This window comes from Streptomyces sp. NPDC059861 (assembly GCF_042731435.1).
Classification (GTDB): domain Bacteria; phylum Actinomycetota; class Actinomycetes; order Streptomycetales; family Streptomycetaceae; genus Streptomyces.
On record NZ_JBHWJQ010000024.1, the window covers coordinates 57,672 to 115,342 of the forward strand.

The 57,671-nt window shown below is 71.7% G+C and carries 49 protein-coding genes, 2 pseudogenes and 1 riboswitch (2 of these 52 cut by a window edge); of the genes and pseudogenes, 11 read left to right on the forward strand and 40 right to left on the reverse strand.

Annotated elements, in window-relative coordinates:
* A protein-coding gene (locus ACFV6X_RS21630; RefSeq protein ID WP_086703418.1) for an Lrp/AsnC family transcriptional regulator crosses the window boundary here: on the reverse strand, positions 1–437 show its 5' portion. It extends 4 nt beyond the left edge of the window; only the first 437 of its 441 coding nucleotides appear in the window; it begins with the start codon at positions 435–437; its stop codon lies beyond the left edge, outside the window.
* A gap of 293 nt (positions 438–730) precedes the next feature.
* On the opposite strand from ACFV6X_RS21630, the gene ACFV6X_RS21635 reads away from it, so the two are divergent.
* Complete coding sequence (locus tag ACFV6X_RS21635; RefSeq protein WP_385385803.1) at positions 731–1,177, forward strand: hypothetical protein; 447 nt, start codon at positions 731–733, stop codon at positions 1,175–1,177.
* 395 nt (positions 1,178–1,572) lie between these two features.
* On the opposite strand, the pseudogene ACFV6X_RS21640 reads toward ACFV6X_RS21635, so the two are convergent.
* Positions 1,573–1,779 (reverse strand): annotated as a pseudogene (locus ACFV6X_RS21640) (hypothetical protein); the annotation flags it as partial.
* 449 nt (positions 1,780–2,228) lie between these two features.
* Complete coding sequence (locus tag ACFV6X_RS21645) at positions 2,229–3,401, reverse strand: acyl-CoA dehydrogenase (RefSeq protein WP_385385805.1); 1,173 nt, start codon at positions 3,399–3,401, stop codon at positions 2,229–2,231.
* Between the two features lie 324 nt (positions 3,402–3,725).
* Here ACFV6X_RS21645 and ACFV6X_RS21650 point away from each other — a divergent pair, with 324 nt between their 5' ends.
* Complete coding sequence (locus ACFV6X_RS21650) at positions 3,726–4,958, forward strand: glycoside hydrolase family 18 protein (RefSeq protein ID WP_385385807.1); 1,233 nt, start codon at positions 3,726–3,728, stop codon at positions 4,956–4,958.
* A gap of 69 nt (positions 4,959–5,027) precedes the next feature.
* Here the strand turns inward: ACFV6X_RS21650 and ACFV6X_RS21655 are convergent, their stop codons facing one another.
* From ACFV6X_RS21655 to ACFV6X_RS21665, 3 genes are all read right to left on the reverse strand, one after another.
* Positions 5,028–5,687, reverse strand: coding sequence for a TetR/AcrR family transcriptional regulator (locus tag ACFV6X_RS21655; protein WP_385385809.1), 660 nt, complete (start codon positions 5,685–5,687; stop codon positions 5,028–5,030).
* Between the two features lie 66 nt (positions 5,688–5,753).
* A complete protein-coding gene (locus tag ACFV6X_RS21660; RefSeq protein WP_365449151.1) occupies positions 5,754–5,894 on the reverse strand; it encodes an SCO1431 family membrane protein in 141 nt (46 codons plus the stop codon).
* A gap of 163 nt (positions 5,895–6,057) precedes the next feature.
* The gene (locus ACFV6X_RS21665) at positions 6,058–7,434 is read right to left on the reverse strand and encodes a peptidase C39 family protein (protein WP_385385811.1); all 1,377 of its coding nucleotides are present in this window, start codon (positions 7,432–7,434) and stop codon (positions 6,058–6,060) included.
* 159 nt (positions 7,435–7,593) lie between these two features.
* On the opposite strand from ACFV6X_RS21665, the gene ACFV6X_RS21670 reads away from it, so the two are divergent.
* Entirely contained in the window at positions 7,594–8,193 is a 600-nt protein-coding gene (locus ACFV6X_RS21670) for a uridine kinase (RefSeq protein WP_385385812.1), read from the forward strand.
* 490 nt (positions 8,194–8,683) lie between these two features.
* Positions 8,684–10,543: an AAA family ATPase gene (locus ACFV6X_RS21675; protein ID WP_385385814.1), complete on the forward strand. Its 1,860-nt coding sequence runs from the start codon at positions 8,684–8,686 to the stop codon at positions 10,541–10,543.
* Between the two features lie 36 nt (positions 10,544–10,579).
* Here the strand turns inward: ACFV6X_RS21675 and ACFV6X_RS21680 are convergent, their stop codons facing one another.
* The 9 genes from ACFV6X_RS21680 to ACFV6X_RS21720 form a co-directional block, all read right to left on the reverse strand.
* Entirely contained in the window at positions 10,580–11,659 is a 1,080-nt protein-coding gene (locus ACFV6X_RS21680; RefSeq protein WP_385385816.1) for a hemolysin family protein, read from the reverse strand.
* Entirely contained in the window at positions 11,656–12,981 is a 1,326-nt protein-coding gene (locus ACFV6X_RS21685) for a hemolysin family protein (RefSeq protein WP_385385818.1), read from the reverse strand. Before ACFV6X_RS21685 ends, ACFV6X_RS21680 begins: the two co-directional genes overlap by 4 nt.
* Positions 12,982–13,187: 206 nt before the next feature.
* Positions 13,188–13,631 (reverse strand): PH domain-containing protein, encoded by a 444-nt coding sequence (locus ACFV6X_RS21690; RefSeq protein ID WP_365449161.1) that lies wholly within the window; start codon positions 13,629–13,631, stop codon positions 13,188–13,190.
* Between the two features lie 15 nt (positions 13,632–13,646).
* Positions 13,647–14,495, reverse strand: coding sequence for an ATP phosphoribosyltransferase (gene hisG, locus ACFV6X_RS21695; protein ID WP_385385820.1), 849 nt, complete (start codon positions 14,493–14,495; stop codon positions 13,647–13,649).
* Positions 14,496–14,547: 52 nt separating this feature from the next.
* Complete coding sequence (locus ACFV6X_RS21700) at positions 14,548–14,820, reverse strand: phosphoribosyl-ATP diphosphatase (protein ID WP_048458133.1); 273 nt, start codon at positions 14,818–14,820, stop codon at positions 14,548–14,550.
* Between the two features lie 34 nt (positions 14,821–14,854).
* Positions 14,855–15,340, reverse strand: a complete 486-nt coding sequence (ribH, locus tag ACFV6X_RS21705) for a 6,7-dimethyl-8-ribityllumazine synthase (protein WP_385385822.1) — start codon at positions 15,338–15,340, stop codon at positions 14,855–14,857.
* Between the two features lie 20 nt (positions 15,341–15,360).
* Positions 15,361–16,659, reverse strand: a complete 1,299-nt coding sequence (locus ACFV6X_RS21710; RefSeq protein ID WP_385385824.1) for a bifunctional 3,4-dihydroxy-2-butanone-4-phosphate synthase/GTP cyclohydrolase II — start codon at positions 16,657–16,659, stop codon at positions 15,361–15,363.
* A complete protein-coding gene (locus tag ACFV6X_RS21715) occupies positions 16,656–17,300 on the reverse strand; it encodes a nicotinamide riboside transporter PnuC (RefSeq protein WP_385385826.1) in 645 nt (214 codons plus the stop codon). Before ACFV6X_RS21715 ends, ACFV6X_RS21710 begins: the two co-directional genes overlap by 4 nt.
* Positions 17,297–17,899, reverse strand: a complete 603-nt coding sequence (locus tag ACFV6X_RS21720) for a riboflavin synthase (protein WP_385385828.1) — start codon at positions 17,897–17,899, stop codon at positions 17,297–17,299. The genes ACFV6X_RS21715 and ACFV6X_RS21720 overlap by 4 nt, the downstream gene beginning before the upstream one ends.
* 145 nt (positions 17,900–18,044) lie before the next feature.
* A riboswitch (FMN riboswitch) is annotated at positions 18,045–18,175 on the reverse strand.
* Between the two features lie 215 nt (positions 18,176–18,390).
* Between ACFV6X_RS21720 and ACFV6X_RS21725 the strand changes: the two genes are divergently transcribed.
* Positions 18,391–20,730 carry a chitinase C-terminal domain-containing protein gene (locus ACFV6X_RS21725; RefSeq protein ID WP_385385830.1) on the forward strand — a complete coding sequence of 780 codons (2,340 nt, stop codon included), beginning with the start codon at positions 18,391–18,393 and terminating at the stop codon, positions 20,728–20,730.
* A 213-nt stretch (positions 20,731–20,943) separates the two neighbouring features.
* Positions 20,944–21,699: an SDR family oxidoreductase gene (locus ACFV6X_RS21730; protein WP_385385832.1), complete on the forward strand. Its 756-nt coding sequence runs from the start codon at positions 20,944–20,946 to the stop codon at positions 21,697–21,699.
* Positions 21,700–21,702: 3 nt separating this feature from the next.
* Here ACFV6X_RS21730 and ACFV6X_RS21735 read toward each other — a convergent pair whose 3' ends face one another.
* Complete coding sequence (locus tag ACFV6X_RS21735) at positions 21,703–23,232, reverse strand: ROK family transcriptional regulator (RefSeq protein WP_385385834.1); 1,530 nt, start codon at positions 23,230–23,232, stop codon at positions 21,703–21,705.
* Between the two features lie 117 nt (positions 23,233–23,349).
* On the opposite strand from ACFV6X_RS21735, the gene ACFV6X_RS21740 reads away from it, so the two are divergent.
* Both ACFV6X_RS21740 and ACFV6X_RS21745 read left to right on the forward strand, forming a co-directional pair.
* Positions 23,350–24,567 carry an MFS transporter gene (locus ACFV6X_RS21740; RefSeq protein WP_385385836.1) on the forward strand — a complete coding sequence of 406 codons (1,218 nt, stop codon included), beginning with the start codon at positions 23,350–23,352 and terminating at the stop codon, positions 24,565–24,567.
* A gap of 42 nt (positions 24,568–24,609) precedes the next feature.
* Positions 24,610–25,989: a uracil-xanthine permease family protein gene (locus ACFV6X_RS21745; protein WP_385385838.1), complete on the forward strand. Its 1,380-nt coding sequence runs from the start codon at positions 24,610–24,612 to the stop codon at positions 25,987–25,989.
* Positions 25,990–26,001: 12 nt separating this feature from the next.
* Here the strand turns inward: ACFV6X_RS21745 and ACFV6X_RS21750 are convergent.
* A pseudogene (locus tag ACFV6X_RS21750) lies at positions 26,002–27,164 on the reverse strand (glycoside hydrolase family 6 protein).
* 197 nt (positions 27,165–27,361) lie between these two features.
* On the opposite strand from ACFV6X_RS21750, the gene ACFV6X_RS21755 reads away from it, so the two are divergent.
* Together ACFV6X_RS21755 and ACFV6X_RS21760 are read left to right on the forward strand one after the other, a co-directional pair.
* Complete coding sequence (locus ACFV6X_RS21755) at positions 27,362–28,048, forward strand: DUF5995 family protein (protein WP_385385840.1); 687 nt, start codon at positions 27,362–27,364, stop codon at positions 28,046–28,048.
* Positions 28,049–28,151: 103 nt separating this feature from the next.
* Entirely contained in the window at positions 28,152–29,081 is a 930-nt protein-coding gene (locus tag ACFV6X_RS21760) for an LLM class F420-dependent oxidoreductase (protein WP_385385842.1), read from the forward strand.
* Between the two features lie 2 nt (positions 29,082–29,083).
* On the opposite strand, the gene ACFV6X_RS21765 is transcribed toward ACFV6X_RS21760, so the two are convergent.
* The 11 genes from ACFV6X_RS21765 to fmt all read right to left on the reverse strand — a co-directional run bounded on the left by ACFV6X_RS21765 (position 29,084) and on the right by fmt (position 41,946).
* Entirely contained in the window at positions 29,084–30,796 is a 1,713-nt protein-coding gene (locus ACFV6X_RS21765; protein ID WP_385385844.1) for a flavin monoamine oxidase family protein, read from the reverse strand.
* 49 nt (positions 30,797–30,845) lie between these two features.
* Positions 30,846–31,634: a carbon-nitrogen hydrolase family protein gene (locus tag ACFV6X_RS21770; protein WP_385385846.1), complete on the reverse strand. Its 789-nt coding sequence runs from the start codon at positions 31,632–31,634 to the stop codon at positions 30,846–30,848.
* Positions 31,635–32,088: 454 nt separating this feature from the next.
* Positions 32,089–33,294, reverse strand: coding sequence for an MFS transporter (locus tag ACFV6X_RS21775; RefSeq protein ID WP_385385888.1), 1,206 nt, complete (start codon positions 33,292–33,294; stop codon positions 32,089–32,091).
* A gap of 79 nt (positions 33,295–33,373) precedes the next feature.
* Positions 33,374–33,826, reverse strand: a complete 453-nt coding sequence (locus tag ACFV6X_RS21780; protein ID WP_385385848.1) for an Lrp/AsnC family transcriptional regulator — start codon at positions 33,824–33,826, stop codon at positions 33,374–33,376.
* A gap of 10 nt (positions 33,827–33,836) precedes the next feature.
* Positions 33,837–35,306 (reverse strand): amino acid permease, encoded by a 1,470-nt coding sequence (locus ACFV6X_RS21785; protein WP_385385850.1) that lies wholly within the window; start codon positions 35,304–35,306, stop codon positions 33,837–33,839.
* 342 nt (positions 35,307–35,648) lie between these two features.
* Entirely contained in the window at positions 35,649–37,094 is a 1,446-nt protein-coding gene (locus ACFV6X_RS21790; protein WP_385385852.1) for a GuaB1 family IMP dehydrogenase-related protein, read from the reverse strand.
* 131 nt (positions 37,095–37,225) lie between these two features.
* Positions 37,226–37,540, reverse strand: coding sequence for a barstar family protein (locus ACFV6X_RS21795; RefSeq protein WP_385385854.1), 315 nt, complete (start codon positions 37,538–37,540; stop codon positions 37,226–37,228).
* Positions 37,541–37,616: 76 nt separating this feature from the next.
* The gene (locus ACFV6X_RS21800; RefSeq protein ID WP_365449195.1) at positions 37,617–38,660 is read right to left on the reverse strand and encodes a sugar-binding domain-containing protein; all 1,044 of its coding nucleotides are present in this window, start codon (positions 38,658–38,660) and stop codon (positions 37,617–37,619) included.
* Positions 38,661–38,749: 89 nt separating this feature from the next.
* Positions 38,750–39,436 carry a ribulose-phosphate 3-epimerase gene (gene rpe / locus ACFV6X_RS21805; protein ID WP_385385856.1) on the reverse strand — a complete coding sequence of 229 codons (687 nt, stop codon included), beginning with the start codon at positions 39,434–39,436 and terminating at the stop codon, positions 38,750–38,752.
* A 90-nt stretch (positions 39,437–39,526) separates the two neighbouring features.
* Complete coding sequence (locus ACFV6X_RS21810) at positions 39,527–40,945, reverse strand: RsmB/NOP family class I SAM-dependent RNA methyltransferase (protein WP_385385858.1); 1,419 nt, start codon at positions 40,943–40,945, stop codon at positions 39,527–39,529.
* A gap of 68 nt (positions 40,946–41,013) precedes the next feature.
* Complete coding sequence (gene fmt / locus ACFV6X_RS21815; protein WP_385385860.1) at positions 41,014–41,946, reverse strand: methionyl-tRNA formyltransferase; 933 nt, start codon at positions 41,944–41,946, stop codon at positions 41,014–41,016.
* 286 nt (positions 41,947–42,232) lie between these two features.
* Between fmt and ACFV6X_RS21820 the strand changes: the two genes are divergently transcribed.
* Positions 42,233–42,775, forward strand: coding sequence for a hypothetical protein (locus ACFV6X_RS21820; protein ID WP_385385862.1), 543 nt, complete (start codon positions 42,233–42,235; stop codon positions 42,773–42,775).
* 681 nt (positions 42,776–43,456) lie between these two features.
* Here ACFV6X_RS21820 and ACFV6X_RS21825 read toward each other — a convergent pair.
* The 12 genes from ACFV6X_RS21825 to ACFV6X_RS21880 form a co-directional block, all read right to left on the reverse strand.
* Positions 43,457–45,610: a primosomal protein N' gene (locus tag ACFV6X_RS21825; protein WP_385385864.1), complete on the reverse strand. Its 2,154-nt coding sequence runs from the start codon at positions 45,608–45,610 to the stop codon at positions 43,457–43,459.
* A gap of 128 nt (positions 45,611–45,738) precedes the next feature.
* Complete coding sequence (gene metK / locus ACFV6X_RS21830; RefSeq protein ID WP_385385866.1) at positions 45,739–46,947, reverse strand: methionine adenosyltransferase; 1,209 nt, start codon at positions 46,945–46,947, stop codon at positions 45,739–45,741.
* Positions 46,948–47,184: 237 nt separating this feature from the next.
* The gene (gene coaBC, locus ACFV6X_RS21835) at positions 47,185–48,390 is read right to left on the reverse strand and encodes a bifunctional phosphopantothenoylcysteine decarboxylase/phosphopantothenate--cysteine ligase CoaBC (protein WP_385385868.1); all 1,206 of its coding nucleotides are present in this window, start codon (positions 48,388–48,390) and stop codon (positions 47,185–47,187) included.
* 126 nt (positions 48,391–48,516) lie between these two features.
* A complete protein-coding gene (rpoZ, locus tag ACFV6X_RS21840) occupies positions 48,517–48,789 on the reverse strand; it encodes a DNA-directed RNA polymerase subunit omega (protein ID WP_003988945.1) in 273 nt (90 codons plus the stop codon).
* Positions 48,790–48,840: 51 nt separating this feature from the next.
* A complete protein-coding gene (gene gmk / locus ACFV6X_RS21845) occupies positions 48,841–49,398 on the reverse strand; it encodes a guanylate kinase (protein ID WP_385385869.1) in 558 nt (185 codons plus the stop codon).
* Positions 49,399–49,458: 60 nt separating this feature from the next.
* Positions 49,459–49,782: an integration host factor gene (locus tag ACFV6X_RS21850; protein ID WP_003977346.1), complete on the reverse strand. Its 324-nt coding sequence runs from the start codon at positions 49,780–49,782 to the stop codon at positions 49,459–49,461.
* Between the two features lie 288 nt (positions 49,783–50,070).
* Positions 50,071–50,913 carry an orotidine-5'-phosphate decarboxylase gene (gene pyrF / locus ACFV6X_RS21855; protein WP_385385871.1) on the reverse strand — a complete coding sequence of 281 codons (843 nt, stop codon included), beginning with the start codon at positions 50,911–50,913 and terminating at the stop codon, positions 50,071–50,073.
* The gene (locus ACFV6X_RS21860; protein WP_385385873.1) at positions 50,910–52,016 is read right to left on the reverse strand and encodes a quinone-dependent dihydroorotate dehydrogenase; all 1,107 of its coding nucleotides are present in this window, start codon (positions 52,014–52,016) and stop codon (positions 50,910–50,912) included. The genes pyrF and ACFV6X_RS21860 overlap by 4 nt, the downstream gene beginning before the upstream one ends.
* Before the next feature lie 68 nt (positions 52,017–52,084).
* On the reverse strand, positions 52,085–55,393 hold the full coding sequence (gene carB, locus ACFV6X_RS21865) for a carbamoyl-phosphate synthase large subunit (protein WP_385385875.1): 3,309 nt from the start codon (positions 55,391–55,393) through the stop codon (positions 52,085–52,087).
* On the reverse strand, positions 55,386–56,528 hold the full coding sequence (gene carA, locus ACFV6X_RS21870) for a glutamine-hydrolyzing carbamoyl-phosphate synthase small subunit (protein WP_365449219.1): 1,143 nt from the start codon (positions 56,526–56,528) through the stop codon (positions 55,386–55,388). The genes carB and carA overlap by 8 nt, the downstream gene beginning before the upstream one ends.
* On the reverse strand, positions 56,525–57,094 hold the full coding sequence (locus ACFV6X_RS21875) for a hypothetical protein (RefSeq protein ID WP_385385877.1): 570 nt from the start codon (positions 57,092–57,094) through the stop codon (positions 56,525–56,527). The genes carA and ACFV6X_RS21875 overlap by 4 nt, the downstream gene beginning before the upstream one ends.
* On the reverse strand, positions 57,091–57,671 hold the 3' end of the coding sequence (locus ACFV6X_RS21880) for a dihydroorotase (RefSeq protein ID WP_385385879.1). It continues 706 nt past the right edge of the window; only the last 581 of its 1,287 coding nucleotides appear in the window; its start codon lies off the right edge, out of view; its stop codon occupies positions 57,091–57,093. The genes ACFV6X_RS21875 and ACFV6X_RS21880 overlap by 4 nt, the downstream gene beginning before the upstream one ends.

The window sequence follows — 57,671 nt, forward strand, 5'->3', positions numbered from 1 at the left end:
ACCCGCGGTGGCCGTGCCTCGTACGGCGTGGAGAGCACCACCGTCGTCCGCGTCGAGACCCCCGCGAGCGACCGCACCCGTGCCAGCAGTTCCTCCAGCTCGTGCGGGGTGGCGACCCGCACCTTGAGGATGTAGTTCTCGTCGCCGGCGACACTGTGGCAGGCCTCGATCTCGGGGACGCCGGCGAGCCGGTCCGCGATGTCGTCGGGGGCGCTGGGGTCGAACGGTTTCACCGAGATGAAGGCGGTCATCGGCAGCCCGACCGCCTCGGGGTCGACGACAGCGGCATACCCGCGGATCACGCCGCGCTGCTCGAGCCGGCGCACCCGCTGGTGCACGGCCGACGTGGACAGCCCCGTGGCCTTGCCCAGGTCGGTGTAACTCATCCGCCCGTCCTTGACGAGCAGCTGCACGATCTGTCGGTCCAGCTCCTCCATGGCGCAAGAACCTACAGTGCGCCTGACCTCATGGGATACCTCAGCGGTGCAGGTCATGCCCGGTTCGTGATGTCCCGGAGAGCGGCCTGTGAGCCACTCGGGGACAAAAGCACCACGAGCCACTCGGGGACAAAAGCACCACGCGTGGCACCTGCGAGCGGCATGTGACGAACGCCACAGGCTTCGAACAGTCTCCGTAATGAAGTCGTGATTACCCCGGAGAGGGGCTGGGAAGTGCTTGCTGTGGTCGAGGCCGCAGCGCCTTCACGGCCCAGCCCGAGGGGGAGAATCCCATGCAGAGTCTTAAGCGCCCTGGTCGTACCGCACCCAAGCGGCAGCAGTCGGTCGTCGAGCCCGAGCCGGAGGGTGTCGAATCCGACGCCTTCGGTGGCGAGGAAGCCGACGAATTCGACGCGTACGACACCTTCGAGATGTACCGGGTGATCTGCCCGGACTGCGCACAGCCCATCGCCCTGCTCGCGGACGAGGACTTCCTCCCGGAGCACGCGCTGTGCGCCTCACCGTGGAACCCGTTCGGACTCACGGTCTGTGCCGGTACGGGCCGCCGGGCCACCGACGCGCGCCCCGCGGACGAGTCCATCGAGCCTCAGGAGCAGCACACCGCCCTCCTGTTGACGCTCCCTCAAGGACTGGACTGGCGGACGCAGCCCTTCTCGCACGTCGGCGGCCCGGGCTCGCGCCCGATGCGGGTGCCCGACATGCGGCGTCACGCCGCCTGAGCCACCGCGCTCGGCCTCAAGCCCAGTAACTGCCCTGCACCATGGCGCGCAGGCTGCCGTGGTGCAGGATCAGTGTGTCCGGGTCCGCCGGGGCGGCGACTTCACCGAAGTGCGCCTGCCGGTAGGCGACGCGCAGCATCACGATCGCGTGCCGCAGGGCGGCGTACAGGGTTGGTCGTGCAACCGGGCCAGCAGACCGAGCGTGGCGGCCTCCAGCCGCTCGCGTTCGGCGTCGCTCGCGGAGTGCAGCCAGTTGCCCTCGTAGGGGGTACGGCATGACGTCCGGCGGCACGCGCCCCGCGACGCGCTCCATCACGAAGAAGGGCGCCGAGCGGGGCGGGATCCTCCTCGAGCCACAGCACGCGCGGCACCGGCACGTCCGTGTGCTCGGCCACCACGCGCAGGGTGGCGTACGCGTCGATCACCCCGGTGTCGGGGTAGACGCCGAGTCCGGCGATCAGCAGGGCGCGGCCCTCGTGGTCGAGGACGTGGAAGATGCCGCGGTCATAGGCGTTCCGGTCCCCGGTCGCGACGTGCTTCATCGACAGGGGCACCTGGTGCACCGGGTAGTCGTCGAGCGGCACCGGACGGTCGTCGACCACGGCAAACCTCCCTGGCCACAGTGCAGTTGACGGTACGTCAGGGATACGTCGACGGCCAGACACGGAACAGGACGGCTCAGGGGCGGGATGAGGGACGACCCGGCCGGCCAGGACGACCGGAACGGGCGACGAACCCACGCTCGATTCCCGGGCCGGGTGACCTGCCCGCATACCGTCGCGTTGCCCAGATATGACCCCGACTTCCACCTCGTCCACGACCGGGCGTCAGTACCGCGTATTCGCTCCCCGGTACGCAGAATCGCTTCCGCGCGCCCCGCGCCCCCTGCAGACCCCGCTCCCCGCGCCACCGCCGCAGCTTCAGCCGCTCCCCGACCCGCCCATCTACCGCGACCTGATGCGCACCTGGGCGCACCGTGGCCGCACGCTGCCGGGGCACCACGACCCGGAATGGATCCGGCTGGCGGCGCCCCTGGTCAGACCGGGTCAGTTCAGCGCGTCTCCGGACCCGCTAGGTGACGGGCGATGACCATCCGCTGGATCTGGTTGGTGCCCTCGACGATCTGGAGGACCTTGGCCTCCCGCATATAGCGCTCGGCCGGGAAGTCGGCGGTGTAGCCATAGCCGCCGAGGATCTGGACGGCGTCCGTGGTGACCTTCATGGCGGTGTCGGTGCAGTGCAGTTTGGCCATCGCCGCCTGCCGGGCGAAGGGCCGCCCGGCGTCGCGCAGCCGCGCCGCCGCGAGGTACAGGGCGCGGCCCGCCTCGATCTGCGTCGCCATGTCGGCGAGCATGAAGCGCAGCCCCTGGAAGTCGGCGATCGGCCGCCCGAACTGCCTGCGTTCGGTGGCGTACGCGACGGCCTCGTCGAGCGCCGCCTGCGCCACGCCGATCGCGCAGGCCGCGATGCCGAGCCGCCCGGAGTCGAGCGAGGACAGGGCGATGGCGAAGCCCTGCCCCTCCTCGCCGAGCCGTCGGGCGTCGGGGACGCGCACGCCGTCGAGGTGGACCTGGGCGGTGGGCGAGCCCTTCATGCCCATCTTCTTCTCGGGCGCCGCCGCGCTCAGTCCCTCGGCGTCGCCGGGCACGAGGAAGGCGGTGATCCCGCGCGGGCCGTTCTCGCCGGTGCGGGCCATGACGGTGTAGAAGTCGGCGATGCCGCCGTGCGTGATCCAGGCCTTGGTGCCGGTGATCACCCAGTCGTCGCCGTCCCGGACGGCCTTGGTACGCAACGAGGCCGCGTCGGAGCCGGAGGCCGGCTCGGACAGGCAGTAGGCGCCGAGCAGCCCGCCGCCGAGCATCGCGGGCAGGTGCTCGACCTGCTGCTCCTTGGTGCCGTAGGCGGCGAGGGCGTAGGAGGCGAGGGTGTGCACGCTGACGCCGAGGCCGACCGTCAGCCGGGCCATGGCGAGCTCTTCGAGGACCTGGAGGTAGACCTCGTAGGGCTGGTCGCCGCCGCCGTACTCGGAGTCGTAGGGCAGGCCGAGCAGCCCCGACTGCGAGAGCAGGGTGAAGACGTCGCGCGGGAAGCGCCCCGCGTCCTCCTCCTCGGCCGCGTGCGGGGCGATCTCGCGCTGCGCGATGTCGCGGACGAGCGAGATCAGATCCCGGGCCTCGTCCGTGGGCAGTAGCCGGTCCACCGGCTGCGGGGCGCGGTCGGGCATGGCGACGCTCTCCTCCCTTTCGGGCGCTGCGGCGGGCGCACGCCATGGGTGGGGCGGCTCCGCCGGGTCTCACTGATGCGGCCGATGCTCCTACTTCCGGGTCACGAAAGCTGCTGACCAGCGGCTGCGCGCTGTGAGTATGCCCGATCGGAGGCACCACGTCACCGGGTTAACGACCGCTTACTCCAGGAATTCCCCACCGGGCGAGATTGGTCCGCACCATTGACCCAACTGGTCTAGTCCTCCTACTGTGACGGATCACCAGCGCCTCATCGCGTTCATGCCAATCGGCAGTCCCCTTCTCCCCCACGAGGAGACAACCCGATGCACATCCGTCTCAGTCCCCGCGTCCGCTTCCGGGCGCTCGTCGCCGCCGCCTGTTCCGCCGCCCTCGGCGCCGGGCTCCTGACCGGCGTCGGCACCGCCACCGCCGCCCCGACCGGGGAGAAGGCCACCGGCTCCAAGGTCGTCGGCTACTTCACCGAATGGGGCACCTACGACCGCAAGTACCTGGTCAAGAACATCGAGACCTCCGGCTCCGGCGCCAAGCTCACCCACATCAACTACGCCTTCGGCAACGTCACCGGCGGCAGGTGCGCGATGGGTGACGCCTACGCCGCCACCGACCGCGCCCACACCGCCGCCGAGTCCGTGGACGGCGTCGCGGACACCTGGGACCAGCCGCTGCGCGGCAACTTCAACCAGCTGCGCAAGCTGAAGAAGAAGCACCCCGACCTCAAGATCCTGTGGTCGTTCGGCGGCTGGACCTGGTCGGCCGGCTTCACCGAGGCCGCGCGCAACCCGGCCGCCTTCGCCCAGTCCTGCTACGACCTGGTCGAGAACTCCAAGTGGGCGGACGTCTTCGACGGCATCGACATCGACTGGGAGTACCCGAACGCCTGCGGCGCCACCTGCGACACCAGCGGCCGGGCGGCGTTCAAGAACTTGATGTCCGCCGTCCGGGCCAAGTTCGGCTCCGGCAACCTGGTCACCGCGGCTATCACCGCCGACGCCACCCCCGGCGGCAAGATCGACGCCGCCGACTACGCGGGGGCGGCGCAGTACGTCGACTGGTACAACCCGATGACGTACGACTTCTTCGGCGCCTGGGACGCGGCGGGACCGACCGCGCCGCACTCGCCGCTGACCTCGTACACCGGCATCCCGAAGCCGAACCTGCACAGCTCGGCTACCATCGCCAAGCTCAAGGGGCTCGGCATCCCGTCCTCCAAGCTGCTCCTCGGCATCGGCTTCTACGGCCGGGGCTGGACCGGCGTCACCCAGGCGGCACCCGGCGGCACGGCGACCGGTCCCGCGGCGGGGACGTACGAGCCGGGGATCGAGGACTACAAGGTGTTGAAGACCAAGTGCCCGGCGAACGGCACGGTGGCCGGCACCGCGTACGCCAAGTGCGGGAACAACTGGTGGAGTTACGACACCCCCGCGACCATCGCGACCAAGATGACGTACAAGAACCAGCAGGGTCTGGGCGGCACGTTCTTCTGGGAGCTGAGCGGGGACACCGCGAACGGTGAGCTGATCAAGGCGATCAAGTAGCCGACGCACGCGAGGACGGGCGGAGGTCCGGGTGGACCTCCGCCCCCCTTCCACCGTTCGGGCTTCTGTTCAGGCGTCCCGGCGGGCCGGCTCCGGGGCCGGGTACGACGGGTCGAGTTCCTCGATGGCCCGCATGGCGCCGCCCAGGGTCTTGACCAGCAGGTCACGCATGGTGTCGCGGGTGAGGTCGGCGCGGTCGATCCAGTCGAGGGTGGCGCCCTCGACGCCGCACACCCAGGTGAGCAGGCCCATCCGCGCGAGCGGGGCGATCTCCCCGTGCCCATACGCGCCTTCGGCGATGGTCGCCACCATGGCCTCGCGCACCCCGTCCCGGATCGCCTGCACCTCGGTGTCGAAGCCGACACCGCCGCTGACGATCGTGCGGTACGCGGCGTGGTTGCTCTCGGCGTAGCGCAGATAGCCGTCGATCGTGCGGTGCACCCGGTCCACGGGGGCGAGTTCGAGGCCGCCGGCGGCGAAGGTGACCAGGTCGGTGACCGAGTCCTGGACGATGGCCAGGTAGTAACCGCGCTTGGACTGGAAGTAGTAGTAGATCAGCCCCTTGGCGACATGGGCCTGCCGGGCGATGTCGTCCATCGAGAGCGCGTCGTACGACGTGTCGGCGAACAATCGTCGCCCGATGGCGATGAGTTCGGCGCGGCGTGCCGCCGAACGCTCCGTGCCGCGCGCCCGGGGCCGGGCGGCGTCGCGCTCTTGGCTGATATTCAATTTCGACCCTGGTTCCAACGGGCGGCGGGACAAGCGCAGTATGGCAGGTCGGGCCCGCAGGTCAGGTCACAGCAGTCCCACCTGCGTCAGGAGCATCGCGAGCACCACGACGAGGGTCCAGCCCACGATGTGCTCGACGATCTTCGGGCCGTCGTCCTTGGGACCGCCGGTGCGGACGCGGGCGGCAGTGGCTGACTGTGCGCTCATGATCTCTCGCTGGTCTCGTGCGTGCGGTGGACTCCCCCCACCGATCTGTCCACCTTGCCACCGCGGGCGGCATTTGTGATGGAGACGTTGGTCACAGCACAACGGCTCCCGGCACGAAGCCGGGAGCCGTCGGGGCCGGTGCGGCGGTCACCCGCCGCGGGTGTCAGCGCACCCCCACCGCCGCGAGTGCCAGCCGCTGGCGGGCGGTCGGACGGGCCGGGAAGTACAGGTAGCAGACGCCGCCCGTGCCGGAGACGACGTTGCCGGAGGCGTTGTAGCGCTTGGTGCGGAGCCAGATGTTCTCCCACTCGCGCCGGTCGTAGATCCGACGCACCGCCTGGTTGCTCGGCGACGCCGGGTCGTTCGCGATCACGTCGCCGTCGGCCGTGAAGCCGATCACGGTCATCAGATGACCGGAGGTGCCGTAGCCCGCGCCGGTCAGCTCCTTCTCCAGGAACGACTGGGACGTTATGGCCGGGATTCCGGCCGCGATCAGCGCCTCCAGGTCGGTGAGCGAGCCGAGCCGGGTGACCACGCCCTGCAGACCCGGGAAGGTCGAGGCGTAGGCGGCGTTGAACGGCCAGTTGCCGCAGCCCGCGTACTGGTAGTCGTAGGTGTACCGGGCCGCGTGGCAGACCTGCGGGTCGGCGAAGTCCGGATCGACCCAGGACAGCTGCTCCTTGCTGAGCCGACCGCCCCAGTACTCGACGATCATCTGCGAGGAGGTGGGGCTGCACCAGGCCTCGCCGCCGTTGTCGTACTCCGGGTACTGCCCCTTGTGAATCTCCTGTGAGTACCTCGGCACAGCCAGTTCCTTGGCCAGGCGCGGCTTGGAGGCCGGGACCGTGAATCGGTCCGGGATGTCGGAGCCCATCGCGCCGACCCGCCAGACCGTCGGCGTGAGCGTGGTGCCGGGCTTGCGATAGAGCGTCAGACGCAGCCGGTACGAGGTCAGGCGCAGACCCGACGCCGGGTCGTCGACGGAGAAGGTGTCCGTCCAGATGGTGCTTTTGCCGTCGGTCTGGTCGTCCACCGAAGTGCGCCTGATGTCCTCGTCACCGGCCGCCCAGCGCCCCATGACGTACCAGGGCGTGTCCGTGCCGTCGGAGTAGGTACCGCGCAGGTCGACCTGGATCCAGGTACCGGCCGGGGTGTGCGCGTTCCAGGAGGCGATCACCTCCGTGGCGGGGACGGCGAGCCGGTGGACCGGGCCGGTCCAGGTCGCGTACTCCCAGGTGGAGGTCGTGCCGGTGTGCGGATCGGGGTAGCTGGTGGTGCCGGCCCGCGAGGCGATCACCACCCCGGGGCGGGTGCCGTCGACGGCACGGGTGCCCTGGGTGGATCCGGCGCGCCAGTCGGCGTACGTCGTCCAGAAGCGGTTGTCGACCGGGCGGGCCGGCACCTTCGTGAGGCCGGCCGTCACCGGGTCGTCGGCATCGGCGGACGGGGTGGCCACCGCCGGGCCCGCGCTGCCCGCGACGGCGGCGGCGACCGCTGCGGCCAGGAGGGCTCTGCGGGAGGGCTCTTCGGCTCTGCTCATGGGCGGATGACTCCCAGGGTCCGAGTCGGGGCAGGTCCAGTGCACGGATGCGTGCGCCAACTATGGCCGCAGGAAGCCGCCACTGCCAGCACTTCGAGGCATGCCACGCCCGGCAATATTGGTCGGTACCACTGGCAGGAGCTGGGAGATGATGGGGACGTGTCGCACTCGTACCGCATTGACCCGGCCACCGCGCTGCCCGCAGTCGCCCGCCTGCTGAGCGAGCTCCCCCCGTCCTGCGGGCCCGTCCGCCTGATCGGCGTCGACGGGCACGCGGGCTCCGGAAAGACCACGTTCGCCGGGCAGTTGGCGGACGCGCTGGGCGGCGCGCCCGTGCTGCACCTCGACGACATCGCCAGCCACGACGAGCTGTTCGCCTGGACCGAGCGTCTGGTCGACCAGGTGATCGAGCCCTTCGGGCGGGGCGAGACCGCGCACTACACCCCCTATGACTGGAGAGCCCGCCGGTTCGGGCCGCCCCGTCCGCTGCCGCCCGCGCCGGTGGTTCTCCTCGACGGCGTCGGCGCCGGCCGGCGCGCCCTGCGTCCGTGTCTGGCGCACCTGCTGTGGCTGGAGTTTCCGCACGAGGACGCCTGGGCGCGAGGACAGTTGCGGGACGGGGAGGAACAGCGGGAGTTCTGGGACGGGTGGGTCACAGCGGAACGGCGGCATTTCGACGAGGACCCTTCCCGCCCCTTCGCCGACTTGCTGGTGCGCTCGTTGCCCACGGGGTATGAGGTGCTGCCAGGGCCTGGGTGATCACCTGGTCCGGACCAGAATGTGACGCACGGTGACGGGCCGTCCGCAATGTGCTGAACCCGTGAAGACCCTTGCGGCCGAACTTGGCCGACTGCCTCAACTCGGCTTGACCGGGGGGCCGTACAGGTCTTACGTTCTCAATGTGCGGCCAAAGGTGGTCGCCGGCAGACGCGAAGCCCCCGGTTGTTCCCCCGTGATCGGGGGCTTCGTTCTGCCCTCATTCACTTCCGGCAGGCGCTCCGCGGCACGATCCGCTCACCCTCGGTCACGACGCGACCGCGCCCCATCTGCTCCCACCTCGCCGAACGCCCCCTTGCCGCACCCTACGGCGGGCACCGACCCGACGGTACGATGCCCTCGGTGCGACCTGTGGATGCTGCTCCGCGCACCGTTGCAACTCCGGTCCGCAGCACAGCGGTTCGACATGAGTCGGCCGGCGGGCGACGGCCCGGCGGCGAACCAGCGGGGGCACGGTTTGTGGGGGGACGGGATGGACTTCGGCACGCAGGGCCTCGAGGCCCCGGCCGACCTGGCCTGGCTGCGCGGTGTGGACGCGTACACCATGGGCGCGTATCCGCAGGCGGAGGAGGAGTTCCGGGCCGCGGTGCGGCTGGACCCCGCCATGGCCGACGGCTGGCTCGGGTTACACGCGCTGCGGGTGGACACGACGACCGCGCTGCTGAGCATGTTCCGGCACCGCGACCGCTTCGGCGAACAGCGCACCCGGCACCGGCGCACGCTCAACTCCTGGTACTGGCTGGGCTGGTGGGTACAACCCGTGCTGGAGAGCCCGCGCGACCTGCTGCTCGCGCACGCCTCGCACTGGCTTGACGGCCGCCACGTCCCCGAGCTGGACCGCGCCCTCGCGGGCCTGCCGCCCATAGACACCGACCCCCAGGTGCGTTTCCTGCACGCCTGCCGTGCCTATCTGGTCAAGGACTGGGAGCAGTTGGTACGGCACACCGACCCGCTGCTCGACGATCCGCTGCTCGGTATCGAGGCCGGCCTCTTCGGCGGTATGGCCCGGGTCCGCCTGGAGATGTACGGGCAGGCCGAGCCGCTGCTGTCGGCGGCCCTGATGCGCTGCCGCAGTGAACAGCCGCAGCGCAAGGAACTGCGCTACTGGCTCGCCCGCGCCCACGAGGGCACCGGCCGCTCCGCCGCCGCTCTCCCCCTGTACCGGGCGGTGCACCGCGTCGACCCGGCCTTCATGGACACCTCCGCCCGGCTCGCGGCGATCGCCGAGGGCGACGGATACGACGACTCCGCCGACTTCGTCTCGATCACGCTCACCGGTGCCGGGGACGTGGTCGACGGTCCCGACATGCTCGATCCGCTGTTCGGCACCGAAGGCCGGGACCTGAGACTCCCCGACGCCGGGCCGCCCACCGGTCCCCCGCCGCCGGTCCCCGATCCGGCGGTGCGGGAGAGGACCGTGCTGTCCTCCCAGCCGCTGCCCGCCGGTCCCACCGACCCCGGGTTACTGGAGCAGGCGCTCGCCGAGCTGGAGCGCATGGTGGGCCTGGAGCCGGTGAAACGCCAGGTCAAGGCGTTGTCCGCACAGTTGAACATGGCCCGGCTGCGGGCCGGTCAGGGTCTGCCGGTGCAGCCGCCCAAGCGACACTTCGTCTTCTCCGGCCCCTCCGGCACCGGCAAGACCACGGTCGCCCGCATCCTGGGCCGGGTCTTCTACGCCCTCGGGCTGCTCGGCGGCGACCACCTCGTGGAGGCGCAGCGGGCGGACCTGGTGGGCGAGTATCTCGGGCAGACCGCGGTGAAGGCCAACGAGCTGATCGACTCGGCGCTCGGCGGCGTGCTCTTCGTCGACGAGGCGTACTCGCTGTCCAACTCGGGCTACGGCAAGGGCGACGCCTACGGCGACGAGGCGCTCCAGGTGCTGCTGAAGCGGGCCGAGGACAACCGGGACCACCTGGTGGTGATCCTGGCCGGCTACCCGGAGGGCATGGACCGCCTCCTCGCCGCGAACCCCGGACTGTCCTCCCGCTTCACGACCCGCGTGGACTTCCCCTCGTACCGACCCCTCGAACTCACCGCGATCGGCGAGGTGCTGGCCGCGGAGAACGGGGACGCGTGGGACGAGGAGTCGCTGGACGAGCTGCGGTCGATCGCGGGGCATGTGGTCGACCAGGGGTGGATCGACGAGCTGGGCAACGGGCGGTTCCTGCGCACCCTGTACGAGAAGAGCTGCGCTTACCGGGACCTGCGGTTGTCCACCTGTCCGGGGGTGCTGTCGCGCGAGGACCTGGCGACGCTGCGGCTGCCGGATCTGATGCAGGCGTACGGAGAGGTGCTGTCCGGCCGGGGGCCGCAGGACCCGTCACCCATGTGACGGATCCCACGGCCTCGACGCGTGCCGGCCGGCGGCTCAGCCGGCCAGTACCTCCTCGCCGGAACGGGGCTCGGACATCACGGGCGCGGGCGGCAGCTCCCGGTGCGCCGGATCCGTCACCTCCCCGACCAGCAGCTCCAGCACGTCCTCCAGGGCGACCAGCCCCAGCACCCGCCCGGAACCGTCCGCCACCTGCGCCAGATGGGTGGCGGCCCGGCGCATGACGGTGAGCGCGTCGTCCAGGGGCAGCTCGGACCGGAGCGTCGTCATGGGCCGCCACAGATGCTGCGGAACGGCCCGCTCCGACTCCTCCAGGTCGAGGACGTCCTTCACATGCAGGTACCCCATGAAGGCCCCGTTCCCGGCGGCCACCGGGAAGCGGGAGTACCCGGTGCGGGCTGTCAGCTCGATGATCCGGCCGGGCGTCACCGCAGGGCTGACCGTGACCAGCGACTCGCGCCGCAGGAGCACGTCGGTGACCGGGCGCGAGCCCAGTTCCAGCGCGTCCTCCAGACGTTCGGCCTCCTCGGGGTCGAGCAGGCCGGCCTGACCGGCGTCCTCCACGAGCCGGTTGAGCTGCTCGCTGGTGAACACCGCCTCGACCTCGTCCTTGGGCTCGACCCGGAAGAGCCGCAGCACGCCCTGGGCGCAGGCGCCGAGGGCCACCGTGATCGGCCGGCAGACGCGGGCGAAGGCGACCAGGCCGGGGCTCAGCCACAGCGCCGCCCTCTCCGGCGCCGCCATCGCCAGGTTCTTCGGCAGCATCTCGCCGATCACGAGGTGGAAGAAGACGACAGTGGCGAGGGCGATGACGTACCCGAGCGGATGGATCACCGCGTGCGGCATGTGGACCCAGCCGAAGACCGGTTCCAGCAGACGCGCCACCGTCGGCTCGGCGACCGCGCCCAGGGTCAGCGAACAGATGGTGATGCCGAACTGGGCGGCGGCCATCATCTGCGGCAGCCGTTCCAGGCCGTACAGCACCTGGCGGGCCCGGGTCGTGCCCAGCGGTTCGATCTGGCTGCGGCGGACCGAGACCAGCGCGAACTCGGCGCCGACGAAGAAGCCGTTGGCGAGCACGAGCAGTGCCGCGAACAGCAACTGGAGCACGCTCATCGCACGGCCTCCCTCACCGGGGCGGTGCGCACGATGCGTACCCGCTCGGCGCGGTAGTGCCCGATCTGGCGCACGGACAGCCGCCAGCCGGGCAGTTCGGCGCGGTCGCCGACCGCCGGGATCCGGCCGAGCAGGTCGGCGACCAGGCCGGCGACCGTCTCGTAGGGCCCCTCGGGCACGTCGAGGCCGATGCGCCGCAGGGCGTCGACCCGGCAGCTGCCGTCGGCGTCCCAGGCCGGGCGGCCGTCCTCCGGCGGGGCGGCGGCCAGTTCGGGCAGGTCGTGCCCGTCGTGCTCGTCCCGGACCTCGCCGACGAGCTCCTCGACGATGTCCTCCAGCGTGACGACACCGGCCGTGCCGCCGTACTCGTCGACGACGACCGCGATGGGCTGCTCGCGGCGCAACCGGGCGAGCAGCGGCTGCACCGGCAGCGTCTCGGGGACCAGCAGCGGCGACTTGGCGATCCGGCCGACGGGGGTGCGCAGCCGCTCCGGTGCGGAGACGGCGAGCGCGTCCTTCAGGTGGACCATGCCGACGACCTCGTCGATCCGGTCCCGGTAGACCGGGAAGCGGGACAGCCCGGTGGCCCGGGTGAGGTTGACCACGTCCGCGGCGGTCGCCGAGGACTGCAGGGCGCTCACCTTCACGCGCGGGGTCATCACGTGCTGCGCGGTCAGCTCGCCGAGCGACAGCGTGCGCACGAAGAGGTCCGCGGTGTCCTGCTCCAGGGCGCCGGCGCGCGCGGAGTGCCGGGCCAGGGAGACGAGCTCCCCCGGGGTGCGGGCGGAGGCCAGCTCCTCGGTGGGCTCGACACCGAGGGCGCGGACGAGTCGGTTGGCGACGGAGTTCAGAGCGGCGATCACCGGCCTGAACGCGCGTGCGAACAGATGCTGCGGGCCGGCGACGAAGCGCGCGACCTGCATGGGGCGGGACACCGCCCAGTTCTTGGGGACGAGCTCACCGACCACCATCTGCACGGCCGAGGCCAGCAGCATGCCGATGGCCACAGCCACTCCGGACACCGCGCCCTCCGGGATGCCGACGGCCGTCAGGGGGCCGTCCAGCAGCGCGGCGAGGGCGGGTTCGGCGAGCATGCCGACGACCAGGGAGGTGATGGTGATGCCGAGCTGCGTGCCGGAGAGCTGGAACGACAGCTCCTTCAGCGACTCGACGACCCGGTGGGCCCGCCGGTCGCCCTCGGCTGCGGCCTTCTCGGCGTCCGGGCGATCGACCGTCACGAGGCCGAACTCGGCCGCGACGAAGAAGCCGTTGGCCAGGATGAGCAGGAAAGCGGCTGCCAGAAGCAGCAAGGGGAGGGTCATGATGCCGCCGCCTCCGCGCTATGTCGGCAGGGGGCGGCGCAGGTACTACAGGACGATCCGTCCATCGCCGGAGAGGGTCACTCCTCGGGTCGCAGGAACCCCTGTGCACCGGGCCGGCACAACAGGGGCGGAGGCGTCACGGAAAACGCCTCCGCCAACAGATTAATCAAGACACCGACCGGTTCGGCAGGGTGAAGTGCTCCGAGTCAGGCCCGATGTTCCCCGGAACGGGCCTCGACCAGCGTCCGCAGCGCCCGCGCGTCGGCGATGGCCTGCGCCTTGGCGATGCCGGGCTGGATGCCGATCGCGGCCAGGCTGGTGCCGTCGCTGAGGTCCAGGAACACCCACGGGTCGCCGACCCGCAGATGCACCTGCACGATCTCGGCCCACTCCAGGCGGCGCGTGCTGGCGAAGTTCACGACGGTGACGCCGGTCTCGTCCGCGACGACCTTCGGGCGGGCGAGCATCAGGGCCACGCCCGCCAGCATGGCGGCCGTGAAGATGAAGCTGAGCCGCTCACCGGGGCCGAGCCGGTCCAGCAGCAGGGCGATCGTCGACACGACGACGAAGGTCACGACGGCTGCGGTGAGCAGCACGGCGCGGGTGCGGCCCGGCCGGAAGGTGACGGGCAGCGTGGGCAGATCCGACATGGGGTGCGGTGTCCCTCAGAGGCGGCAGGCGTGGATGGCGGTGGTCAGGATGGCCCGGGCGCCGATCTCGTAGAGGTCGTCCATGATCCGCTGGGCGTCCTTGGCGGGGACCATGGCCCGGACGGCGACCCAGCCCTCGTTGTGCAGCGGCGAGATGGTCGGCGACTCCAGGCCGGGTGTGAGCGCGACGGCCTTCTCCAGCTGCTCCACGCGGCAGTCGTAGTCCATCATCACGTACGTCCGTGCCACCAGGACGCCCTGGAGCCGGCGCAGGAACTGCTGCACCTTGGGCTCCTCGCCGTCCGCGCCGGTACGGCGGATGACCACGGCCTCGGACTTCATGATCGGCTCGCCCACGACCTCCAGGCCCGCGTTGCGCAGGCTGGTGCCGGTCTCGACGACGTCCGCGATGACCTGGGCCACGCCGAGCTGGATGGCCGTCTCGACGGCGCCGTCGAGGTGGACCACGGAGGCGTCGATGCCGTTGTCGGCGAGGTGCCGGGCGACGATGCCCTCGTAGGAGGTGGCGACCGTCATGCCCTTGAGGTCAGCCAAGCCGCCGAGGGTGCCGGGCTTGGAGGCGTAGTGGAAGGTGGAGCGGGCGAAGCCGAGCGGCAGGATCTCCTCGGCGTCGGCGGCGGAGTCGATCAGCAGGTCGCGGCCGGTGACTCCGATGTCGAGCTTCCCGGAGGCGACGTAGATCGCGATGTCCCGGGGGCGGAGGTAGAAGAACTCCACGTCGTTCACCGGGTCGACGATCCGCAGCTCCTTGGACTCGCGGCGCTGCTGGTAGCCGGCCTCATGCAGCATGTCCGCCGCAGGGCCGGAGAGGGAACCCTTGTTGGGGACGGCGATGCGCAGCATGAGGTCGGCTTCCTTCGTTCGGGGTGTTTCGCTGTGTGCTGGGGAGCGGGGCTCAGAGATGGGCGTAGACGTCGTCGAGGGAGATCCCGCGCGCGACCATCATCACCTGGACGTGGTACAGCAGCTGCGAGATCTCCTCGGCGGCCGCCTCCTTGCCCTCGTACTCGGCGGCCATCCAGACCTCGGCGGCCTCTTCGACGACCTTCTTGCCGATGGCATGAACGCCCTTCTCGACCAGCTCCGCGGTGCGGGAGGTGGCGGGATCGCCGTGGGCGGCCTTGTGCTGGAGCTCGGTGAAGAGCTCCTCGAACGTCTTCTTGGACATGGTGACGCCCACTCTACGGGTTGTGCCGCGCGACCTAACGCCAGGGTTCAGATACTGAACGGAGCGTAGCCGCGGTCGCCACCGCCGCCGTCACCGCCTCGTGCCCCTTGTCCTCGTGGGAGCCCTCCAGACCGGCCCGGTCCAGGGCCTGCTCCTCGGTGTCGCAGGTGAGGAGGCCGAAGCCGACGGGGACGCCGGTGTCGACGGACACCTGGGTCAGGCCCTGGGTGACGCCCTGACACACGTACTCGAAGTGGGGGGTGCCGCCGCGGATGACGACTCCGAGGGCGACGATCGCGTCGTAGCCGCGGCCCGCGAGGACCTTGGCGACGACCGGGAGTTCCCAGCTGCCGGGGACCCGCAACAGGGTCGGTTCGTCGATGCCCAGATCGTGCAGGGCACGCAGCGCCCCGTCCACCAGACCGTCCATCACCTTCTCGTGCCACTGCGCCGCGACGACGGCGACCCGAAGGTCACCCACATTGCGTACGGACAGTTCCGGTGCACCCTTGCCGCTCACGATTCTCCTCGGTTGTTCTCTTACTGGTTGCCGCAGGTGGTCACGGCGGGCGTGTCCAGCCAGGGCAGGTCGTGGCCCATCCGGTCCCGCTTGGTGCGCAGGTACCGGAGGTTGTGCTCGCCCGCCTGTACGGGCATCGGCTCGCGCTCTGTGACGTCGATGCCGTGCCGGACGAGCGCGTCCGTCTTCTCGGGGTTGTTGGTCAACAGGCGGACGCTGCGCACGCCGAGGTCCGCCAGGATCTGCGCCCCGGCCGCGTAGTCGCGGGCGTCGGCGGGCAGGCCCAGCTCCAGATTGGCGTCGAGGGTGTCCCGGCCGCGCTCCTGGAGCTCGTACGCCCGGAGCTTGGACAGCAGGCCGATGCCGCGGCCCTCGTGTCCGCGCAGATAGACCACCACACCGCGGCCCTCGGCCTGGATGCGCTCCAAGGAGCCCTCCAGCTGGGGGCCGCAGTCGCAGCGCAAGGAGTGGAAGACGTCGCCGGTGAGGCATTCGGAGTGGAGGCGGACCAGGACGTCCGCGCCGTCGCCGAGGTCGCCGTGCACGAGGGCGACGTGCTCGACACCGTCGACGATGGAGCGGTAGCCGTACGCCGTGAAGGTGCCGTGGACGGTGGGGAGCCGGGTCTCGGCCTCGCGGCGGACGGTGGGCTCGGAGCTACGGCGGTAGGCGATCAGGTCCTCGATGGAGATGATCGTCAGGCCGTGCTTGCGGGCGAACGGGACCAGCTCGGGCAGGCGCAGCATCTGGCCGTCCTCGCCGGCGATCTCGACGATCGCGCCGGCCGGACGCAGGCCCGCGAGGCGGGCGAGATCGACCGCGGCCTCGGTGTGGCCGTTGCGCGTGAGGACGCCGCCGGACCTGGCGCGCAGCGGGAAGATGTGGCCGGGCCGGACGAGGTCGGTGGGCTCGGCGGTGCCGCTCGCGAGCAGGCGCAGCGTGGCAGCCCGGTCGGAGGCGGAGATGCCGGTGGTCACACCGTGCACGGCGGAGGCGTCCACGGAGACGGTGAAGGCGGTCTTCATCGACTCCGTGTTGTCCTCGACCATCTGCGGGAGCCGCAGCCGGTCCAGCTCCTCGGCCTCCATGGGGGCGCAGATCAGCCCGCGGCACTCGCTCATCATGAAGGCGATGATCTCGGGGGTCGCCTTCTCGGCGGCGATGACGAGGTCGCCCTCGTTCTCGCGGTCCTCGTCGTCGACGACCACGACCGGGCGGCCGGCCGCGATGTCGGCGACGGCCTGCTCCACGGGATCGAGGGTGAGGTCGGCGAAGTCTTCGGTGTATTCGGTGCTGTACAGGACGGGGGCCGCGGTCATGCCGGTGCTCCTTCCAGGACGGGCCGCGTGTCCCTGCGGGAGCGCAGCCACCAGTCGCGCATGCCCCACAGGACGAGTGCGCCGTAGATGACGTAGACGAAGCCGGAGAAGGCGAAGCCGTTGGCGAAGTTCAGCGGCACGCCGACCAGGTCGACGAGCAGCCAGGCGAACCAGAACTCGACCATGCCGCGCGCCTGGGCGTACATGGCGACGACGGTGCCGACGAAGATGTAGGCGTCCGGCCAGGGGTCCCAGGACAGGGACGGGTAGGCGGTGAACAGGCCGCCGACCGCGAGGGTGCCGAGCGCCGCCGCGCCGAGCAGCACACCACGCTCGCGCCAGGTGGCGAACCGGACGGCGACGGAGCCGTCCTGCGCCTGCTGCCGGCCGCGGTTCCACTGCCAGAAGCCGAAGCCGGCGACGAGCATGACGACGATCTGCTTGCCGGCGCTGCCCGAGAGGTGGGCGGTGGCGAAGGCCGCGAAGAGGATCAGGCCGGAGACGAACTGGGCGGGCCAGGTCCAGATCGAGCGGCGCCAGCCGAGCGCCAGGGCGATCAGACCGATCACGTTGCCGATCATGTCCGACCACTTGATGTGCTGTCCGAAGAGCGTGAACGCCTCGGAGTTGAGCCAGTTCACCGGGCGGCCCCCTGACCGGCCATCAGCCGCTCCACGTACTTGGCGATGACGTCGACCTCGAGGTTGACCGGGTCGCCGGGCTGCTTGAGTCCCAGGGTGGTCAGGGCGAGGGTGGTGGGGATCAGGCTGACGGTGAAGAAGTCCGGGCCGGCCTCGACGACGGTCAGGCTGATGCCGTCGACGGTGATGGAGCCCTTCTCCACGACATAGCGCGCGAGGTCCGCCGGGAGCGAGATCTTGACGATCTCCCAGTGTTCGGAGGGGATGCGCTCCAGCACGGTGCCGGTGCCGTCGACGTGGCCCTGCACGATGTGGCCGCCCAGACGGGCGCCCACGGCGGTGGGCCGTTCGAGGTTGACGCGGGAGCCCACGGTGAGGACGCCCAGGCTGGAACGCTTGAGGGTCTCGGCCATGACGTCGGCGGTGAACTCGTCGCCCTCGTGTTCGACGACCGTGAGACACACGCCGTTGACGGCGATGGAGTCGCCGTGCTGTGCCCCTTCGGTGACGACGGGGCCACGGAGCCGGAAGCGGGAGGCGTCGCCGAGGTTCTCGACGGCGGTGATCTCGCCCAGCTCTTCGACGATTCCGGTGAACACTTCCCGGGTCCTCCTGCCATTTCGGGCACGGACTCCGGGGCTGTCGAGACGACAGAATCACGAGCGAGGACACCGGGGCGACGCCGGACGGACTCGTCCCACAACGGGACGATCACAGTCGGCGGCGCGCACGAATGCCCGCTCGCCGCGCACTGCCTCCCATCCGGACTTTAACCGTCGGTCCAGGAATTTCACCTGGTCAACCGGTCGCTGGAGGCGACCGGGTCGCGGACTGTAACCGCCGGTTCGGATTTTCACCGACCCCGGAGTGCGCTGCTACTGGTACAGGGCCAGTGTGCCACGACCGATCGAGGTCCATACAGGCGCGCGATGTGGGGTGCCTCACAGGCCGTGTCGCTGGACTTCTCCGACGGGCCGCAACGTGCTCCAACTCCTATAAGCCGTCGCTCGCTTGAGATTGGTACAGACCTATTGACGCACTGGTCTAGTCCTCTCTAGGGTCTGCGCAACTCCGTGGAGAGGAACCGATCGTGCTGTCCCCCTCACGTCACAGATCCAGACCTGCCCTCCTCGCCGCCGCCGGGGCGGTCGCCGGCCTGGTCCTCGCGAGCCTCCCCGCCACCGTCTCGCACGCCGCCGACCAGGAGTCCTGCCGCCCCGACGGCCTGTACCGGACCGCCGGCGTGGACGTCCCCTACTGCTCGGTCTACGACTCGGCCGGCCGGGAGAGGATGGGCGCCGACCACCAGCGCCGGGTGATCGGCTACTTCACGGGCTGGCGCACCGGCGTGGACGGCACACCCGCCTATCTGGCCTCGGACATCCCGTGGGACAAGATCACCCACATCAACTACGCCTTCGCGCACGTCGACGGCGGCAACAAGATCTCCGTCGGGACGGACGGCGCCACGAACCCGGCGACCGGAATGACCTGGCCGGGCGTCACCGGCGCCGATATGGACCCGGCGCTCCCCTACAAGGGCCACTTCAACCTGCTGAGCAAGTTCAAGAAACAGCACCCGGACGTCAAGACGCTGATCTCGGTCGGCGGCTGGGCCGAGACCGGCGGCTATTTCGCCGACAACGGCACGCGGGTGAACTCCGGCGGCTTCTACTCGATGGCCACGAACGCCGACGGCTCGGTCAACCAGGCCGGCATCGACACCTTCGCCGATTCGGCGGTCGACTTCCTCAGGAAGTACGGCTTCAACGGCGTCGACATCGACTACGAGTACCCGACGACCATGAAGGACGCGGGCCACCCGCTCGACTGGCCGATCGCCAACGCCCGCCGGGCCGGTCTGGTCAAGGGCTACGCCGCCCTGATGAAGACCCTGCGCGAGAGACTCGACCGCGCGGGCGCGGCGGACGGCCGGCACTATCTGCTGACGGTGGCGGCGCCGTCGTCCGGATACCTGCTGCGCGGCATGGAGACCTTCCAGGTCCAGAAGTACCTGGACTACGTCAACATCATGTCGTACGACCTGCACGGCGCCTGGAACGAGTACGTGGGCCCGAACGCCTCGCTCTTCGACGACGGAAAGGACGCGGAACTCGCGGCGGCGGGCGTCTACTCCACGTCCCAGTACGGCGGCATCGGATATCTGAACACCGACTGGGCGTACCACTACTTCCGCGGCTCGATGCCGGCCGGGCGCATCAACATCGGCCTGCCCTACTACACCCGGGGATTCAGGAACGTCACCGGCGGCACCGACGGTCTCTGGGGCAGGGCCCCCGCCACGAACTGCGCCGCCGGTTCCGGTCTCACCAAGTGCGGTGACGGCGCGGTCGGCATCGACAACCTGTGGCACGACAAGGACGACAACGGCAGGGAGTCGCCCGCCGGTTCCAACCCGATGTGGCACGCCAAGAACCTGGAGAAGGGGGTCGTCGGCGACTACGTGACGCGGTACGGCCTCCCGGCCGGGACGACGCTGACCGGGACCTACGCCCGGAAGTACGACGCCACGCTGGTAGCGCCCTGGCTGTGGAACGCCGAGAAGAAGGTCTTCCTGTCCACGGAGGACGAGCAGTCCGTGCGCGCCAAGGCGGACTACGTGGTCGACCGGGGCATCGGCGGCACGATGATCTGGGAGCTGGCCGGCGACTACGGGTGGAACGCGGCCAAGGGACAGTACGAGTCGGGGACGACGCTGACGACCGCGATGTACGAGAAGTTCAAGTCGGCCTCCCCGTACGGCGCGAAGCGGTCGACGATCGATCTGCCGGCCGAGGCGCTGAACATCGACGTCGAGTTCGGGCAGTTCCCGCTCGGCGACTCCAACTACCCGATCAGCCCGAAGCTCAAGATCACGAACCGGACGAACACGACGCTGCCCGGCGGTACGGAGTTCCGCTTCGACTACGGCACTTCGGCGCCCGGCAACGCCAAGGACCAGTCGGGGTGGGGTACTTCGGTGATCCGCAGCGATCACACCGGGCCGAACGTCGGCGGCCTGAAGGGCGACCACCACCGGGCCTCGCTGACGCTTCCGGGCTGGCAGACGCTGGCGCCGGGCGCCTCGGTGGAACTGGACCTCGTGTACCACCTGCCGGTGTCGACGCCGTCGAACTGGACGGTGGCGTTCGGCGGGAAGACGTACGCCCTGGCGGCGGACCTGGCGCGCGGGACGACGGTGGTGGAACCGGGGACGGGGGCACCCACGCCGACGCCGACACCCACGGCGAGCCCGACGGGCGGCACCGGGCAGTGCACGGCTCCGGCCTGGAACGCGGTGACCGAGTACGGCGGAGGTGGCACGGTGGCCCATCGTGGGCACTCGTGGAAGGCCAAGTGGTGGACGAAGGGCGAGGAGCCCGGCACCACCGGTGAGTGGGGGGTCTGGCAGGACCTCGGCGCCTGCTGACCCCGCTCGGAACGGGCCCGGCGGCGGTGACGACGGCCCTTGCCCGCCGCCGGGTCTCCCAAGGACGCACGAGGTCTCCCAGGGACGCCTGACAGGGATCGCGCGCCCGTGGAATGCGGTCTGTCGCGGTTGTCACATTTCAGGAGGGCTACTCGGTCCCAGCCGGCGAAGGGCGCTCCACCCGGGGCGCGAGGCGTCCGAAGGGACTGAGCCATGACCACGATCCTGGTGACCGGCGGTACCGGAACCCTCGGCCGAGTCGTCACCGAGCGGCTGCGCGCGGACGGGCACGAGGTGCGGGTACTCAGCCGGCACGCCCAGCCGTACGCCGTGGACCTGCGCCAGGGCGGCACCGTGCTGGACAAGGCCGTCGCGGGCGTGGAAACGGTCGTGCACTGCGCGAGCACTCCGGGCGGCGGTGACGAGGAGGCGACCGCGCATCTGGTCGCGGCGGCACGGCGGGCCGGGGTGGGCCATCTGGTCTACATCTCGATCGTCGGGGTCGACCGGGTGCCGCTCGGCTACTACCGGACGAAGCTCGCAGTGGAGCGGCTGATCGAGGAGTCGGGTCTGGGCTGGACCCTGCTGCGCACCACGCAGTTCCACGATCTGCTCGTCCGGGTGTTCGACACCCTGGCCAGACCGCCGGTGCTGATGCTGCCGGCCGGGCTGAAGGACCAGCCGATCGAGGTGGAAGAGGTCGCGGAGCGGCTCGCGGAGCTGGCGGCGGGCGGGCCGGCGCGGCGGGTCCCGGACATGGGCGGCCCGGAGGTGCGCACGTTCGAGTCGCTGGCCCGTACGTACCTCAGGGCCACGGGCCGCCGGCGCCGGATCGTGAACGTGCCGCTGTGGGGCCGGACGTACGGCGCCTTCCGCGGCGGTGGGCATCTGGCGCCGGAGCAGGCCGTGGGGAAGCGCACGTTCGAGGAGTACGTCGCGGTGCGCATCGAGGGCGGCCGGAGGGCGTGACGCCTACCGCCCCGGGGGTGCGAACAGCTCGTCCTGGGCCCGGTCGCGCGCCGTCAGCAGTGCGCCGCGCAGTACGGCACCGCCGCCAAGGACACTGGCCCGCACCTCGGTGACCAGCGGCGACATCCGCCGCACCCGCTCCCCGACAAGCCCGGCGAGCACCTCACCACCGGCCTGCCCGACCTCCCCACCGAGCACCACGCACCCGGGATCCAGCACGGCGGCGACGGAGGCCGCCCCGAGAGCGAGCCGTTCGGCGAGCACATCGAGGAAACGGGCGGCGGCGTCGACGGATGCGTCGGCGGGGGCCGCGGACACGCCGGCGGGGGGCCCGCCGGCCCCGGACCCTTCAGGGCGGGCCCCGGACAGGTCGGCACGAGTCCCGTACGCCTCGGCTGAGGCCGCGGACACACCGGCGGGGGGCCCATACGCCTCGGCGGGGGTCGCGGACACCTCGACGCGGACCCCGGACACCTCGACGCGGGTCCCGGACACGTCGAACGCCGCGCCCGCGTCACCGTGACCCGCCGCAGCCCCCGCATCCACCGCACCAGCCGCACCAGCCGCACCTGCCGCACGCGCAGCAGCGGCACCGTCGGCCACCCACACGGCCCTCCGCACCACCTCCGCCGCCCCGAGTCCCCGGCCGTCCGCGGTCACCCGCACCCCGCACTCCTGCGCCAGGGCCACGATCGCCCCGGCCGACGCCAGCGAGTGGAAGCCGCCCGCGCAGTCCGTCGCCGTCGGCACCCCGCCCGTCCCCGGCACCGGCAGGAACCCGATCTCGCCGGTGCCTCCGGACGCACCGCGCCGCAGCGATCCGTCCAGCACCACCGCCGCCCCCGTGCCCTGCCCCAGCCACAGCAGCACGAAGGTGTCCCGGTCCCGGGCGGCGCCCTCCCGCTGCTCCGCCAGCGCCGCGAGGTTGGTCTCGTTCTCGACGATGACCCGGGCGCCGGGAAGGCGTTCCTGAAGGGCCTCGACGAGGCGCCGGTGCCATGCGGGCAGGCCGGAGGAGTCGCGGAGTTCGCCGGTGGCCGGGTCGATCAGGCCCGGCGCGCCGATGCCGACGGTGTGCAGCCGCCCCCACGCTCGAACGCCCTCGCGGGGGGGCGCCCCCACCGCCCCCGCCTCCTTAGCCGCCCGCTCCACCAGGGCGACCGCCTGCTCCACCGCGGGCCCGGTGCCCGTGTCGTCGCCGATCGGCACGGACGCCTCGGCGAGCACCCGGCCGAGCAGGTCGGAGACCGTCACGGAGACGCCCTCGGTGCGGACGTCGAGGGCGGCCAGGTAGGCGCGGTCGGCAACGATGCCGTAGAGCTTGGCGTTGGGACCGCGCCGCAGCTCGCCGGCCTCGCCGACCATCTCGATCAGGCCGGCGGCGGTGAGGCGTTCGACCAGGTCGGCGACGGTCGGCCGGGACAGTCCGGTCAACTGCTTCAGCTGCCCGGCCGTCAACGGCCCCTCCTGCTGCAACAGCCGCAGGGCGAGCCGGTCGTTGATGGCTCGGGCGGTGCTCGGGGATGCGGGCATGCCGGGATCCTTCCAGATGGGCCTGTCGCCCTGCCTCGCCCTCTATCTATCAGGCAGGGTCCCTGATAATTTACCGCCGGACGCGATCGGCGCCAGGACACGACAAGGGGCGGGAACATGAAGGACGTGGTCTACCAGCACCGAGAGGTGATACGCGCCCGGTACGCCGTGGCGGCCGTGTTCGCCGTGCACGGCGCGGTCACCGGCTCGTTCGCCACCCGGGTCCCCTGGATCCAGGACCACGCCTCGGTGGGCCCCGGCCAACTCGGCCTCGCGCTCGCCTTCCCCGCCCTCGGCGCGTCCGTGGCGATGCCGCTCGCGGGCCGGATCAGCCACCGCTTCGGCGCCCGTACCGCCCTGCGCGGACTGCTCGCCCTGTGGACGCTGTCACTGCTCCTGCCGTCCCTGGCGCCCAATCTCCTCGCGCTGTGCCTTGCCCTGTTCACCTTCGGCGCCACGGCCGGCATGGCGGACGTCGCGATGAACGCGCTCGGCGTGGAGATCGAGAACCGCCTGGGCCGCTCCATCATGTCCGGCCTGCACGGCATGTGGAGCGCGGGCGCCCTGATCGGCTCGGCCGGCGGCACGCTCGCCGCGCACCTGGGCACCGACGCCCGACTGCACCACGCGCTGGCGGCCGCCTGTCTCACCCTGCTCGGCCTGATCGCCTGCACCTGGGTGCTGGACCTCCAGCCCGCCGAGGACGAGGAGCCCCCGCCGCGCTTCGCACTGCCGCCGAGGTCGGCGCTGCTGATCGGCGCGGTCGGCTTCTGCGCGGTGTTCGCGGAAGGCGCGAGCCTGGACTGGTCGGCGGTCTATCTGAAGGACGAGCTCGGCACCTCGGCCGGTCTCGCGGCGGCCTCGACGACCGGCTTCACGCTCACCATGGCGATCGCCCGGCTCGCGGGTGACAAGGTGGTGGACCGCTACGGGTCCGTCCGCACGGTCCGTGTCGGTGGTGTCCTCGCCTTCGTGGGCGGTCTGCTGATCGTCCTCGCCGACCACCCGGCGATGGCCATGTCCGGCTTCGCGCTCATGGGTCTGGGCATCGCGGTGGTCGTCCCGCTGTGCTTCGCGGCGGCGGGCCGCAGCGGCCCGAACCCGAGCCTGGCCATCGCGGGCGTGGCCACCATCACGTACACCTCCGGCCTGGTGGCCCCGAGCGCGATCGGCACGCTCGCGCAGGCGACGAGCCTGGTGGTGTCGTTCACGCTGGTGACTCTCCTGTCGGGCGGGCTCGCCGTGTTCGCCGGCGTGCTGCGCTCCGGCGACCGGGACCGCCCGAAGGTCGTGACCGGCGGCCCACGTGTACGGAGCACCCGCGACCAGCCCTGACAATGGTCCGGCACTGCACGTACGACGAAAGCGACACCTCACATGGATCTCGGCGTCCGCTGGAAACTGCACGGCGACGGACGCACCCCGGCACCCGGAGCGGTGGTCCGGCCCGACGAGCGGCTGTCCTGGCCGCGCACCGTCGGGCTCGGCGCCCAGCACGTGGTGGCGATGTTCGGGGCATCCTTCGTGGCACCGGTCCTGATGGGCCTGGACCCCAACCTCGCGATCATGATGTCCGGCGTCGCGACCGTCATCTTCCTGCTCGCCACCCGTGGCCGGGTGCCCAGCTACCTCGGCTGCTCCCTGTCGTTCGTCGGCGTCGCGGCGGTGATCCGGGCCCAGGGCGGCACGAGCGCCACCGTGACCGGCGCGGTCCTGGTGGTCGGCGCCGCGCTCTTCCTCGTGGGACTGGCCGTGCAGCGCTTCGGCGCCCGGATCATCCACGCGACGATGCCGCCGATCGTGACCGGCGCGGTGGTGATGCTGATCGGCTTCAACCTCGCCCCCGTCACGGCGACCACGTACTGGCCGCAGGACCAGTGGACGGCACTGCTGGTGATGGCCTGCACCGGTCTGGCCGTCGTCTGTCTGCGGGGTTTCTGGTCCCGGATCGCGATCTTCCTCGGGCTGCTGTTCGGCTATGCCATCTCCTGGGCCTTCGACCGGATCTTCGGCCGCATCCACTCGGTCGACGCGAGCGGCAAGCTCACCGACCACTGGCGCCTGGACCTCTCGGGCGTCGCCGACGCCGACTGGATCGGCCTGCCCGCCTTCCACGGGCCGTCGTTCGAGTGGTCGGCGATCCTCGTCGCGCTGCCCGTCGTGATCGCGCTGGTCGCGGAGAACGCCGGGCACGTCAAGGCGGTCGGCGAGATGACCGGCGACCCGCTCGACGACAAGCTCGGCACGGCGATCGCCGCCGACGGCGTCGGCTCGATGCTGTCCACCGCGGTCGGCGGCCCGCCCAACACGACGTACTCCGAGAACATCGGCGTGATGGCCGCGACCCGCGTCTACTCGACGGCCGCCTACTGGGCGGCCGCCGGTTTCGCCCTGCTGTTCGGTCTCTGCCCGAAGTTCGGCGCGGTGGTGGCCGCGATCCCGGGCGGTGTCCTCGGCGGCATCACCGTCATCCTGTACGGCATGATCGGCCTGCTCGGCGCCCAGATCTGGCTCAGCGCCAAGGTGGACCTGCGCAACCCGCTCAACCTCGTACCGGCCGCGGCGGGCATCATCATCGGCGTCGGCAACGTCTCGATGGAGTTCACCGACACGTTCTCGCTGAGCGGCATCGCCCTCGGCACGCTCGTCGTCATCGTCGGCTACCACGCGCTGCGCGCGTTCGCCCCGGCCCACCTCAAGAAGCAGGGGCCGCTCCTGGACGAGGGCACGTCGAGCTACGACGACGCCACGTCATAGGCGCAGGCGTAGCTACGAGGACGCCAGATCGAAGGCGTACGACGGCGAGAAGGTGCCCGGCGTCCCCTTGCACCCGTCCGACTCCCCCGGCAGCTTGACCACAGGTAGGCGTCGATGCGCTCCTCGCCGGTGTGCAGGGTGGGCGCCCGGCCGATCCTCCGCCCCTCCGGGTCGCACCAGGCGCCGTCCGCCGGTGCCCCGTTGCCGTTGCGGCTGGTGTCGATGACGGCGCCGAGGCCCTCCGGTCCGCCGAGGGCGTCCAGCACCCGCCGGTCGTAGGCGATCTCGTCGGCGGTGCGGTGGAAGTTTGAGACGTTGCTGAAGATGCCGTCGGAGGAGCCGGGCGAGGCCGCGCCCGCCTGCTTCAGCAGCTCCGCCTGCCTGCCGGCGGGGTTCCAGCCGGAGTGGCCGGCGTCGTAGTACACGCGCGCCTCGGGGTCGGCGGCCTTGAGGACGCGGCCCGCGCGGGCCAGAGAGGCGAAGCGGGCGGCACGGTCGGCGGCGGAGAGGCAACCGGCCTGGGCCACGGAGTCGGGCTCCAGGATCACCACGACCTCGCCGGTGCCCAGCCCCGCCGCGAACCGGTCGATCCAGTCGTCGTAGGCGGCCAGGTCCGGCGCGCCGCCCTGGGAGTGGCCGCCGCAGTCCCGGTCGGGGACCGCGTACGGCACCACGACCGGCACCCGGCCCTCCTCGGCGGCCCCGGAGGTGACGGCCGCGACCCGGGAGGTGATGGTGCCGGGCGTGAAGTCGGCGAACCACACGGAGGCGGGCTGGTCGGCGATCAGGGCGATGACCGATCGCCGGGGATCGCCCGGGTTGGCGCGGACCCAGTCCAGGACCTGCGAGTCGGGGTGGCGGTAGAGACGGGGACGTGCGGCGCCGGTCCGCCGGTCCGGGGCGGTGGGGCCGGGCGAGGGCACGGCGGACTCCTTCGTCGGTGCGGCGGCACGGGGCGTCGAAGCGGCCGGCGAGGGCAAGGGCGAGAGCCTGTCCGCCGACGGGGCCGCCGAGACCGAAGGCGCCACGGGCAGCCTCTCCGGGCGGGGCGACGCGGACGGCCGCGCCGGTCCGGCCCGGTCGGAGCCCTCACCCCGGTCGCCCGCCGGGTCCCGTGCGGTCGGCACCCCGGTGAGGGCGCCGAGGGCGACCACGACGGAGGCCGCCGCCACCATGGCGTTGCGCCGCGCGGACTGCCTGCGCGCGGACCGCCGGGCGGCCAGACGCCGGACACGTGAGCCGGACACGGTGCCGCTTCCCCCCTCGTGCTCTCCCCCGCACTCCCCCGGGCGTGGCCGCCGCGTTCGCCCGTTCCGGGGAACCGCCGGGCTCGCCGCCACGCCGGCCAGCCTAGGGCTGGGACCCTGCCCCCATGACGCAGTTGGAAGAGTTCACCACTCCCGTGGACGCGGTCGTCTCCCGGATGCGCGCGCTGGCCGCGACCCTGCCCGCGCGGGATGGGGTCGCGGTCTTCAACCGTGTCTACCTCGCCGTAACCGAGTCCGTCGGCCACGGCATCGAGACCGGGGCCTTCACCGACGCCCGGGCCGCGACCACGCTGGACGTACGGTTCGCGGAGCGCTATCTCGCGGCCGTCGACGCGGCCACGGCGGACGGGCGCCCACCCGCCTGCTGGCGGCCCCTGTTCCAGTTCCGCCGCCATCCCGGCGTACGGCCGCTGCAGTTCGCGCTCGCGGGCATCAACGCGCACATCGGGCACGATCTGGCGCTCGCCGTCGTGGACGCCTGCCGTACGCTCGACTGCGACCCGGCCGAGCTGGAGGACGAGTTCGACCGCGTGGGCGACCTCCTCGTGACGCTGGAGGAGCGCATCCGCGAGGATCTGATGCCGGGTCCCGACCTGCTCCAGATCGCCGACCCGCTCACCCATCTGCTCGGCGCGTGGAGCCTGGAGCGCGCCCGGGACGCCACCTGGTCGGCCGCGCGGGCCCTGTGGGCGCTGCGCCGGCTTCCCGACCTCGCCACCGAGTTCACCGACCGCCTGGACGCGGCGGTGGGCTTCGCGGGCCGCATGCTGCTCACCCCGCTTCCCGACTGACGACCCGGCAGTCCTCGACGTCCCCGGCCCGCACACGTGGAACTCCCGTTCGCCCGCCGTACGTTGACTGTCGGGTACTTCCTACTGCGAAGGAGCACAAGGTATGGCGATCCGGCTCGGCCTCGGCCTCCCCCAGATGCGGCAGTACGACCTCGGCAAGGACGTGCCCGAAGTGGCACGCGAGGCCGAGCGCATCGGCTACGAGAGCCTGTGGGTCTTCGAGCGCGCTCTGTTCCCCGAGCCCGCCACCCAGGGTCTTTACGGCATCGAGGGCCTCCCCTGGCCCGACTTCTACCGGCACGTCGCCGACCCCCTCGTGACGCTCACGCTGGCCGCGGCGGCCACCGAGCGGGCCGAGGTGGGCACGAGCGTGCTGGTGGCGCCGCTGCATGTGCCGTTCCAGCTGGCCAAGGCCCTGGCGACCCTGGACGCGGCGACCGGCGGCCGGGTGGTCGCCGGGTTCGGCACCGGCTGGTCCCTCGACGAGTACGCGGCGGCGTCGGTCCGGCCGTTCGAGGAGCGCGGCAAGGTCCTGGACGAGCTGATCGCCGTGTGCCGGGCGGTCTGGGGCCCGGACCCGGTCGAGTACGACGGGCGGCTCACGAAGATCGCGCCGGCCCTCGTCGGCCCGAAGCCCGCCCGGCCGATCCCCGTCCTGCTGGCCGCGAGCAGCCCCAAGGCGCTGCGCCGGCTCGTCGACCACGCCGACGGCTGGGTGCCGGTGGGCATGTCGTCCGACGCCCTGGCCGCGCAGTGGGGCCGGCTGCGGGAGCTGGCGGAGGAGCGCGGCCGCACGGAGCCGATCCGGACGGTGGTGCGCGTGAACGCCATGTACTCGCCCAAGGCCTACGAGGGATCGGACCGGCAGCCCTTCCAGGGCAGCGTCGAGCAGATCGTCGAGGACCTGGTGCCGTACGCCGGGATCGGCGTGGAGGAGATCCTGGTGGACCTCCAGGGCACCCCGAGGGACGGCGAGGAGCTCAAGGACGTGGCCGCGCAGGTCTACGAGCAGGCCCGCGCGGCCGGGGTCTGACCTCAGTCGTCCGGGAGCTCCACCGGCGCGATCTCGTCGTAGACGTCGCCGGGGCCGGGGTTGGCCGCGTCGGTCTCCCCGCCGAAGTGGTGCATGACGCCCCAGACCGCGTTCAGCGCGGTCTGGACGGCGCCCTCGGCCCAGCCGGCCGTCCAGGAGATGTCGTCACCGGCGAGGAAGACGCCCCGCTTGTCCTCGGGCAGCCGGTCCTGCATGAAGTGCGTGAACAGACGCCGCTGGTAGCGGTAGTGGCCCGGCAGGTTGGCCTTGAACGCGCCCATGAAGTAGGGCTCGTTCTCCCAGGAGACGGTCACCGGGTTGCCGATGATGTGCTTGCGGATGTCGACCTTCGGGTAGATCTCGCCGAGCGACTTCAGCATCACCTCCATCCGCTCGTTCGCGGACAGCGGCAGCCACTTCAGGCTGTCGTCGCACCAGGTGTACGACAGGCAGATCACGGCCGGCTTGTCGGGGCCGTCGTCCAGCAGGTAGGTCCCCCGCGTCATGCGGTCGGTGAGCGTCATCGACATGACGTCGCGTCCGGTCGGATTGCCCTTGTCGTCGACGGCCTTGTCCAGCCAGAACGGCCGGTCCACGGGGACGAACAGCTTGGACGACTCCATGTAGTGGGTGCGCTCGATGGCGGTCCAGTGGTCGATCGGGAAGAGCGAGTCGTCGCACTGGATCTTGGAGAGCAGCATCCAGGACTGGGCGGTGAAGATCGCCGCCCGGAAGGTGCGGATGTCGCCGTTCGCGTCGGTCACCGTGATGTGGTTGCCGGCGGTGCGGTGCAGCCGGGTCACGGCCGGGCGAGGCTCGCCGCCCTCGTGCAGCGAGGCCAGCGACGTGCCGTACGGCCAGTGCACGATCTTCTCCGGCTCGCGCTCCCACAGCCGCAGCGGTAGCTGCTGCGAGCCGCCGACGATCCCGCGGTGGTGGTCGTCGGCCTCGGTGTAGACGACCCGCAGGATCTCCAGGATGGAGTTGGGGAAGTCGGTGTCCCAGCCGCCGGTGCCGAAGCCGACCTGGCCGAAGATCTCCCGGTGCCGGAAGGACTTGAAGGCGTCGGAGTCGCACAGGAAGCCGTAGAAGGTCTGGTTGTCGAGCTTCTCGACGAGCTGGGCCCAGATCTCGCGGATGCGCGGGACGTCGCGTTCACGCATCGCGCGGTTCATGTCGGAGAAGTCGGCGCCCTCTTCGAGGCACCGGTTCCACGCCTCGGCCACGTCGCGGTAGACCTGCGGCAGGTCGTCGACGGTCTCGGCGTAGTGCGACTCGCCCTTGAGGTCGACGACGGTCGACGGGGTTCCCTCGGCCAGGGGGTTGGGGAAGGGGCGTGTCCGAAGGCCGACGAGGTCGATGTAGTGCTGGAGGGCGGTGGAGGACGGCGGGAAGCGCATCGCGCCCATCTCGGCGGTCAGCGAGGGTTCGCAGCCGTCGAAGCCGACCGTGCGCAGCCGGCCGCCGATCTGGTCGGCTTCGTAGACGACGGGCTTGAGGCCCATCTTCATCAGCTCGTACGCGGCCACGATGCCGGACAGGCCACCGCCGATGACCGCGACCTCGACGCCGTGCTCGGTCGCCGGGACCTGGCCGAGGCCCGCCGGGTGCGCGAGGAAGTCGTCGTACGCGTAGGGGAAGTCCGGGCCGAACATGGTGATCGGCGGCTGCTGCTCGTCGGCGTGCTCGACGGCGTTGGGCACCGTGGACGTCATGGGGTACGGACTCCTTGCGCGAAACGGAAGATCAGGGGGGTGGGGGGCGTCAGACCAGGGACCCGTAGAGACCGGGGCGGCGGTCCTTCAGATACGGGTTGGCCTCACGGGAGGCGGCGAGGAAGGCGGGGTCCACCTCGGCGAGGACGAGTTCCTCACCGCGTCCGGCGCGGGTGCGGGCGAACCCGTCCGGCCCGGCGAGGGTGGACAGCCCCACGAACTCGAACTCACCCTCCTGGCCGACCCGGTTGACGTACGCCACGTACATCTGGTTCTCGAAGGCCCGCACCGGCACCAGCGACTCGGCGACGAACTGGAAGGGGTGCATCTGCGCGGTCGGGACCAGCAGCAGGTCGGTGCCGGCGAGGGCGTGGGCGCGGACGTTCTCCGGGAACTCCACGTCGTAGCAGATCATGAGCCCCACCCGCAGCCCGTCCAGCTCGGCCTGGACGACCGGCTGCTCGCCCGGCGTGAAGTGGTCCCGCTCGAAGCAGCCGAAGAGGTGGGTCTTGCGGTAGTTGGCGAGCCGTGTGCCGTCGGCGGAGATCAGCTGGGCCGAGTTGAAGACCGCGTCCCCGGCGCGCTCCGGGTAGCCGTACGCGATGGCCAGGCCGTGCCGCGAGGCGATCTCGGCGACGATGTCGGTGGCGTCGCCGTCGGCGGGCTCGGCGAGACGGGCGACGTCGTCACCGATCGCGTAGCCGGTCAGGAACATCTCCGGCGCGACCAGCAGACCCGCACCGGAGGCGGCGGCACGGCCCGCGGCCTCGTCGAGGACCTTCAGGTTCTCGACGGTGGAGCCGGGCCGACCGGAGCTCTGGAGCAGGGCGGTGCGCATGCGTGTTCCTCACCGGGACGAATGGGTGTGGGGGCCACGTAGACCGTACGGGCGGCGGGCGTCGCCGGACAAGGAGGAGCCGTTGCGCGCTGATGGCCGGATTGTTGCGTCGGTTCCGCGTCACCCGGCGATTCGTTGCGCGCCCGGTCGTACGTCCCTCCGCTTCCCCACCGCACGTCCGCGCCGCGCGGCGCGGACGCGGTGCCGACTCCGGGCGGATGTGGCTCGGGGGCACCGCCGCGAGAATGTCCGTCGTCCGGTTCACCTGCGGAAAGGACGACCATCACCGTGCTGGGTGCGGCGCTGCTGCCCGCGGCCGGAGCGCCGGGACCGCGGGACCGGCCGCCAGGTCGTTGGCCGCCGCCGGTGAGCAGCACAGCAGGGAGCCGCCGGCGGCGCGTGGCGGTCGTTCTCGTCGGCGCCGCCGGGCTCCACCGCTCGGCCGGGGACGACGTCACCTTCTCCAGAAGGTCGCACGAGGCGCCGGCGACTTCGCCGTGGTGCCCTGGCGGCCGCCGCTCCAGGACCGAGCGCGTCCGCGCCGGGCCGTCGCCACCAGCGCGGCGGTCACCAGGTAGGGCACAGCGAACACGGCGAAGGCCGTACTGTGCCCGGTCGCCGAGCCGATCGCCGCGTAGGCGCCGAACACCGCGACCGTGGCCAGTTCGGTGCCCAGCCCCGCGATCGAGGTGACCGTGGCCCGCGCGCCGTCCTCGATCCGGCGCTGGAGCCGGGCGTCGGCCAGCACGTTCGCCAGCTGGAAGCCGCCGAAGGCGACGGCCACCAGCACGAGACCGGCCGGCGACCGGGCCAGCGCGCCCACCGCGAGGGCCAGCGCGGAACCGGCCAGCAGGCCCGCGAACCCGGCCGTGCCGAGGCGCTCGGCGGGCCCGGCGAGCAGGCTGCCGGCGGTGGCCCCCGCCCAGATCAGCAGCAGCAGACAGGGGCCGGCCCAGTCCGGTACGCCCGTGTCGCGGACCAGAAGAGGCGTGTACTCGTCGAGCGCGCCCCACACCGAGCCGACGGCCGCGACGAGCAGCAGGGCGGCGGTGACCGGGCGCCCGGGGCGCCGGGCGGCGTGCAGGGTGGTCGACCAGCCGTCGCCCTCGGAGGTCTTCCGACGGTGCTCGGGGAACCGGGTCGCCACAGCCGCCGTCAGCAGACAGGTCAGCACGCTCGCCGCCCCGACCAGCGGATATCCACCCACCGCGAGCACCGGCCCGGCCAGCCCCATGGCCGCCATCACGGCCACCAGGCCCGCGGCACGCGCCCGGCCCGTCACCCGGGCGTAGCTGTCGGCCGCGCCGAGCCGGTCCAGCTCCTCGTACACCAGTGCCTCCAGCGCACCGGAGCCGAGCGCCCCACCGGCGCCCCAGAGGACGAACCCGAGCGCGAACGCCCAGTACGACGGGGTGAGCACCCACAGCGCGAAGCCGACGGCGGTCAGCAGGGGGCCGAGACCCAGCAACAGCCGGCGCGAGACGGCGTCGGCCCAGGCACCGGAGGGAACCTCCAGGAGCACACCGCTGACCGACCACAGGGCGAAGAGGGAGGAGATCTGCCCGAGGGACAGCCCGGTGTCGCCGAAGAGCAGGGCGTAGACCGGGTAGAGCAGGACGAAGTCGTCCAGGAAGGCGTAGCCGTACAGCGTCCGGGTCAGTCGCCGGACGCCCGGCTCAGGGGCGGGTGAAGGTCAATGTCGCCAGGTCATGCAAGCGATGGTAGACCGCGCGCCGGGATCAGGTGGGCGAACCCGAGGAGAAGCGCCGCAGCAGCGGCGACAGGACGAGCACGGACTTGGTCCGCTCGACGAACGGCTCGCCGGCGATCCGCTCCAGGACCCGCTCGAAGTGCCGCATGTCGGAGGCGAAGACCTGGGCGATCGCGTCCGCGTCCCCGGTGACGGTGGACGCGGCCACGACCTCCTGGTAACGCTCCAGGCCCCGCTGGATGATCTCCGGCGATGTGTTGCGGCGGCAGTAGATCTCGACGAACCCCTCGGTCTCCCAGCCGAGCGCCGAGGGGTCCACCCGGACGGTGAACCCGGTGATGGCGCCCGTGGCGCGCAGCCGGTCCACGCGCCGTTTCACGGCCGGCGCGGACAGGCCGACGAGCTGCCCGATGTCCGCGTAGGAGCGGCGGGCGTCCTCGGCGAGGGCGTGCACGATGCGTTCGTCGAGATCGTTCAGCACTGCGGGTGGTTCACTTCGCTTCGGGTACGGCGAGACGGGAACGGCGGTAGCCGTACAGGAAGTAGAACACGAGACCGGCGGCCATCCAGCACCCGAAGACCACCCAGGTCACGGTGTCGAGGCTGAACATGTTGTACGCGCAGAAGGCGAAGCCCAGGACCGGCAGCACCGGCCCGAACGGCACCTTGAAGGTGCGCTCCAGCTCCGGCCGCCGGCGACGCAGGACGATCACCGCGATGTTGACCAGCGCGAAGGCGAACAGCGTGCCGATGCTGGTGGCGTCGACGAGCTTGCCGAGCGGGATCATGGCGGCGAGCACACCGCAGAACAGGGAAACGATCACGGTGTTGAGACGGGGCGCGCCGGTCTTCTCGTGGACCTTGCCGAGCGCCTTGGGCACCAGGCCGTCGCGGGACATCGCGAAGAGGATGCGGGTCTGACCGTAGAGGACGGTGAGGACGACGCTCGCGATGGAGATGACCGCGCCGAGCGCGAGCAGGGTGCCCCAGAAGCTCTGGCCGCTGACGTCCTTCATGATCGCGGCGAGGGAGGCGTTGGAGCCCTCGAACTTGGTCCAGTTCCAGGCGCCGACGGCGACGGCCGCGACGAGCACGTACAGCGCGGTGACGATGATCAGCGAGAGCATGATCGCTCGGGGCAGGTCCTTCTTGGGGTTCTTGGCCTCCTCACCGGCGGTGGAGGCGGCGTCGAAGCCGATGTAGGAGAAGAACAGGGTGGCGCCCGCGGCGCTGACGCCCGCCATGCCGAGCGGCATGAAGTCGGCGTAGTTGCCGGACTTGAAGCCCATGAAACCGACGGCGCAGAACAGCACCAGCGCGGCGATCTTCACCGCGACCATGATCGTGTTGGCGCGGGCGGACTCACGGACGCCGCCGAGCAGGAAGACCATCGCCAGCAGCACGACGATCAGCGCGGGCAGGTTGATGACGCCGCCCTCGCCCGGCGCCGAGGACAGCGCGGACGGGATGGTGACGCCGATCGTCCCGTCGAGCAGTTCGTTGAGGTACTCGCCCCAGCCGACGGCCACGGCGGCGACCGACACGCCGTACTCCAGGACCAGGCACCAGCCACAGACCCAGGCGACGAGTTCGCCCATCGTTGCGTAAGCGTACGAGTAGGAGGAGCCGGCGACCGGGATGCTGCCCGCCAGTTCGGCGTACGACAGGGCCGAGAACAGGGCCGTCAGACCCGCGATGACGAACGCCAGGGTGACCGCCGGGCCGGCCTCGGGAACGGCGTCGCCGAGCACCACGAAGATGCCGGTGCCGAGGGTGGCACCGATGCTGATCATGGTGAGCTGCCACATTCCGAGGGAGCGCCGCAGCGAGCCTCCCTCACCCTGGCCGCCCTCCGCGACCAGGCGTTCCACGGGCTTACGGCGCAGCAGACGGGCGCCGACCCCGGGGGACGGGGGGTCGGTCTGGCTGCTGTGCTGCGGGGGTGCGCCTTGGTCGAGCACGCGCTGGCTCCTTTGTTGCTGCCGGTCAGGCCGACGGGGACGGGCGGCGCCCCTTGAAGTCAGGGGACCCACCGAGCGGGGTCCCCGCCACGCCACGTACGAGGCGACAGCCTATGAGCAGGGGCGTTGCCGGTGTAATGCAGCAACCTTGCGTATACCTGCAAGATCATTGCGTTCCTCCGGACTCGATGGGTGTTCGTTGCACGGCGGCTGTGAACCATTGCGCGCGGCCGGCCCACCGCCGCCCCGCCCCACCCGGCGCACCGACGGGTGCCCGGACACGCCGAACGGCCCCCGTGTTCCCGAGGCGGGACAACGGGGGCCGTGCGGAGGGAAGTTGACTCAGTTCCAGCTGGCGTGCAGCGGCTTGCCCTCGGCGTAGCCGGCGGCGCTCTGGATACCGACGACGGCCTTCTCGGCGAACTCCTCCAGGGAGGCCGCGCCGGCGTAGGTGCAGGAGGAGCGGACGCCCGCGATGATCGAGTCGATCAGGTCCTCCACGCCGGGGCGGGCCGGGTCGAGGAACATCCGGGAGGTGGAGATGCCCTCCTCGAACAGGCCCTTGCGGGCGCGGTCGTACGCCGACTCCTCGGACGTGCGGTTGGCCACCGCACGCGCGGACGCCATGCCGAACGACTCCTTGTAGAAACGCCCGTCGGCGTCCTGCTGGAGGTCGCCCGGCGACTCGTACGTCCCGGCGAACCACGAGCCGACCATCACGTTGGAGGCACCGGCCGCCAGCGCCATCGCCACGTCGCGCGGGTGCCGGACACCGCCGTCGGCCCACACGTGCTTGCCGTACTTCTTCGCCTCGGCGGCGCACTCCAGCACCGCCGAGAACTGCGGCCGGCCCACGCCGGTCATCATCCGGGTGGTGCACATGGCGCCGGGTCCCACACCGACCTTGACGATGTCGGCGCCCGCCTCGATCAGGTCGCGCACACCCTGCGCGGAGACGATGTTGCCGGCCACGATCGGCACCTGCGGGTCGAGGGCGCGCACCAGCTTGACTGCGCTGATCATCGACTCCTGGTGGCCGTGCGCGGTGTCGATGACGAGCGTGTCCACGCCCGCGTCGAGCAACTGCTTGGCCTTGCCCGCGACATCGCCGTTGATGCCGACGGCGGCGGCGATGCGCAGCTTGCCGTTCGCGTCGACGGCCGGCGTGTAGAGCGTGGCGCGCAGCGCGCCGTTGCGGGTGAGGATGCCGGCGAGCTTGCCGTCGGCGTCGACGGCGGGGGCGTAGCGCCGGTTGTGGTGGTCGAGGGTGTTGAACGCCTCGCGCGGGTCCATGTCGGCGTCGAGCAGCAGCAGCTCGTCCTTGGACATGACCACTTCGAGCTGGGTGAAGCGGTCGACACCGGTGAGGTCCCGGTCGGTGACGACACCGATCGGGCGGTTCTCCTCGTCGACGACCACGCCGGCGTTGTGGGCCCGCTTGGGCAGCAGGGAGAGCGCGTCGGCGACGGTCTGGTGCGGGGCGAGCACGATGGGGGTGTCGAGGACCAGGTGGCGGCTCTTCACCCAGGAGACCACCTCGGTGACGACGTCGATCGGGATGTCCTGCGGGATGACCACGAGGCCGCCGCGCCGGGCCAGGGTCTCGGCCATGCGGCGGCCGGCGATGGCGGTCATGTTGGCGACGACGAGCGGAATCGTGGTGCCCGTGCCGTCCGGGGAGCTGAGGTCCACGCCCTGACGGGAGCCGACCGCGCTGCGGCTCGGCACCATGAACACGTCGTCGTACGTCAGGTCGTACGAGGGCTGGATGTCATTGAGGAAACGCACGTGCTGCACATCCCAGTCGATCAGAGGTGGCCCCCGGACAGGTCAGCCAGGGGAGAAGAGCACGTACTTCATTGTCCCATGTCGGCCGGAACGTGATGCCCGGTGACTTCATCCAGGCAGGTCAGGGGGGCCTAGGAGGATCCTCCAAGGGCGAGCGCCACGGTCAGCCCCGCAGCCGCGTCCGCGGCCTGCGCGAACACCTCCTGGGCGGTCTCCCACTCCCCGGGCCGCGCCCGCGCGTACGCCCGCCAGTTCCGTACGACGACCAGCAGCCCCCGCTCGGCCGCGTCCCCGGGCCAGACACCCTGGTCGGAGAGGCTGTCGGCGAGCGCGTCCCAGTTGCGACCGAACCAGCCGGGCAACTCGAGCGCCGCGGCACAGCGGTCCATCAGGCCCGCCTTGTCCGTGACCCCGTCGAGGTCGAGGGTCACCACGCGATCCGTCATCCCCGCACCCATCGTCGTCGCGGACGGGACGAACCATGGCGGCGCGCCACCACGGCTCTCCCCGTCCGACCATCCGTCAGGGGCCGTCCGGATCGGCCCTGTTCAGCGCCGGCCGCGGCGTCGGCCCGGCCGCCATCAGGCAGTCGGCCGCGGACGTGTCCGTGACCAGGCTGGTGACGAGCCCCGACCGCAGCACCGCGTCGATGGCGGCCGCCTTGCGCTGCCCACCCGCTATCGCGACGACCTCGGGGATACGGCGCAGCTGGTCGGCCTTGACCGTGATGCACCGCTCCCCCAGGTCCCGTCCGACCCGGCGGCCGTCGGAGTCGAAGAGGTGCGCGGACATCTCGGCGGCGACACCGAGGGACGCGTAGTGGGAGCGCTCCTCGTCGCTGAGCATGTCGTGCACCGTGGAGATGCCGGGCTCCCAGGAGCCGATCGAGACGCAGGCGACCGTGACCTTGTCGAAGTACTCGAAGGCCCGGGCGATCCCGGTCTGGTGACGCAGCGCGGCCGCGGTGGCGGCGTCCGGCAGCAGCATCGGCGCGTAGATGGGATGGGCGTCGCCGCCGGAGACCTGCGCGGCCCGGCGGACCGCCTCGACCGAGCCGCGCTCGGCGGTCCCGGCGTCGTAGACACCCGTCAGCTGCACGACCGTGCAGGGCGGCAGCTTGTCGAGGGCGGCGGCCATGTGGATGGTGGACCGGCCCCAGGCCAGCCCGAGCACATCGCCCTCGTTGACCAGCTCGCCGAGCAGGTCGGCGGCCACCTCGCCCAGGTTCTCGGGGTCGGGGGTCTCCTCGGCCTCGGCCGGCGACTCGACCACGACGGCGTGTCTGAGGCCGTACCGGGCGCGCAGCGCGTCCGAGCGCTCGGCGTCCAGTTCGGCCGGGACACGGATCTCGATGCGTACGAGATCCCGTTCGAGGGCGGTCTCCAGGACCCGGGCCACCTTGAAGCGGCTGACGCCGAACTCCTCCGCGATCTGGATCTTGGACTTGCCCTCGAGGTAGAAGCGGCGGGCCATGGCCGCCGCCTGCACCAGCTCTGCGGGTCCCATCCGCATGGCTGACCGGCCCGCCGACATACCCGACACGGCGATCTCCTCACTGCTGTTCACACTCTGGATTCGCCGTTCATCCTTGCAGATCCGGCGCTCTTGATCAGCCCTGCTGGGCGCCCGACGGGCGCCGTTCACGTAACCGTGGCTCAGTGGTCGCACGCCCATGCCGCGTGCTTCGTCGCGGCCTCCGCCCTGGCGCGCAGAGCCTGCACCGCGGCGGCCGGGTCGTCGGCCCCGTACACGGCGGATCCGGCCACGAACACGTCGGCGCCCGCTTCCGCGCAGCGTTCGATGGTCGCGTCCGAGACTCCGCCGTCGACCTGCAGCCACAGCTCCAGACCGTGCTTCCCGATCAGTTCACGGGTGCGGCGGATCTTCGGCAGCATGATGTCGAGAAACGCCTGCCCGCCGAAGCCCGGCTCGACGGTCATGATCAGCAGCATGTCGAGCTCGGGCAGCAGATCCTCGTACGGCTCGATGGGCGTCGCCGGCTTCAGCGCCATGGACGCCCGGGCGCCCTTCGCCCGGATCTCCCTGGCCAGCCGGACCGGCGCGGCGGCCGCCTCGATGTGGAAGGTGACCGAGGAGGCGCCCGCCTCCACGTACTGCGGGGCCCACCGGTCGGGGGCCTCGATCATCAGATGGCAGTCCAGCGGGGTGTCCGTCGCACGGGCCAGCGACTCCACGACCGGCACGCCGAGCGTGAGGTTCGGGACGAAATGGTTGTCCATGACGTCGACGTGGAGCCAGTCGGCCCCTTCGACCGCCCGCGCCTCGTCGGCGAGACGAGCGAAGTCGGCGGACAGGATGCTGGGGTTGATCTGCGCGGCCATGACCTAAGCGTGCCATGTCCCTGCACGGATGTTCGCGTCGGTCGGGATATGGGGACGCTCTTCGGATGTTCCGCCCGGCCCCGGGGGCCGTCAGCCCGTGCGCCGGACGACCGCCAGATACATCGCGTCCGTCCCGTGCCGATGCGGCCACAGCTGTACGTCCGGCCCGTCCCCGAGGTCCGGCACGCCCGGCAGCAGCGGCCTGACGTCGACCAGCTCCGTCTGCGGGAACTGCTTGAGCACGTCCGCGACCACGGCCCGGGTCTCCGCCAGGTGCGGCGAGCAGGTGGCGTACCCGACGACACCGCCGACCCGCACGGACTCCAGAGCCGTCCGCAGCAGCCCGCGCTGCAGCGGGGCGAAGCCCTCGAGGTCCTCCGGGCGGCGCCGCCACCGGGCCTCGGGCCGCCGGCGCAGCGCGCCGAGACCGGTGCACGGCACGTCCATCAGCACCCGGTCGAACGAGCCGGGCCGCCACGGCGGCCGGGTCCCGTCGGCGGCGATGACCTGGTACGGGCCGGGGTTGCCGTGCAGCGCCTTGGCCACCAGCCCGGCCCGGTGCGGCTGCTTCTCCGAGGCGAGCAGCATGGCCCCGCGCTCGGCGGCGAGGGCGGCGAGCAACGCCGCCTTGCCGCCCGGTCCCGCACACCCGTCCAGCCACTTCTCGTCGGGCCCGTCGAGCGGGGCGTTCGCGAGCGCCAGCGCGACCAGCTGGCTCCCCTCGTCCTGCACACCGGCCCGGCCGTCCCGCACGGCCTCGATCGACCCGGGCTCACCGCCCTCGGTGAGCCGCACGGCGTACGGCGACCAGCGCCCCGGCACGGCGGCGTCCTCGCGCACCAACTCGTCGGCCGTGGCCCGCCCCGGCCGCGCGACCAGCGTCACCTCGGGCCGCTCGTTGTCGGCGGCCAGCAGTTCCTCGATGCCGGCCCGGCCACCGCCGAGCGAGTCCCACAGCGCGGAGACGACCCAGCGCGGGTGCGAGTGCACGACGGCGAGGTGGTCCTCGGGATCCTCGTCGTAGGGCGGCGCGACGCGCTCCAGCCATCCGTCGAGGTCGTGCTGCGCGACCTTGCGCAGCACGGCGTTCACGAACTTGGCCCGCCCGTCGCCGAGCACGACCCGGGCCAGCTCCACGGTGGCGGAGACGGCCGCGTGCGTGGGGATCCGCGTCCCGAGCAACTGGTGCGCGCCGAGGCTCAGCACGTCCAGGACCGGCGGATCGACCTCCCTGAGCGGCCGGTCGACGCACTCCGCGATCACGGCGTCGTACGTCCCCTGCCGGCGCAGCGTCCCGTACACCAGCTCGGTCGCCAGCGCCGCGTCCCGCCCGTCGAAGTCCGCGCCCTCCCGCGCCTTGCGCAGCAGCGGCGGCAGCACCAGGTTGGCGTACGCGTCCCTCTCGTCCACGGCCCGCAGCGCCTCGAAGGCGAGGATGCGGACGGGGTCCTTCTTGGGCCGGCGATAGGGCTTGCCGTGCGTGCGGGGCCGACGGGAGGTGTCGCTCACGTAAAGGTGCTCCGGATTTCTGTCTGCGGTGTGCACCCAGCGTACGTCGCACGGCCCTGGACGGCGGCTCAGCCCCCGAGCGTCTCCCCGTCCGCGATCCGCACCCCGCGCGCCCAGTCCGCGGCCCGCATCGGCTTCTTGCCCTGGGCCTGCACCCACAGCAGCTCGACGGCGTACGAGCCGGTGCCGGCGTACACGTTGTTCTTTCCGACGGACAGCTGCCCCGGGGCGAGGTCCGTCCGGTCGGGGACCGGGGCGACCTGCACGAGCTTGAGGCGCTCACCTCGGAAGCCGGTCCAGGCACCGGGCGCGGGGGTGCAGCCGCGCACGACCCGGTCGACGCGCAGGGCGGGGGTCGCCCAGTCGACCCGGGCGTCCTCGACGGTGATCTTCGGCGCGACGGTCACCCCGTCCGCGGGCTGCGGTACGGCCTTCAGGGTGCCGTCCGCGATGCCGTCCATGGTCGCGGCGAGCAGCCCGGCGCCGGCGAAGGCGAGCCGCGTCAGCAGGTCGCCGCTGGTGTCGGTGGGGCGGATCGTCTCGGTCAGGGTGCCGTAGACGGGCCCCGAGTCGAGGCCCTCCTCGATGAGGAAGGTGGAGGCGCCGGTGATCTCGTCGCCGGACATGATGGAGTGCTGCACGGGCGCGGCGCCGCGCCAGGCGGGCAGCAGCGAGAAGTGCAGATTGACCCAGCCGTGGGCGGGGATGTCGAGGGCGACCCGGGGCAGCAGCGCGCCGTACGCCACGACCGGACAGCAGTCCGGCCCGATCTCACGCAGCCGCTCCAGGAACTCCGGCTCCCGCGGCCTGGCCGGCTTCAGCACCTCGATGCCGGCCTCCTCGGCCCGCTCCGCCACGGGCGACGCGACCAGCCTGCGCCCGCGCCCGGCCGGCGCGTCCGGCCGCGTGACGACGGCGACCACCTCGTGCCGCCCGGAGTCGAGCAGGGCGTCCAGAGCGGGAACAGCGACCTCGGGGGTACCGGCGAAGACAAGCTTCATGTGCGGACACGGGCCTCTCGGCTGGGGTTGGTCAGGGCAACGCACAAGTCTATTGCGCGGCCCGCCGATTGCCCGCTCAGCCTCCTGCACCGCTGGAAACCGGTGGTGCCCGGGAGGGGGGACGGACCCCCAGCGCGCCACCTCATGGGACGGCGCGCGCATATGCCCCCGCGCCCCCATACCGTGACCACCGGCCCCCGAACGCGTTGGTCAAGAAAGAGTTGACCAACGGGCCGCACCAGCGGCCCGATCCTTTCTCCTCAACGCCGGTTCGAGAGGCTTGTTCATGGCCGACCACGCAACCCACGACGCCCAGGCTCGGGCCAGCCTGCACTTGCTGGTGCGGGACATCGAGCGGGTCCGCCGGCAGGTGGACGCACTGCGCACCCTCACCGCCCAGCTGGGCAACGTCTACCGCCCGCGCCGCTCCGGTCCCTCCACGGGCTTCGTCGTCTACGGACGCGCCCCAGCCCCGACGGTCCGTCTCGCCCAGGAACTGCGGGACAGTGTCGAGACCCTGGTCACGGCCGCGGTCGACTTCGACCGGTCGCTGGGCTTCTCGTGGGACGCGGTGGGCTCCGCCCTCGGAGTCACCAAGCAGGCGGTGCACCGCCGCTACGGCTCCCGCCGCGCCACCACGCAGGCCGCGGCCGAGGCCGAGCGGAGCACGGAACCGGCGGTGACCCGCGCGGTGAACGTAGGCGCCGTCCTCCCCACGGTGCCGACGGTTCCCGCGGCCCGCTCCATGCCGACCCAGCCGACGGCGGGCAGCCCGTCGCTCCGCGAAGAGGTCCGGCCGACCGCCTTCCCCGGCCCCCGCAACGGCTGACCCCACCCCCACCCCACGGCTGCCAGACCCGCCCTCCCGGCGACGCCCGGGAGGGCAGCCGTACGAAAGAGGCCAGGCCTTGTCCGCGTCCCGCGTCCCGCGCAGACAGCGATGTCGGCCACGAGCTTCACCCGAGACCGCGAGGCCGGCCGCGTCGACGGCCGGGAGAACATCCGCGTCGGCCCCAGCTCGGAAAAGGCGCCGACCTCAGGCCCCCACGGACAGTGGGCCAGGCCCCCGTGAGGACCTGCCGCACGGACAGTCATCCAGGGCCGCCGCAGTGAGCGCCCGCCGCACGGGGTGCCACCACCCAGTCCCCGTCCGCGAGGGGGCGCCGCACCGGCAGTCGTCCGAGGCCACCACAGTGAGCGCCCGCCGCACCTAGAGCCACCCAGCCCCCCTCGGCAAGGGGGCGCCGCACCAGCAGTCACGCCGTCCGCAACGACGAGGACCCGCCTCAGCGGCAGCAGCCCAGCCCCCCACCGCGAGCGCCCACCACACCAGCAGCCACGCGGACCCCCACCCCCCAGGCACCCGCCCGAGCACCCATACGAGCGCCCACCACACGGGCAGCCCCCGCACCCACACGGCAAGCCCCCCACCCCCGCCCCCGCCTGCCCCCCTACCGCCCGAGCCCACCGCTCACGTCCCGGTCGCCCGCCATCACCGGCGTCACAGCCCTCACCCGATGTCCGGTGGGTCGATCCGCACCCAGACCGCCACCCCGCTCCCCCGAGCCATCCGTGCCGCCTGCGCGGCCTTCAGCGCGGCGGCCAGCGCCGAACCCCGCCCCGGCGGGACCCGGACCAGCCCCCGCACCCACTGCTCCCCGGCCGGCGGCGCCCCGGCCCGCCGCGAGCGGCTCGCCGCGAGCGGTGTGACGGGCAGGGGCACGGGGCCCAACACCTCCGCCTCCGGCGGCAGTTCGACCATCTGCAGGAATTCCGTGACCACCTCCGGCGAACCCGACACGGCCGCCATCCGCGACACCGGCGGGAACCCCAGCTCCGCCCGCTCGGCCAGCTCCCGTACCGCATGGCCCACGGGATCCCACCGCACCAGCGCCTGCACGGGCCGCAACGTGGGCTCGGCGACGACGACCACGGTCCCCCCGTCACCCTGCGGCCGCACCAGCGCCGAGGCCGCGATCCAGCGCCGCAGCGCGTCCTCACCGGCCCGCAGATCCGGCCGCCCGAGCATGGCCCACCCGTCGAGCAGCAGCGCCGCCGCGTACCCGCCCTCGGCCACCGGCTCGGCCCCCGGCGTGCTCACCACCAGCGCCGGTGCCCCCGGCACCGTGTCCAGCACATGCTCGCGCCCCGACGTTCGCACCGGCACGGCGGGAAACGCCCGCCCCAGCTCCTCGGCGGTCCGCCGCGCACCCACGACCTGCGCCCGCAACCGGAACCCCCCGCACTCCGGGCAGTGCCACGAACCCTCCTCGCGCCCGCACCACCCGCAGCGCGGCGCCCCCGCGTCCCGCGCCTCCAGCGGCCCGGCACAGTGCCGGCACCGCGCGGGCGCCCGGCACTGCGCGCAGGCCATCCGCGGCACATAGCCCCGCCGCGGCACCTGCACCAGCACCGGCCCGAGCCGCAGCCCGTCCCTGACCACCTGCCAGGCCAGGCTCGGCAGCCGTGCGGCCCGTGCGGCCTCGTCGCGCGCGAGATCCTGGTCCCCCACCGTCCGCACCAACGGTGCGGCGGCCCGCACCTGCTCCCGCACGGCGACCAGCGGCCGCGCCCACCCGCTCTCCACGAGCTGCGCGGCCTCGACGGTGCAGCTCCAACCGCCCAGCAGGAACGCGCACTTGTCCTGGGCGGCACGCAGCAACAGCACGTCCCTCGTATGCGGCTGCGGAGCGTGCTGCTCGCTGTGGCTGTCGTCCCCGTCGTCCCAGACGGCGACCAGCCCGAGATCCTGGACGGGCGCGAACATCGCGGCGCGCGTCCCCACCACGGCCCGTACCGACCCGCGCCGCACGGCGAGCCACTGCCGGTACCGCTTCTCGGGACCCGCGTCGGCGGTCAACAACGCGTGCCGCCCCTCACCCAGCAGAGCCGTCAACTCCGCGTCGACCCGAGAGGCGGTCCGTCCATCCGGTACGACAACCAGCGCACCGCGTCCCGAGGCCAGTGTGGCGGCGACGGCCCGGGCCAGTTCGGCACTCCACGCGGGGCCGGGCAGGGCGTTCCACACGGCCCGTGGAGCGCCCCCGGAGGCCAGCGCGGCCAGGAACGCCGCCCCGTTCTCGTAGCGCGCCCAGGACCCCGCCTCGGGCGCCGGGGGCGGCGGCAGCGGCGCGGGCGACGGTCGCTGCTCGGCCCGGGCGCTGCGCGGTGGCACGGCGAGCTGCAGTACGTCGGCGAGGCTTCCGGCGTACCGGTCGGCGACGGCCCGGGCCAGTCCCAGCAGCTCCTCGCTCAGCACCGGCTCCGGGGAGACCACCTGCGCCAGCGCCGCCAGCGGCCCCGCGTAGTCCGACTCGGCCAGCCGCTCGACGAGGAACCCGTCGATCAGGCCCCCACCCTCACGGCGCCCTTCCCGCACCCGGTGCCGCCCGGCCCCGAACCGCACCCGCACCCGCACACCGGGCTGTGCGTCGGCGTCAAGCTCCTCGGGCACGGCGTAGTCGAAGTAGCGGTCGAGGTGCAGCACGCCCTTGTCCACGAGCACCCGCGCGACGGGCAACTCCTTGGCCAGCGCGGCCCCTCGCCAGGTACGGGGCTTGGCCCGGGGCGTGCCGGCCCTGCGGACGCTCTCCCGGATGAACGCGAGCTGCTCCGGCGGCGCGCCCTCCGCGCCGCCGTTCCCCTGGCTGTTCTCGCTGCTCACGCTTGCATTCTTACCAAACGCCACTGACAACCGACGGGCGAGTGTCCCGGGCGGCCCCGGAACCGGCGAGGCCCGGCCCCCCGAAGGGAACCGGGCCTCGCGTGAAGCGGAGTGGCCCTGCCGGGGACCTACAGCCCCGCGGCCGCGCGCAGCGCGTCCACGCGGTCCGTGCGCTCCCAGGTGAACTCGGGAAGCTCACGGCCGAAGTGGCCGTACGCCGCGGTCTGGGCGTAGATCGGGCGGAGCAGGTCGAGGTCGCGGATGATGGCGGCCGGACGGAGGTCGAAGACCTCCTCGATCGCCTTCTCGATCTTCTCGGTCTCGACCTTGTGGGTGCCGAAGGTCTCGACGAACAGACCGACCGGCTCGGCCTTGCCGATGGCGTACGCCACCTGGACCTCGCAGCGGGACGCCAGACCCGCGGCGACGACGTTCTTGGCGACCCAGCGCATCGCGTACGCGGCCGAGCGGTCCACCTTGGACGGGTCCTTGCCGGAGAAGGCGCCGCCGCCGTGGCGGGCCATGCCGCCGTAGGTGTCGATGATGATCTTGCGGCCGGTGAGGCCGGCGTCACCCATCGGGCCACCGATCTCGAAGCGGCCGGTGGGGTTGACCAGCAGGCGGTAGCCCTCGGTGTCGAGCTTGATGCCGTCGTCCAGGAGCGCCTTCAGCTCCGGCTCCACGACGAACTCGCGGATGTCGGGCGCGAGCAGCGACTCGAGGTCGATGTCGCTGGCGTGCTGCGAGGAGACGACGACCGTGTCGAGGCGGACGGCCTTGTCGCCGTCGTACTCGATGGTGACCTGGGTCTTCCCGTCCGGCCGCAGGTAGGGGATCGTGCCGTTCTTGCGCACGTCGGAGAGGCGCTTCGACAGGCGGTGCGCCAGGAAGATCGGCAGCGGCATCAGGGTCGGCGTCTCGTCCGAGGCGTAGCCGAACATCAGGCCCTGGTCACCGGCGCCCTGCCGGTCCAGCTCGTCGTCGTCGCCCTCGACCCGGCTCTCGTACGCCGTGTCCACACCCTGCGCGATGTCCGGGGACTGCGCGCCGATCGACACCGAGACACCGCAGGAGGCGCCGTCGAACCCCTTCTTCGAGGAGTCGTAGCCGATGTCCAGGATCTTCTCCCGGACCAGCTGCGGAATCGGCGCGTAGGCCTTGGTCGTGACCTCTCCGGCCACGTGCACCAGACCGGTGGTGATCAGTGTCTCGACGGCGACCCGGGACGACGGGTCCTCGCGCAGGAGCGCGTCGAGAATGGTGTCGCTGATCTGGTCAGCGATCTTGTCGGGGTGACCCTCGGTCACAGACTCCGAGGTGAACAGGCGACGGGACACAACGCTCCCTGGGGTTGCAGCGGCTGCTGGCTGATCATTGGTGGACGGGACGGGAGCTGCGCCCGCCGACGTCCGAGAACAGTTTATCGGTCGCTCTCCGCCACGGGGCCACCGTCTCGCCTCTCGGGAGCGCTGGGACCTGCGGCACGGGCATTCTGCCCAATGTGCGGCGAGGTTGGCCAGGGCCGCCACGCCCGAATGGACGCAACCAGGGGCGCGGAACCGGCCTTGCGCGAGTCACCCCAGACGTTCGGCGACGAGATCCCAGACCGTGTCGGCCAGCGCTTCCTTGGGGCCGTACGGCACGGGCGTCTCGCTGCCGTCGGCGCCCAGCACCACCGCCTCGTTCTGCTCCGAGCCGAAGGTCTTGCGCTCGCCCACCTCGTTGACCACGAGCAGGTCGCAGCCCTTGCGCTCCAGCTTCCTGCGCCCGTTGGCGAGGACGTCGTCGGTCTCGGCGGCGAAGCCGACGACCACCTGTCCCGGGCGGGCGCGGTCGGCTGAGATCTCCGCGAGGATGTCCGGATTCCGCACGAGCACCACGGGCTCCGGGTCCTGGCCGTCCTGCTTCTTGATCTTCCCGGACGCGTACGTCGCGGGACGGAAGTCGGCGACGGCGGCGGCCATGACGACGGCGTCGGCGTCCGCCGCCGCCTTCAGCACCGCCTCGCGCAGTTGCACGGCCGTGCCGACCTGCACGACGTCGACGCCCGCCGGGTCGGGCAGCCCGGTCGTGTTCGCGGCGACCAGCGTGACGCGGGCGCCCCGGGCGGCGGCCGTGCGGGCCAGGGCGTAGCCCTGCTTGCCGGAGGAGCGGTTGCCGAGGAAGCGGACCGGGTCGAGCGGCTCGCGGGTGCCTCCGGCGCTGACGACGACATGGCGGCCCTTGAGGTCCGGCTCGGCGGCACCGCGGGCCAGCACCCGGCGGCAGACCTCGAAGATCTCGCCCGGGTCGGGCAGTCGGCCCTTGCCGGTGTCGACGCCGGTGAGGCGGCCGACGGCGGGCTCGATGACGACCGCGCCCCGGCGGCGCAGGGTCGCCACGTTCTCCTGGGTGGCCGGGTGCTCCCACATCTCCGTGTGCATCGCGGGGGCGAACACGACCGGGCAGCGCGCGGTGAGCAAGGTGTTCGTCAGCAGGTCGTCGGCGAGGCCGTGGGCGGCCTTGGCGAGCATGTCGGCGGTGGCCGGGGCGACGACCACCAGGTCGGCTTGCTGGCCGATGCGGACGTGCGGCACCTCGTGGACGTCGTTCCAGACCTCGGTGGAGACCGGGTGGCCGGAGAGCGCGGACCAGGTCGCGGCGCCCACGAAGTGCAGCGCGGAGGCGGTGGGCACGACTCGTACGTCGTGGCCCGACTCCGTCAGCCGCCGCAGCAGCTCACAGGCCTTGTACGCGGCGATGCCGCCGCTCACCCCCAGCACGACCTTGGGCTTGTCCACCGTGTCTCCCCGGACTCGACGTGTACCGCGTGCGCCGGTATGCGCCGCGTACGCGTCTATGACACACCACAGGCCCGGCGGACGCGCCGCCGGGCCTGTGGATGAGTCTGCCGCAAGCAGGAAGTACTACTGCGCCGGGCCTTCGACGGCCTCGGACGTCAGCAGCCCCGCGTTGATCTCGCGCAGCGCGATCGAGAGGGGCTTCTCGTGGACGTGGGTGTCGACGAGCGGACCGACGTACTCGAGGAGGCCCTCGCCGAGCTGCGAGTAGTACGCGTTGATCTGGCGGGCCCGCTTGGCCGCGTAGATCACGAGGCTGTACTTCGAGTCGGTGGCCTCGAGGAGCTCGTCGATCGGCGGGTTGATGATGCCCTCGGGCGCGGAGATGGAAGAGGACACGCTCTACCTTCCGATGGATGGGAAAGAATCAGGATGCATGATCAATCACGATCACACAACGTCCATCAAGGCTAGCAGCTCACGCGCCACGTCCTCGACGGAGGTGTTGACCAGGGTCTCGTCGAACTCCGACTCGGCCGCCAGCTCGACCTTCGCGGCCGCCAGGCGGCGCTCGATCACCTCGGGCGGCTCGGTGCCCCGGCCGGTGAGCCTGCGCACCAGCTCCTCCCAGGAGGGCGGAGCGAGGAACACCAGCTGGGCCTCGGGCATGGAGTCCCGCACCTGCCGGGCACCCTGGAGGTCGATCTCCAGCAGGACGGGCTCACCCTTCTCCAGCCGTTCCAGCACGGCCGCGCGCGGCGTGCCGTAGCGGTTGCCGGCGAACTCGGCCCACTCGAGCAGCTCGCCGTTGGCGATCAGCTTGTCCATCTCCTCGTCCGTGACGAAGAAGTAGTGGACACCGGGCTGCTCGCCGGGGCGTGGCCTGCGGGTCGTCGCCGACACCGAGAGCCAGACCTCGGGGTGTTCCTTGCGCATATGAGCGACGACCGTGCTCTTGCCGACCCCGGAGGGTCCGGAGAGCACGGTCAGCCGCGGACGTTCAGTCATGCAGCGATTATTCCAGCTGTCCCGGAGTGCCCGGGACCATGCCCGGAGTCCTCCGATGGGTCAGGAACCGGTGCTGCCGAACTCGCGCTCGAGTGAGGCGATCTGGTTGGAACCGAGACCACGCACGCGGCGGCTCTCGGAGATACCGAGTCGCTCCATGATCTGCTTGGCGCGGACCTTGCCCACGCCCGGCAGGGACTCGAGGAGAGCGGAGACCTTCATCTTGCCGATGACGTCGTTCTCCTGGCCCTGCTTGATGACCTCGTGAAGGGAGGCGCCGGAGTGCTTGAGTCGATTCTTGACCTCGGCCCGCTCCCGGCGAGCCGCGGCGGCCTTTTCGAGCGCGGCTGCGCGCTGTTCGGGGGTAAGGGGCGGAAGAGCCACGCCTACGTCACCTCGGATGTCGAACTGTCGGATACGGACCGGTGAGGAACCTAGTCGCCCCACACCTGGGGAGCTACGAGCAACACGCTGCCCGTTCTCCCCCACTGACTTGCGGGGCGCGGGAGGTGCCCCCACTCGTCGGAGACTAGCGGTCAAGTCCGCCAGAGTCAGCGAGAACAGCGGAAAAGTCCTGGTCAGCCTCTGTCAGGACAGGATATTTCAGACATACTGCCCTGGATTTGAGGATGTATCCAGCCTCAAGCCCTCCTCGAACCCTGGTCGGGGCATTCAGGCCGCCGCCACCGCGGCCCGGATCTCCTCCGCGAAACGATCCGCGGCGGTACGCAGAGCGACCACGTCGGGACCGTGCCGCAGCACGCCCCGGCTGACGTTCGGCACGACATTGCGCACGGCGGCCCCGAAGACCCCGGGCAGGTCGGCCGGAGTGGCCCCCTGGGCACCGATGCCGGGTGCGAGCAGGGGACCGTTGACGGCGAGGTCGTACGACGAGAGGTCACCGAGGGTGGCGCCGACGACCGCGCCGAAGGAGCCCATCGGCTCCTCCCCCGCGTTCTCGGCGGCCAGGTGGGCCAGTACGGTCGCGCCGACGGTACGGCCGTCGGCGCGCACCGCGTGCTGGACCTCGGCGCCCTCGGGATTGGAGGTCAGGGCCAGCACGAACAGGCCCGCGCCGTTTGCCCGCGCCAGCTCCACGGCCGGCTTCAGCGACCCGTAGCCGAGGTACGGCGAGACGGTCAGCGCGTCGGAGAACAGCGGGGCGTCCTTGCGCAGGAAGGACTCGGCGTACGCGGCCATGGTGGAGCCGATGTCGCCGCGCTTGGCGTCCATGACGACCAGCGCGCCGGCCGCCCGCGCCTCCTCGACGGCCTTCTCCAGCACGGCCACGCCGCGCGAGCCGAAGCGCTCGAAGAAGGCGCTCTGCGGCTTGAGGACGGCGACCCGGTCGGCCATCGCCTCGACGACCGTGCGGCTGAACCGCTCCAGGCCGGCGACGTCGTCGTTCAGGCCCCAGTCGGCGAGCAGGGAGGCGTGCGGGTCGATGCCGACGCAGAGCGGGCCGCGTTCGTCCATGGCGCGGCGCAGGCGTGCGCCGAAGGGTTCCAGGCTCATGTGGCCTTCCTCACATCGGCGCCGACGGCGTCGGCGAGCGTGGCGTACGGGCTCGTGCGCAGGCGGGCGGCGAGGCCCTTGTGGATCGCGCGGGCCCAGAAGGGCCCCTCGTAGACGAAGGCGCTGTATCCCTGCACCAGGGTGGCGCCGGCCAGGATGCGCTGCCAGGCGTCCTCGGCGTTCTCGACGCCGCCCACGCCGATCAGGGTGATGCGGTCGCCCACGCGCGCGTACAGGCGGCGCAGCACCTCCAGGGAGCGGGCCTTCAGCGGGGCGCCGGAGAGGCCGCCGACCTCCTTGACCAGCGAGGGGTCGGCCTTCAGGCCCAGCCCCGCGCGCGCGATGGTGGTGTTCGTGGCGATGATCCCGTCCAGGGCCAGCTCGACGGCGAGGTCGGCGACGGCGTCGACGTCCTCGTCGGCCAGGTCGGGCGCGATCTTCACCAGGAGCGGGACGCGCCGGGAGGTGACCATGCGGTCGGCGGCCTCGCGGACGGCGGTCAACAGGGGCCGCAGGTGGTCGACGGCCTGCAGGTTGCGCAGCCCCGGCGTGTTGGGCGAGGAGACGTTCACGACGAGGTAGTCGGCGTACGGCGCCAGCCGCTCCGCGGACTTCACGTAGTCCAGGACGGCCTCGGCCTCGGGGACCACCTTGGTCTTGCCGATGTTGACGCCCACGACGGTCCGGAAGACCGGCTCACGCGCCGCCAGGCGGGCGGCGACGGCCAGCGAGCCGTCGTTGTTGAAGCCCATGCGGTTGATCAGCGCGCGGTCCGGGACCAGCCGGAACAGCCGCTTCCCGGGGTTGCCGGGCTGCGCCTCACCCGTCACCGTGCCGATCTCGACGTGGTCGAAGCCCAGCATCGACATGCCGTCGATGGCCACGGCGTTCTTGTCGAACCCGGCGGCGAGCCCGAAGGGGCCGTGCATGCGCAGGCCGAGGGCCTCCGTGCGCAGCTCCTTGTACCGGGGTGCCAGCACGGCCGCGACGAAGGTGCGCAGCACGGGGACGCGGACGGCGAGGCGGATCCAGCGGAAGGCGAGGTGGTGCGCCCGCTCCGCGTCCATGCGCCTGAAGACGAGACTGAAGAAGATCTTGTACATGTGTCCTCACGAAGACGGGTGTCCTCACGAAGAGGGGGACACCGTTTCCGGTGTCCCCCTCAGAGCGGTCAGTCGCGGGCCGCGGTCAGCACTTCCGCGTGTTCCTGGAGCGATCGGACGCCCACGCCCCCGTGGTTGAGCGCGTCGATGCCCTGGACGGCGGCGGCGAGCGCCTGGACGGTCGTCAGGCACGGCACGGACCGCGCCACGGCCGCCGTACGGATGTCGTAGCCGTCGAGGCGGCCGCCGGTGCCGTACGGGGTGTTGACGATGAGGTCGACCTCGCCGTCGTGGATGAGCTGGACGATGGTCTTCTCGCCGTTCGGGCCGGTGCCCTCGGACTGCTTGCGCACGACGGTGGCGTGGATGCCGTTGCGCTTGAGCACCTCGGCCGTGCCGGACGTGGCGAGCAACTCGAAGCCGTGCGCGACCAGTTCACGCGCGGGGAAGATCATCGAGCGCTTGTCGCGGTTGGCGACCGAGATGAACGCGCGGCCCTTGGTGGGCAGCGGGCCGTAGGCGGCGGCCTGCGACTTGGCGTACGCCGTGCCGAAGACCGAGTCGATGCCCATGACCTCGCCGGTGGAGCGCATCTCCGGGCCGAGGACGGTGTCCACGCCGCGCCCCGAGGTGTCCCGGAAGCGGCTCCAGGGCATCACGGCCTCCTTGACGGAGATCGGCGCGTCCAGCGGCAGCTCGCCGCCGTCCCCCTGGGCGGGCAGCAGGCCCTCGGCGCGCAGCTCCGCGATGGTCTCGCCCAGCGAGATCCGGGCGGCGGCCTTGGCCAGCGGCACCGCGGTCGCCTTCGACGTGAAGGGGACCGTGCGGGACGCGCGGGGGTTGGCCTCCAGGACGTAGAGGATGTCGCCGGCCATGGCGAACTGGATGTTGATCAGGCCGCGGACGCCGACGCCCTTGGCGATCGCCTCGGTCGAGGCGCGCAGGCGCTTGATGTCGAAGCCGCCGAGCGTGATCGGGGGCAGGGCGCACGCCGAGTCGCCGGAGTGGATGCCGGCCTCCTCGATGTGCTCCATGACGCCGCCGAGATACAGCTCCTCACCGTCGTACAGCGCGTCGACGTCGATCTCGATCGCGTCGTCGAGGAACCGGTCGACCAGCACCGGCCGGGAGGGGCTGATCTCGGTGGATTCGGCGATGTACGACGACAGCCGGGCCTCGTCGTAGACGATCTCCATGCCGCGGCCGCCCAGGACGTACGACGGGCGGACGAGGACCGGGTAGCCGATCTCGTCGGCGATGGCCTTGGCCTCGGTGAAGGTGGTGGCCGTGCCGTGCTTGGGGGCCGGCAGGCCGGCCTCCTTGAGCACCTGGCCGAAGGCGCCGCGGTCCTCGGCGGCGTGGATGGCCTCGGGGGGCGTGCCGACGATCGGCACGCCGTTGTCCTTCAGCGCCTGCGCCAGGCCCAGCGGGGTCTGGCCGCCGAGCTGCACGACCACGCCCGCGATCGGGCCGGCCTGCCGCTCGGCGTGCACGATCTCCAGCACGTCCTCCAGCGTGAGCGGCTCGAAGTACAGCCGGTCGGAGGTGTCGTAGTCCGTGGAGACGGTCTCCGGGTTGCAGTTGACCATCACGGTCTCGAAGCCGGCGTCGCTCAGCGCGAACGAGGCGTGCACGCAGGAGTAGTCGAACTCGATGCCCTGGCCGATGCGGTTGGGGCCGGAGCCCAGGATGATCACCGCGGGCTTCGCACGCGGCGCGACCTCGGTCTCCTCGTCGTAGGAGGAGTAGAAGTACGGAGTCCGCGCGGCGAACTCGGCGGCGCAGGTGTCGACCGTCTTGTAGACGGGGCGGACGCCGAGCGCGTGCCGGACCTCGCGGACGACGTCCTCGCGCAGGCCGCGGATCTCGCCGATCTGCTGATCGGAGAAGCCGTGCCGCTTGGCCTCCGCGAGCAGGTCCGAGGTCAGCTCCGGCGCGCTCGCCAGCTCGTCGGCGATCTCCTTGATGAGGAAGAGCTGGTCGACGAACCAGGGGTCGATCTTCGTGTACTCGAAGACCTCCTCGGGCGTCGCGCCCGCGCGGATGGCGCCCATGACGGCGTTGATCCGGCCGTCGGTCGGGCGCACCGCCTCGCGCAGCAGCTCGGCCTTGTCGCCGGGCTCGCCCACGAAGGTGAACTGGCTGCCCCTCTTCTCCAGCGAGCGCAGTGCCTTCTGGAAGGCCTCGGTGAAGTTGCGGCCGATGGCCATGGCCTCGCCGACCGACTTCATCGTGGTGGTCAGGGTCGAGTCGGCCTGCGGGAACTTCTCGAAGGCGAAGCGGGGCGCCTTGACGACGACGTAGTCCAGGGTCGGCTCGAAGGACGCCGGGGTCTCCTGGGTGATGTCGTTGGGGATCTCGTCGAGGGTGTAGCCGACGGCCAGCTTGGCCGCGATCTTCGCGATCGGGAAGCCGGTCGCCTTGGAGGCCAGCGCGGACGAACGCGACACACGCGGGTTCATCTCGATGACGATCACCCGGCCGTCGACCGGGTTGACGGCGAACTGGATGTTGCAGCCGCCGGTGTCGACGCCGACCTCGCGGATGACGGCGATGCCGATGTCGCGCAGGATCTGGTACTCGCGGTCGGTGAGCGTCATCGCGGGCGCGACCGTGATCGAGTCGCCGGTGTGCACGCCCATCGGGTCGAAGTTCTCGATGGAGCAGACGACCACGACGTTGTCGTTCTTGTCGCGCATCAGCTCCAGCTCGTACTCCTTCCAGCCGAGGATGGACTCCTCCAAAAGCACCTCGGTGGTCGGGGAGAGCGTCAAGCCCTGACCGGCGATGCGGCGCAGCTCCTCCTCGTCGTGCGCGAAGCCGGAGCCGGCGCCGCCCATGGTGAAGGACGGGCGGACCACGACCGGGTAGCCGCCGAGCTCCTCGACGCCGCCGAGGACGTCGTCCATGGAGTGGCAGATCACCGAGCGGGCGGACTCGCCGTGCCCGGTCTTGCGCCGGACCTCCGCCACGACGTCCTTGAACTGGTCGCGGTCCTCGCCCTTGTGGATCGCCGCCACGTTGGCGCCGATCAGCTCGACGCCGTATTTCTCCAGCACGCCGTTCTCGTGCAGCGAGATCGCCGTGTTGAGCGCCGTCTGGCCGCCCAAGGTGGGCAGCAGCGCGTCCGGCCGCTCCTTCGCGATGATCTTCTCGACGAACTCCGGCGTGATCGGCTCGACGTAGGTCGCGTCGGCGATCTCCGGGTCGGTCATGATCGTCGCCGGGTTGGAGTTCACGAGGACGACGCGCAGGCCTTCGGCCCTCAGGACGCGGCACGCCTGGGTGCCGGAGTAGTCGAACTCGGCGGCCTGGCCGATGACGATCGGGCCGGAGCCGATGACCAGGACGGACTGGATATCGGTGCGCTTAGGCACGCTGGCCCTCCATGAGCTTCACGAAGCGGTCGAACAGGTAGGCGGCGTCGTGCGGGCCCGCTGCCGCTTCGGGGTGGTACTGGACGCTGAAAGCCGGCTTGTCGAGGAGCTGGAGACCCTCCACCACGTTGTCGTTGAGGCAGACGTGGGAGACCTCGGCGCGGCCGAAGGCGGTGTCGGACACCTGGTCGAGCGGGGCGTCGACGGCGAACCCGTGGTTGTGCGCGGTGACCTCGACCTTCCCGGTCGTACGGTCCTGCACCGGTTGGTTGATGCCGCGGTGGCCGTACTTCAGCTTGTAGGTGCCGAAGCCGAGGGCGCGGCCCAGGATCTGGTTGCCGAAGCAGATGCCGAACAGCGGTGTGCCACGCTCCAGGACACCCCGCATCACGGAGACCGGGTGGTCGGCGGTGGCCGGGTCGCCCGGGCCGTTGGAGAAGAACACGCCGTCGGGGTTCACGGCGTAGACGTCCTCGACGCTCGCCGTGGCGGGCAGCACGTGCACCTCGATGCCGCGCTCGGCCATCCGGTGCGGGGTCATGCCCTTGATGCCGAGGTCGACGGCGGCGACGGTGAACTTCTTCTCGCCGATCGCGGGGACGACGTACGGCTCGGTGGTGGCGACCTCGGCGGCGAGGTCGGCGCCCTTCATCTCGGGGGCCTGACGCACCTCGGCGAGCATGGTGCCCTCGTCGGGCAACGCGTTGCCGGAGAAGATGCCGACGCGCATGGCGCCTCGCTCCCGCAGGTGCCGGGTCAGCGCGCGGGTGTCGATGCCGGAGATGCCGACCACGCCCTGCCGGCGCAGCTCCTCGTCCAGCGAGCGGCGGGACCGCCAGTTGGAGGGCACACGGGCGGGGTCGCGGACGACGTAGCCCGCGACCCAGATGCGCCGGGACTCGGCGTCCTCGTCGTTGACGCCGGTGTTGCCGACGTGCGGGGAGGTCATCACGACGACCTGGCGGTGGTACGACGGGTCGGTGAGGGTCTCCTGGTAGCCGGTCATGCCGGTGGAGAACACGGCCTCGCCGAAGGTCTCCCCCACGGCCCCGTAGGCGCGGCCGCGGAAGACCCGGCCGTCCTCCAGGACGAGTACGGCGGGGACCTTCGTGGTTCCCCCTGTGGAGGTCGTCATCGTTCGGCGCCTTCCGTGGTGCTGGTCTTGATCATGGAATTGATTGCGTCGACCCACTCGTTGTGCTCGGCCGCGCGGTCGGAGCGGAACCCTGAGTCGATCAGCCGCTCGCCGTGCGCCCAGGTCACGACGAGCAGTCCGCCCTCGGTGAGGACCTTGCCGGCGATGCCCTTGTCCAGCCGGGCCTCGCGCAGTGCCGCCGTGGGGACGAAGAAGTCGCTCGCCCCGGGGCGTACGACGTCCAGGCCCGCGTCCGTCAGCGTGAGCTCGACCCGGCTGCGGGTGCCCAGGCCGTGCGCCACGATGCGGTCCAGCCACTGACCGGCGGTGGTGGAGCCGTGGTAGCGGCCGGTCAACGTCAGTTTCGCCGTGCCGGGCTCTTCCGGCGCGCCGGGCAGCTCGGGCAGGTCGCCCTGGAGCGTGCCGCGCCACTTCCAGCCCTCGCGCATCAGCCAGTAGACGAGCGCGACGAACAGGCCGAGGCCGACGACCCAGCCGATGCGGGCGGCCCAGTCGGTCACTTCCGCCGATTCCTTACCGGCGGCGAGCAGGATTACAGGTGTCACGTGAGCTTCCCGTCGACGAGCGTGGCCTTGCCCCGGAGCCACGTGTGCGTGACACGGCCCGGCAGCTCGCGGCCCTCGTACGGAGTGTTGCGGCTGCGCGAGGCGAAGCCCGCGGGGTCCACGGACCCACGGTATGCCGTGTCCACGAGGGTGAGGTTCGCGGGCTCACCTGCCGAGACGGGCCGTCCGTGCCCCGCGGCCCGCCCGATCCGGGCCGGCGCGAAGGACATCCGGTCCGCCACGTCCGCCCAGCCGAGCAGCCCGGTGTCGACCATCGTCTCCTGGACCACCGACAACGCGGTCTCCAGGCCGACCATCCCCATCGCGGCGGCGGCCCACTCGCAGTCCTTGTCCTCGTGCGGGTGCGGGGCGTGGTCGGTGGCGACGATGTCGATCGTGCCGTCGGCCAGCGCCTCGCGCAGCGTCAGCACGTCCCGCTCGGTGCGCAGCGGCGGGTTCACCTTGAAGACCGGGTCGTACGTGCGCACCAGCTCGTCGGTGAGGAGGAGGTGGTGCGGGGTGACCTCGGCGGTGACCCGGATGCCGCGGGACTTGGCCCAGCGCACGATCTCGACGG

Coding starts and splice junctions, on each gene's coding strand:
- ACFV6X_RS21765 (WP_385385844.1), bottom strand. CDS start 30,796: ATGACGTCCACGGTGCCCAACGCCGTCGAGCACGCCGACGAGCAGCAG.
- ACFV6X_RS21730 (WP_385385832.1), top strand. CDS start 20,944: ATGACCACGATCCTGGTGACCGGCGGTACCGGAACCCTCGGCCGAGTC.
- carA (WP_365449219.1), bottom strand. CDS start 56,528: ATGACGACCTCCACAGGGGGAACCACGAAGGTCCCCGCCGTACTCGTC.
- ACFV6X_RS21680 (WP_385385816.1), bottom strand. CDS start 11,659: ATGAGCGTGCTCCAGTTGCTGTTCGCGGCACTGCTCGTGCTCGCCAAC.
- pyrF (WP_385385871.1), bottom strand. CDS start 50,913: ATGAGCCTGGAACCCTTCGGCGCACGCCTGCGCCGCGCCATGGACGAA.
- ACFV6X_RS21755 (WP_385385840.1), top strand. CDS start 27,362: ATGACGCAGTTGGAAGAGTTCACCACTCCCGTGGACGCGGTCGTCTCC.
- rpe (WP_385385856.1), bottom strand. CDS start 39,436: ATGGCCGCGCAGATCAACCCCAGCATCCTGTCCGCCGACTTCGCTCGT.
- ACFV6X_RS21710 (WP_385385824.1), bottom strand. CDS start 16,659: ATGACCGCGGCCCCCGTCCTGTACAGCACCGAATACACCGAAGACTTC.
- ACFV6X_RS21795 (WP_385385854.1), bottom strand. CDS start 37,540: ATGACGGATCGCGTGGTGACCCTCGACCTCGACGGGGTCACGGACAAG.
- ACFV6X_RS21650 (WP_385385807.1), top strand. CDS start 3,726: ATGCACATCCGTCTCAGTCCCCGCGTCCGCTTCCGGGCGCTCGTCGCC.
- gmk (WP_385385869.1), bottom strand. CDS start 49,398: ATGACTGAACGTCCGCGGCTGACCGTGCTCTCCGGACCCTCCGGGGTC.
- ACFV6X_RS21735 (WP_385385834.1), bottom strand. CDS start 23,232: ATGCCCGCATCCCCGAGCACCGCCCGAGCCATCAACGACCGGCTCGCC.
- fmt (WP_385385860.1), bottom strand. CDS start 41,946: ATGAAGCTTGTCTTCGCCGGTACCCCCGAGGTCGCTGTTCCCGCTCTG.
- ACFV6X_RS21820 (WP_385385862.1), top strand. CDS start 42,233: ATGGCCGACCACGCAACCCACGACGCCCAGGCTCGGGCCAGCCTGCAC.
- ACFV6X_RS21700 (WP_048458133.1), bottom strand. CDS start 14,820: ATGTCCAAGAAGACGTTCGAGGAGCTCTTCACCGAGCTCCAGCACAAG.
- ACFV6X_RS21770 (WP_385385846.1), bottom strand. CDS start 31,634: ATGCGCACCGCCCTGCTCCAGAGCTCCGGTCGGCCCGGCTCCACCGTC.
- ACFV6X_RS21745 (WP_385385838.1), top strand. CDS start 24,610: ATGGATCTCGGCGTCCGCTGGAAACTGCACGGCGACGGACGCACCCCG.
- hisG (WP_385385820.1), bottom strand. CDS start 14,495: ATGCTGCGCATCGCCGTCCCCAACAAGGGTTCCCTCTCCGGCCCTGCG.
- ACFV6X_RS21690 (WP_365449161.1), bottom strand. CDS start 13,631: ATGTCGGATCTGCCCACGCTGCCCGTCACCTTCCGGCCGGGCCGCACC.
- ACFV6X_RS21685 (WP_385385818.1), bottom strand. CDS start 12,981: ATGACCCTCCCCTTGCTGCTTCTGGCAGCCGCTTTCCTGCTCATCCTG.
- ACFV6X_RS21740 (WP_385385836.1), top strand. CDS start 23,350: ATGAAGGACGTGGTCTACCAGCACCGAGAGGTGATACGCGCCCGGTAC.
- ACFV6X_RS21665 (WP_385385811.1), bottom strand. CDS start 7,434: ATGAGCAGAGCCGAAGAGCCCTCCCGCAGAGCCCTCCTGGCCGCAGCG.
- ACFV6X_RS21645 (WP_385385805.1), bottom strand. CDS start 3,401: ATGCCCGACCGCGCCCCGCAGCCGGTGGACCGGCTACTGCCCACGGAC.
- ACFV6X_RS21635 (WP_385385803.1), top strand. CDS start 731: ATGCAGAGTCTTAAGCGCCCTGGTCGTACCGCACCCAAGCGGCAGCAG.
- ACFV6X_RS21660 (WP_365449151.1), bottom strand. CDS start 5,894: ATGAGCGCACAGTCAGCCACTGCCGCCCGCGTCCGCACCGGCGGTCCC.
- ACFV6X_RS21760 (WP_385385842.1), top strand. CDS start 28,152: ATGGCGATCCGGCTCGGCCTCGGCCTCCCCCAGATGCGGCAGTACGAC.
- ACFV6X_RS21860 (WP_385385873.1), bottom strand. CDS start 52,016: ATGTACAAGATCTTCTTCAGTCTCGTCTTCAGGCGCATGGACGCGGAG.
- ACFV6X_RS21675 (WP_385385814.1), top strand. CDS start 8,684: ATGGACTTCGGCACGCAGGGCCTCGAGGCCCCGGCCGACCTGGCCTGG.